Annotated in this window: 56 protein-coding genes, 1 tRNA gene and 2 pseudogenes (2 of these 59 cut by a window edge); 14 read left to right on the forward strand and 45 right to left on the reverse strand. The window is 42.8% G+C overall.

The features are described from left to right. Positions 1-303: the 5' portion of a transcription elongation factor GreA gene (gene greA, locus GY065_RS08875; RefSeq protein ID WP_025331212.1), read on the reverse strand. Its footprint begins 174 nt before the window's first position; the window shows 303 of its 477 coding nt (coding positions 1-303); its start codon is at positions 301-303; the stop codon falls past the left edge of the window. A 647-nt stretch (positions 304-950) separates the two neighbouring features. On the opposite strand from greA, the gene GY065_RS08880 reads away from it, so the two are divergent. After that, positions 951-1,385 (forward strand): hypothetical protein, encoded by a 435-nt coding sequence (locus GY065_RS08880; protein ID WP_174833841.1) that lies wholly within the window; start codon positions 951-953, stop codon positions 1,383-1,385. A 252-nt stretch (positions 1,386-1,637) separates the two neighbouring features. Here the strand turns inward: GY065_RS08880 and GY065_RS08885 are convergent, their stop codons facing one another. The 12 genes from GY065_RS08885 to GY065_RS08940 form a co-directional block, all read right to left on the reverse strand. Continuing rightward, complete coding sequence (locus GY065_RS08885) at positions 1,638-2,171, reverse strand: single-stranded DNA-binding protein (protein ID WP_174832060.1); 534 nt, start codon at positions 2,169-2,171, stop codon at positions 1,638-1,640. Positions 2,172-2,255: 84 nt separating this feature from the next. After that, complete coding sequence (locus tag GY065_RS08890; RefSeq protein ID WP_037475765.1) at positions 2,256-2,879, reverse strand: lytic transglycosylase domain-containing protein; 624 nt, start codon at positions 2,877-2,879, stop codon at positions 2,256-2,258. 221 nt (positions 2,880-3,100) lie between these two features. Beyond that, complete coding sequence (locus GY065_RS08895; protein ID WP_174833842.1) at positions 3,101-3,463, reverse strand: VacJ; 363 nt, start codon at positions 3,461-3,463, stop codon at positions 3,101-3,103. Between the two features lie 73 nt (positions 3,464-3,536). Beyond that, entirely contained in the window at positions 3,537-4,454 is a 918-nt protein-coding gene (locus tag GY065_RS08900) for a VacJ family lipoprotein (RefSeq protein WP_174833843.1), read from the reverse strand. Next, positions 4,451-4,735: a lipid asymmetry maintenance protein MlaB gene (locus tag GY065_RS08905; RefSeq protein ID WP_037475761.1), complete on the reverse strand. Its 285-nt coding sequence runs from the start codon at positions 4,733-4,735 to the stop codon at positions 4,451-4,453. The genes GY065_RS08900 and GY065_RS08905 overlap by 4 nt, the downstream gene beginning before the upstream one ends. Positions 4,736-4,737: 2 nt before the next feature. Continuing rightward, entirely contained in the window at positions 4,738-5,334 is a 597-nt protein-coding gene (locus GY065_RS08910) for a phospholipid-binding protein MlaC (RefSeq protein WP_084547262.1), read from the reverse strand. 57 nt (positions 5,335-5,391) lie between these two features. Beyond that, positions 5,392-5,901, reverse strand: a complete 510-nt coding sequence (mlaD, locus tag GY065_RS08915; protein ID WP_174833844.1) for an outer membrane lipid asymmetry maintenance protein MlaD — start codon at positions 5,899-5,901, stop codon at positions 5,392-5,394. Between the two features lie 24 nt (positions 5,902-5,925). Continuing rightward, positions 5,926-6,702: a lipid asymmetry maintenance ABC transporter permease subunit MlaE gene (gene mlaE / locus GY065_RS08920; RefSeq protein ID WP_037475757.1), complete on the reverse strand. Its 777-nt coding sequence runs from the start codon at positions 6,700-6,702 to the stop codon at positions 5,926-5,928. Further along, positions 6,702-7,502 (reverse strand): ABC transporter ATP-binding protein, encoded by an 801-nt coding sequence (locus GY065_RS08925; RefSeq protein WP_174833845.1) that lies wholly within the window; start codon positions 7,500-7,502, stop codon positions 6,702-6,704. Before GY065_RS08925 ends, mlaE begins: the two co-directional genes overlap by 1 nt. Before the next feature lie 35 nt (positions 7,503-7,537). Then, positions 7,538-8,566, reverse strand: coding sequence for a 4-hydroxythreonine-4-phosphate dehydrogenase PdxA (gene pdxA, locus GY065_RS08930; RefSeq protein WP_174833846.1), 1,029 nt, complete (start codon positions 8,564-8,566; stop codon positions 7,538-7,540). 129 nt (positions 8,567-8,695) lie between these two features. Beyond that, on the reverse strand, positions 8,696-9,655 hold the full coding sequence (locus GY065_RS08935) for a peptidylprolyl isomerase (RefSeq protein ID WP_174833847.1): 960 nt from the start codon (positions 9,653-9,655) through the stop codon (positions 8,696-8,698). Then, positions 9,655-11,988, reverse strand: a complete 2,334-nt coding sequence (locus GY065_RS08940; protein WP_174833848.1) for an LPS-assembly protein LptD — start codon at positions 11,986-11,988, stop codon at positions 9,655-9,657. The genes GY065_RS08935 and GY065_RS08940 overlap by 1 nt, the downstream gene beginning before the upstream one ends. A gap of 59 nt (positions 11,989-12,047) precedes the next feature. Between GY065_RS08940 and amgK the strand changes: the two genes are divergently transcribed. Continuing rightward, on the forward strand, positions 12,048-13,052 hold the full coding sequence (amgK, locus tag GY065_RS08945) for an N-acetylmuramate/N-acetylglucosamine kinase AmgK (protein ID WP_174833849.1): 1,005 nt from the start codon (positions 12,048-12,050) through the stop codon (positions 13,050-13,052). Positions 13,053-13,122: 70 nt separating this feature from the next. Here the strand turns inward: amgK and GY065_RS08950 are convergent, their stop codons facing one another. From GY065_RS08950 to mraZ, 20 genes are all read right to left on the reverse strand, one after another. After that, entirely contained in the window at positions 13,123-14,100 is a 978-nt protein-coding gene (locus GY065_RS08950; RefSeq protein ID WP_174833850.1) for a hypothetical protein, read from the reverse strand. Positions 14,101-14,169: 69 nt separating this feature from the next. Next, positions 14,170-14,931 (reverse strand): class I SAM-dependent methyltransferase, encoded by a 762-nt coding sequence (locus tag GY065_RS08955; RefSeq protein ID WP_174833851.1) that lies wholly within the window; start codon positions 14,929-14,931, stop codon positions 14,170-14,172. Continuing rightward, positions 14,931-16,415, reverse strand: a complete 1,485-nt coding sequence (locus tag GY065_RS08960; protein ID WP_174833852.1) for a sigma-54 dependent transcriptional regulator — start codon at positions 16,413-16,415, stop codon at positions 14,931-14,933. The genes GY065_RS08955 and GY065_RS08960 overlap by 1 nt, the downstream gene beginning before the upstream one ends. Next, the gene (locus tag GY065_RS08965) at positions 16,408-17,982 is read right to left on the reverse strand and encodes a nitrogen regulation protein NR(II) (RefSeq protein ID WP_174833853.1); all 1,575 of its coding nucleotides are present in this window, start codon (positions 17,980-17,982) and stop codon (positions 16,408-16,410) included. Before GY065_RS08965 ends, GY065_RS08960 begins: the two co-directional genes overlap by 8 nt. A 6-nt stretch (positions 17,983-17,988) precedes the next feature. Further along, on the reverse strand, positions 17,989-20,307 hold the full coding sequence (gene parC / locus GY065_RS08970; RefSeq protein ID WP_174833854.1) for a DNA topoisomerase IV subunit A: 2,319 nt from the start codon (positions 20,305-20,307) through the stop codon (positions 17,989-17,991). Positions 20,308-20,650: 343 nt separating this feature from the next. Next, positions 20,651-21,829, reverse strand: coding sequence for a cell division protein FtsZ (gene ftsZ / locus GY065_RS08975; RefSeq protein WP_037474772.1), 1,179 nt, complete (start codon positions 21,827-21,829; stop codon positions 20,651-20,653). Positions 21,830-21,943: 114 nt separating this feature from the next. Then, entirely contained in the window at positions 21,944-23,179 is a 1,236-nt protein-coding gene (ftsA, locus tag GY065_RS08980) for a cell division protein FtsA (RefSeq protein ID WP_174833855.1), read from the reverse strand. 42 nt (positions 23,180-23,221) lie between these two features. Continuing rightward, positions 23,222-23,998: a cell division protein FtsQ/DivIB gene (locus tag GY065_RS08985; protein WP_174833856.1), complete on the reverse strand. Its 777-nt coding sequence runs from the start codon at positions 23,996-23,998 to the stop codon at positions 23,222-23,224. Then, entirely contained in the window at positions 23,982-24,893 is a 912-nt protein-coding gene (locus GY065_RS08990) for a D-alanine--D-alanine ligase (RefSeq protein ID WP_174833857.1), read from the reverse strand. The genes GY065_RS08985 and GY065_RS08990 overlap by 17 nt, the downstream gene beginning before the upstream one ends. 65 nt (positions 24,894-24,958) lie before the next feature. After that, positions 24,959-26,371, reverse strand: coding sequence for a UDP-N-acetylmuramate--L-alanine ligase (gene murC, locus GY065_RS08995; protein WP_244621518.1), 1,413 nt, complete (start codon positions 26,369-26,371; stop codon positions 24,959-24,961). A gap of 78 nt (positions 26,372-26,449) precedes the next feature. After that, positions 26,450-27,517 (reverse strand): undecaprenyldiphospho-muramoylpentapeptide beta-N-acetylglucosaminyltransferase, encoded by a 1,068-nt coding sequence (gene murG, locus GY065_RS09000; RefSeq protein WP_174833858.1) that lies wholly within the window; start codon positions 27,515-27,517, stop codon positions 26,450-26,452. 37 nt (positions 27,518-27,554) lie between these two features. Further along, a complete protein-coding gene (ftsW, locus tag GY065_RS09005; protein ID WP_174833859.1) occupies positions 27,555-28,709 on the reverse strand; it encodes a putative lipid II flippase FtsW in 1,155 nt (384 codons plus the stop codon). Then, positions 28,706-30,052: a UDP-N-acetylmuramoyl-L-alanine--D-glutamate ligase gene (gene murD / locus GY065_RS09010; RefSeq protein WP_174833997.1), complete on the reverse strand. Its 1,347-nt coding sequence runs from the start codon at positions 30,050-30,052 to the stop codon at positions 28,706-28,708. The genes ftsW and murD overlap by 4 nt, the downstream gene beginning before the upstream one ends. A gap of 64 nt (positions 30,053-30,116) precedes the next feature. Beyond that, positions 30,117-31,202 carry a phospho-N-acetylmuramoyl-pentapeptide-transferase gene (gene mraY, locus GY065_RS09015; RefSeq protein WP_025331240.1) on the reverse strand — a complete coding sequence of 362 codons (1,086 nt, stop codon included), beginning with the start codon at positions 31,200-31,202 and terminating at the stop codon, positions 30,117-30,119. A 150-nt stretch (positions 31,203-31,352) separates the two neighbouring features. Then, positions 31,353-32,711, reverse strand: a complete 1,359-nt coding sequence (gene murF / locus GY065_RS09020) for a UDP-N-acetylmuramoyl-tripeptide--D-alanyl-D-alanine ligase (protein ID WP_174833860.1) — start codon at positions 32,709-32,711, stop codon at positions 31,353-31,355. Positions 32,712-32,733: 22 nt separating this feature from the next. Then, a complete protein-coding gene (locus tag GY065_RS09025) occupies positions 32,734-34,212 on the reverse strand; it encodes a UDP-N-acetylmuramoyl-L-alanyl-D-glutamate--2,6-diaminopimelate ligase (RefSeq protein ID WP_174833861.1) in 1,479 nt (492 codons plus the stop codon). 74 nt (positions 34,213-34,286) lie between these two features. After that, a complete protein-coding gene (locus GY065_RS09030) occupies positions 34,287-36,029 on the reverse strand; it encodes a penicillin-binding protein 2 (RefSeq protein ID WP_025331243.1) in 1,743 nt (580 codons plus the stop codon). A gap of 69 nt (positions 36,030-36,098) precedes the next feature. Beyond that, positions 36,099-36,371 (reverse strand): cell division protein FtsL, encoded by a 273-nt coding sequence (gene ftsL / locus GY065_RS09035; protein ID WP_041878843.1) that lies wholly within the window; start codon positions 36,369-36,371, stop codon positions 36,099-36,101. A 24-nt stretch (positions 36,372-36,395) separates the two neighbouring features. Continuing rightward, on the reverse strand, positions 36,396-37,340 hold the full coding sequence (gene rsmH, locus GY065_RS09040) for a 16S rRNA (cytosine(1402)-N(4))-methyltransferase RsmH (protein ID WP_174833862.1): 945 nt from the start codon (positions 37,338-37,340) through the stop codon (positions 36,396-36,398). Beyond that, positions 37,337-37,792, reverse strand: coding sequence for a division/cell wall cluster transcriptional repressor MraZ (gene mraZ / locus GY065_RS09045; protein ID WP_025331245.1), 456 nt, complete (start codon positions 37,790-37,792; stop codon positions 37,337-37,339). Before mraZ ends, rsmH begins: the two co-directional genes overlap by 4 nt. A gap of 253 nt (positions 37,793-38,045) precedes the next feature. Here mraZ and GY065_RS09050 point away from each other — a divergent pair, with 253 nt between their 5' ends. Then, the gene (locus GY065_RS09050; protein WP_371731956.1) at positions 38,046-39,230 is read left to right on the forward strand and encodes a class I SAM-dependent methyltransferase; all 1,185 of its coding nucleotides are present in this window, start codon (positions 38,046-38,048) and stop codon (positions 39,228-39,230) included. A gap of 244 nt (positions 39,231-39,474) precedes the next feature. Further along, a complete protein-coding gene (locus tag GY065_RS09055; RefSeq protein WP_025331247.1) occupies positions 39,475-40,512 on the forward strand; it encodes an NADH:flavin oxidoreductase/NADH oxidase in 1,038 nt (345 codons plus the stop codon). A gap of 66 nt (positions 40,513-40,578) precedes the next feature. On the opposite strand, the gene GY065_RS09060 is transcribed toward GY065_RS09055, so the two are convergent. Continuing rightward, complete coding sequence (locus GY065_RS09060; RefSeq protein ID WP_174833863.1) at positions 40,579-41,067, reverse strand: aminoacyl-tRNA deacylase; 489 nt, start codon at positions 41,065-41,067, stop codon at positions 40,579-40,581. Further along, positions 41,060-41,284: pseudogene (locus tag GY065_RS13280) on the reverse strand (hypothetical protein); the annotation flags it as partial. The gene GY065_RS09060 and the pseudogene GY065_RS13280, both read right to left, overlap by 8 nt. Before the next feature lie 305 nt (positions 41,285-41,589). Between GY065_RS13280 and GY065_RS09065 the strand changes: the two are divergent. Next, a complete protein-coding gene (locus GY065_RS09065) occupies positions 41,590-41,949 on the forward strand; it encodes a RidA family protein (RefSeq protein ID WP_174833864.1) in 360 nt (119 codons plus the stop codon). 52 nt (positions 41,950-42,001) lie between these two features. On the opposite strand, the gene argJ is transcribed toward GY065_RS09065, so the two are convergent. From argJ to GY065_RS09095, 6 genes are all read right to left on the reverse strand, one after another. Continuing rightward, positions 42,002-43,219, reverse strand: a complete 1,218-nt coding sequence (gene argJ, locus GY065_RS09070; RefSeq protein ID WP_174833865.1) for a bifunctional glutamate N-acetyltransferase/amino-acid acetyltransferase ArgJ — start codon at positions 43,217-43,219, stop codon at positions 42,002-42,004. 60 nt (positions 43,220-43,279) lie between these two features. Then, on the reverse strand, positions 43,280-44,062 hold the full coding sequence (gene pssA, locus GY065_RS09075) for a CDP-diacylglycerol--serine O-phosphatidyltransferase (protein WP_041878862.1): 783 nt from the start codon (positions 44,060-44,062) through the stop codon (positions 43,280-43,282). A 27-nt stretch (positions 44,063-44,089) separates the two neighbouring features. Then, on the reverse strand, positions 44,090-45,268 hold the full coding sequence (gene hflX, locus GY065_RS09080) for a GTPase HflX (RefSeq protein WP_078475703.1): 1,179 nt from the start codon (positions 45,266-45,268) through the stop codon (positions 44,090-44,092). A 75-nt stretch (positions 45,269-45,343) separates the two neighbouring features. Then, positions 45,344-46,105, reverse strand: a complete 762-nt coding sequence (locus tag GY065_RS09085) for a phosphatidylserine decarboxylase (protein ID WP_174833866.1) — start codon at positions 46,103-46,105, stop codon at positions 45,344-45,346. A 237-nt stretch (positions 46,106-46,342) separates the two neighbouring features. Further along, positions 46,343-47,872 (reverse strand): ubiquinone biosynthesis regulatory protein kinase UbiB, encoded by a 1,530-nt coding sequence (gene ubiB, locus GY065_RS09090; protein ID WP_037392666.1) that lies wholly within the window; start codon positions 47,870-47,872, stop codon positions 46,343-46,345. Between the two features lie 86 nt (positions 47,873-47,958). Next, entirely contained in the window at positions 47,959-48,468 is a 510-nt protein-coding gene (locus GY065_RS09095; RefSeq protein ID WP_037392667.1) for a HugZ family protein, read from the reverse strand. Positions 48,469-48,788: 320 nt separating this feature from the next. Between GY065_RS09095 and GY065_RS09100 the strand changes: the two genes are divergently transcribed. Continuing rightward, positions 48,789-49,343 (forward strand): hypothetical protein, encoded by a 555-nt coding sequence (locus GY065_RS09100; protein ID WP_174833867.1) that lies wholly within the window; start codon positions 48,789-48,791, stop codon positions 49,341-49,343. Positions 49,344-49,431: 88 nt separating this feature from the next. Here GY065_RS09100 and obgE read toward each other — a convergent pair whose 3' ends face one another. From obgE to rplU, 3 genes are all read right to left on the reverse strand, one after another. Beyond that, positions 49,432-50,565, reverse strand: a complete 1,134-nt coding sequence (gene obgE / locus GY065_RS09105; protein WP_174833868.1) for a GTPase ObgE — start codon at positions 50,563-50,565, stop codon at positions 49,432-49,434. A 176-nt stretch (positions 50,566-50,741) separates the two neighbouring features. Next, positions 50,742-51,014 (reverse strand): 50S ribosomal protein L27, encoded by a 273-nt coding sequence (gene rpmA, locus GY065_RS09110; protein ID WP_025331257.1) that lies wholly within the window; start codon positions 51,012-51,014, stop codon positions 50,742-50,744. A 20-nt stretch (positions 51,015-51,034) separates the two neighbouring features. After that, positions 51,035-51,343: a 50S ribosomal protein L21 gene (gene rplU, locus GY065_RS09115; RefSeq protein ID WP_025331258.1), complete on the reverse strand. Its 309-nt coding sequence runs from the start codon at positions 51,341-51,343 to the stop codon at positions 51,035-51,037. Positions 51,344-51,923: 580 nt separating this feature from the next. Between rplU and GY065_RS09120 the strand changes: the two genes are divergently transcribed. From GY065_RS09120 to GY065_RS09160, 8 genes and pseudogenes are all read left to right on the forward strand, one after another. Then, on the forward strand, positions 51,924-52,370 hold the full coding sequence (locus GY065_RS09120) for a hypothetical protein (RefSeq protein ID WP_174833869.1): 447 nt from the start codon (positions 51,924-51,926) through the stop codon (positions 52,368-52,370). A 115-nt stretch (positions 52,371-52,485) separates the two neighbouring features. Beyond that, entirely contained in the window at positions 52,486-53,115 is a 630-nt protein-coding gene (locus GY065_RS09125) for a hypothetical protein (RefSeq protein WP_174833870.1), read from the forward strand. A 538-nt stretch (positions 53,116-53,653) separates the two neighbouring features. Further along, a pseudogene (locus tag GY065_RS13620) lies at positions 53,654-53,886 on the forward strand (TIGR02452 family protein). A gap of 393 nt (positions 53,887-54,279) precedes the next feature. Next, positions 54,280-54,753, forward strand: coding sequence for a macro domain-containing protein (locus GY065_RS09140; protein WP_174833872.1), 474 nt, complete (start codon positions 54,280-54,282; stop codon positions 54,751-54,753). A gap of 5 nt (positions 54,754-54,758) precedes the next feature. Next, positions 54,759-54,917: a hypothetical protein gene (locus GY065_RS09145; protein WP_174833873.1), complete on the forward strand. Its 159-nt coding sequence runs from the start codon at positions 54,759-54,761 to the stop codon at positions 54,915-54,917. A 72-nt stretch (positions 54,918-54,989) separates the two neighbouring features. After that, positions 54,990-55,163, forward strand: a complete 174-nt coding sequence (locus GY065_RS13625; protein WP_371731957.1) for a hypothetical protein — start codon at positions 54,990-54,992, stop codon at positions 55,161-55,163. Between the two features lie 804 nt (positions 55,164-55,967). Beyond that, positions 55,968-56,942 (forward strand): polyprenyl synthetase family protein, encoded by a 975-nt coding sequence (locus tag GY065_RS09155; protein WP_174833874.1) that lies wholly within the window; start codon positions 55,968-55,970, stop codon positions 56,940-56,942. A gap of 48 nt (positions 56,943-56,990) precedes the next feature. Next, positions 56,991-57,065 (forward strand) — tRNA-Arg (locus GY065_RS09160). Between the two features lie 33 nt (positions 57,066-57,098). Here GY065_RS09160 and GY065_RS09165 read toward each other — a convergent pair. Continuing rightward, positions 57,099-57,671: the 3' portion of a nucleoid-associated protein gene (locus GY065_RS09165; protein ID WP_202984080.1), read on the reverse strand. The gene runs 483 nt beyond the window's last position; the window shows 573 of its 1,056 coding nt (coding positions 484-1,056); its start codon lies off the right edge, out of view — the gene reads right to left on this strand; it ends in the stop codon at positions 57,099-57,101.

Below are 57,671 nucleotides of genomic sequence, written 5' to 3' on the forward strand. Positions count from 1 at the left end.
TTCTTCGGTTTCCAGATCCTGCATTTTCACTGTAGCACCAAAAACCACCTTACCATCAGCGTTGGTTTCTTTTGGATCAATAATATGCGCCAGGGAAAGCTTGTGTTCAATTTCAGCAATCCTGCCTTCAATAAAGCCCTGTTTTTCTTTAGCAGCTTCATATTCTGCATTTTCCGACAGATCGCCATGCGAACGTGCTTCAGCAATTGCTTCAATTACAGCCGGCCGAGCTACACTTTTAAGCTCTTGTAGCTCTTGTTTCAGCAAATTAGCACCAATTACGGTCAACGGAATTTTTTGCATCATATTTCTCCAAGATACCGCTGCAGAGTGCATCAACGGTATTTCGTATTAATAACAAAAAGCAAGCCGCCCGAATTTGGCGGCTTGCGCTGTTCCATAGGTGCTATTTTAGCAGACCGGTATAAAATAGCAACGTTTAAAACGACTATTTCATAGAATAATCAGCTAATTTAATTTGCCATAATATTCATCATCAATACTGTGGCTTTGTATGTTCATTAATCTGATTAATCGAACCAATCATCGCCAGATTTATCTAAATCCCAAACTTTATTTAAATATATTCAACAAATGTATACATATTTTAATTCTTTTATTAATTTATGCCTCAGTTATCTAATCTTTTACTTATTTCATAATATATAGTAAATCAATTCAGCTTTCTTTTATGAAGTTTAAAAAATTCAGTTTGGCCTGAGAAGGAGAATTAACCAGATATAAATTTTTTGCTGAAATTTATCAGAACAAAATTATCATAAAGAATAATGCTACTAACTATTTAAAAAATATATACATTAATTGGTTTTTGATAAAATACTCAACATCACTACGCTAATTAGATTTAAATTAGGCTATTAGTATATCCTTTCGCTCTTGTTTTATATCTAATCAAATAATCCCGTTTAAAAATCCAAAATTATTTCAATATGAATCTATTTAAAACAAATAAAAATTTTGTAGCTATGCTATTAGTAATATTGTTATCTGCCTGTAATAAAACCAAATCATTAGAAGAAAGCTATAAAACAGATACTCTGAATGTAAATACAGAATTTATTACTGAAAAAAATATAAATTTAAATCAAATACAACAGATACCAGTTAATACTTTAGTATCAAAATACCCGCCATTAACAGATAGTACTTTTATTTTAGGCAAAGGAGATGGTGTGATTTCAGAATTCAGAATTGGTTTAAGAAACACATTTACAGAAAAAGAAATTGAAAACAGAGACATTCTAATCAGAGAAGTTACATGGTCTAGCAATAAAGATGAAAATTTAACTATCTGGTATGAGAAAAAACAGCATCAATGGGTTCTGGTAGACCATTTCATCTGGCATAAAGATGCTTTATTTTAAACATTTACTTAATCATTAAATATTAATTTATTATATAAATAATAGTCCAGACTATATCTTAAGAGCTAAATTTAATTATTTCATCTGATCGGTATCCAATCAACATAAAAATATATACTATCCAATCTAAGTATTAATATTTCATTAAATAAAATACCTTTCAAAGATATTTCTCTGAAAGGTATAAAATTGATTAATAAAAATCATCAGGTTTTTATCAGCTTAAAGTAGATTCAATGCTATTCTTTGTTATTAGAACGGAATATCGTCATCAATATCATCTACCGGAGCAGGAGTAGGTGCCGGCCGTGGTGCCTGACGGCGCGGAGCTGCCGGTGGCGGACTGGAAGCAGCAGGTGCAGCATCATAACCATCCTGATTATAGTTACCTCCCTGTGCATAGTTATTTCCGCCATTCATCTGATCATAGCTATTACCTGAGCCGGAAGCCCCGTCATTGCGGCTACCCAGCATTTTCATTTCACTGCCGATAATATCGTATGCGGTGCGTTCGATACCATCTTTACCGGTATATTTACGGCTTTGAATCCTGCCCTCAATAAATACCTGGCTGCCTTTACGCAAATACTGGCTGGCTATCTCACCCAATTTACCGAACAGAGTAATATTATGCCATTCAGTACGAGTCTGGCGTTCACCATTACGGTCACGCCACTGTTCATCAGTAGCTATGGAAAAATTGGTTATTGCATCTCCGCTGGGCATATATCGTGTTTCCGGATCACGACCCAGACGGCCAACCAGGATGACTTTATTAACAGACATGGTGGTTTCCTAATAATGAATACAGGCTGTCCAAGATGACAACCCATAATTAAAAGATTACAAATATAGCAGAATGCCGGGAATTCAGGCCCATTGCCAGTGCCGTTGCCAGGCATTGATAACAGCATTCGAGTAAGTACTACGTCCTAAGCTACCATTATAACGCGCCAGCGCTCTTACCATATTACCATTCTCACGATTTCGATAATAACGCAGGATAGTACATCCGTAACGTAAGTTAGTGCGAATATCGAATAAGTTATGTTCCGGACGACCAATTTGTTTTACCCAGAAAGGCATTACCTGCATTAAACCGCGGGCGCCTACTCCGGAGATAGCATATTGACGAAAACGGCTTTCTACTTCGATCAGACCAAGTATAACCTGTGTATCCAGACCGGCACGCATTGATTCATACTGAATATTGGTTAATAAACGTTTTCGTGCATAATCATCCGGAATATGCGAGGCCAAACGGCTCGACATAGCATTTAACCAGCGACTGGCCTCTGCCGGTGAAGAGAAAATCAGACGCGGAGGATTGGCATTATTAACAGCATTGCGCATAATCGAAGCGACATCATCGGAAAGCGTTTCTTCACGCTGTGCACCTGCCAGCACCATACGCGGTATAGCCATCCCCAGTAAGGTAGCACTGCCTGCCTGTAACAGCCGGCGTCGCGAGACAGATTTATTTCTGTACGGCATATAATTTAATTCCGTTTGTGTATTGTATACAAACTGATTGCAAGATTACGATAGGTAATTTTAATTGATTATATTAAATATAGTTAGATGTTTTAAAGTTTATACAGTATTTTTTATGACAAAATGAATTTTTCACTTCACAGAATCCATACCAGACAACTGTGTTAAAGAAAAAAGCCAATATCAATATTGGCTTTTTCATGATATAACAGCTGAACTTCTTAACTCAGAGCGATAGGTACAAAAGCTTCACGCACCAAATCTTCCTGTGCCAGATCTGTTACTACTGTGGAAAATTGTACTCCGAACCAGCTTCTGAAATTATCAAAACTTAAATCAGGCCATAAACTTTCATCCTCACACCAGTCAGCCAGTTCTGCAGCAAAGATATCCTCATAACGCTGTTCAATCTCGACCCACAAATTATCTATATCTTCACTGGCAGAAGTCAGATAGGCATTGGCATCCTGTTGCAAGATATCCAGTGACAACTGTTCCAGATCGATATCGGGCAGGCTTTGTAACCAAGCCCAGAATGGTTCAAGCGGAACAAGCAAAAATACACTGCGATTAACTTCATACATAATCTTATTCCTGTTTTATACGAATCTGAATTCAGGCTTCATCAAGTAATAATAACTTTTATACGCTGATTGTTTAATCCAGCTGCCAATAAGGCTGACTTGCTGAAACCGGCACAGATATGGTGGCACTGTCTGTCTGTTTATCTGTTTCTGAAGCAGCTGTAGCTGGTACTCTATCATCAGAATCAGTTGTATTTACAGTTGATTTATTTGAGGATACTGAAGCTGCAGGCGGTGTAGCTGTAGTCTCACTACCCGGATCTACCAGATTATCAATATCGTCATCATCTTCATCATCTGCCGGAAACAGTGAACCGCCTACCTGATTGTTACGCAATTTCATATATACATCACGCATGTATGTATAGCGATCCAGTGCAGCATCATTCAAGCTATCAGTTACATCCAGCAATGCTTCACGCGAAGCGACACCATTCAGACCGGTAAGACTCCAGCGAACTGGATCATCTTTGAAAATGGCATTTTCTATCGGGAATACATCAGTAATGGTACTTCCGATACTGTCGCGTACTGTCGACGGACCCAGAAGAGGATAAACAAAGTAATTACTGTTTTTCCAGCCCCATGAGGCAAAAGTATCACCAAGGGTATTTTTATTATTCGGAATCTGACCTAAATCAGCGATGTCCAGTAAACCACCCAGGCCAAAAGTTGTATTAATGCCCACGCGTACGAAATCTGTACTGGCTTTTTCAATATCTAGTCGTAGCAGATTACTGCCAAAACTAACCACATCGCGCAGATTATTGAAAAAGTTGTTGACGCCTGTACGTACAGGTGAAGGAGTTACTTTCCGGTAACCGCGGGCAACCGGGGTCATGATGTAACGATCAAGATGATCATTAATATTGAACATCACCCGGTTATATCCTTCATACGGATCTTTATAGGTCTGCTCTGCTGCTGCCCAGCCAGCCTGACTGAGCACAAGCAGTACACAACCTGCCAGCAACTTTTTCTTACTACTCATTGTAATGATTCCTCTACACCGTAAAGTGCCATCAGGGTAATGAGTCCCGCTGGCACACCGGCGATATGCAACATAAATTTCTGTTTGTGCGCCAGCCGTTTAGCTGCCACGAGTAATGCCACGCAGGCAGAATCGGCTTCGGTTACACCACTGACGTCCACTTTTTCTATTTGTCCAGTTTGGATACAGTCACAGAAACGTTTGAAATCGTTTTCTCCTACTGTACCCATAGTTACCTTGTCATGAATCATCAGGGTTTTACCCTGCACTTTGGTTTGCATGATTATTTACCGTTTTTGGCACGTAAATCCGCTACTAAACCATCTATGCCTTTCTGACTGATAGTCTGGTTAAACTGGTTGCGGTATACAGTCACCAGACTGGCACCTTCTACAGCTACATTATAAATACGGTATATATTGCCTGCCTGATACAGTGTGTAATCCATACGTACTGGTTTACTGTTAGGTGTAGTAACATCTACACGCACAATGATTTCGCGTCCGCCCTTATTAACGACAGGATTATTGTATACATTTGCCTGAGCATTTTTAAATTTCAGCATAGTGCCGGAATAAGTACGGATTAACAGGGTTTTAAACTCCTGAGTTAATGCCTGCTGCTGTGCAGTACTGGCTGTACGCCACGGAGCACCTACTGCCAGTGCAGTCATGCGCTCAAAATCAAAATACGGAATTGCATAGTTTTCAGCCTGACGACGTACCTGATTATCATTTTTACCATTGGCAGAACTTAAAATATTCAATACCTGAGTAGCATTGTCTTTAAGCTGACTAACTGCCTGCTGTGGTGAGGCAAATGCCATACTAATGCTCATAATGGCAATACTTACCGCCCCTATAAATGAAGATTTATTCAGTTTCATTTAAATATTCCTTTAATTAAATTAAATTTGTTTATCTACTGTTACTTTTACTTATTCACTTGCAGAAGCAGCAGTATCTGTTTTTTTATTATCGCTTTTGGCATTACCCTCAGCAAAACTGGTCATAAATTTGCCAATTAACTGTTCCAGCACCAAAGCTGAACTGGTAATAGTAATATTATCCCCATCGGCCAGATTATCCGGATCGCCGCCTTGCGCCAGTCCGATATACTGGTCGCCAAGCAAACCTGAAGTCAGAATCTGCGCTGAGGTATCTGTACTAAACTGGTACTGTTTATCAATTTTTAAAGTCACTTTAGCCCAGTAAGTTTTCGGATCAAGCACAATTCTGTCTACCCGGCCAACCACAACACCAGCTGCTTTGACAGGTGCCTGTGTTTTCAAACCGCCAATGTCGCTGAACGATGCCGACAAAGTATATGTAGGCTGTGAAGAACCGATCCCATTACCGCCTGCAACGCGAAAAGATAAAAATAGAATTGCCACTACACCTATTAAAACGAATAGACCAACCAGCATTTCCAGACTGTTTTTTTTCATATCATTACCTTGTTAATCTGCACCCTACTTAGTAAACATCAGAGCGGTCAGCATAAAATCCACTGCCAAAATAGTTAGTGAGCTGGATACAACCGTACGTGTATTGGCACGCAAAATACCTTCTGATGTCGGTTTTGCATAAAAACCCTGATAAACGGCTATCAGAGTAACAACTACGCCAAATACCAATGATTTAATTAATCCATTCACAACATCATAATAAAAATCAAGATTATTCTGCATTTGACCCCAGAATACGCCGTTATCCATGCCAAAGTATTTTACGCCAATCAGATAAGCACCATATACACCGGCCACATTGAATATTGAAGCCAGTAAAGGCATGGAAAGTACACCGGCCCAGAAACGGGGAGCGATAACTCTTGCCACCGGATCAATAGCCATGACATTCATGGCTTCCAGTTGTTCAGTGGTTTTCATCAAACCTATTTCACTGGTCATTGCGCCACCGGCACTGCTGGCAAACAGTATCGCTGCCAGTACCGGACCAAGCTCACGCAGCATAGCTGCGGCCACCATATAACCAAGAATATCAGCAGATTTGAATTTAGCCAGCTGTGTATAGGCCTGTAACCCCAGTACCATTCCGACAAACAGTCCTGATACAGCAATAATGACAATAGAAAGAACGCCGGAAAAATACATTTGCCGGATCATCAGGCGCGGACGGCGTAAAACTGTTCCGCTGCGCAACAGGGCGGCAAACAGAAATAATGCCGCCCGCCCCAGATGCCGGACAAAACTCAGGGTTTTTGCACCCAGTTGTTCGATTGCTTTCATCACGCGATGTCTAAATCCTGTTGTAAGGTGGTGGTAGCCGGATAACGAAATGCTACCGGCCCGTCTGCCTGACCATGAATAAACTGATTTATCCATGGTGAATCCAGTTCACCCATTTGTTGCGGTGAACCGGAAAAAATAATTTCGCCGTGTGCCAGAAAAACCACATGGCTGGCAATATCCAAAGATTGCTGGATATCATGTGTCACCATTACGCTGGTAGCATGTAAGGCTTTATTGATCTTACTTACCAGACTGGCTATTACCCCGAGTGAAATCGGATCCAGGCCGGTAAATGGTTCATCATATAGCAATAATCCCGGATCAAGTGCAATTGTACGAGCCAATGCCACCCGTCTTGCCATACCACCGGAAAGCTCGGATGGCATTAATTGCTCTACCCCGCGTAAACCAACTGCATTCAGTTTCATGACCACCAGATCATGTATCATGCTTTCCGGCAAATCAGTATGTTCCCGCATTGGAAAAGCAACGTTATCGAATACCGATAAATCCGTAAACAAAGCACCAAACTGGAAAAGTACACCCATATTACGCCGATGGTTATACAGTTCTTCTCGGCTGAATTCGGCAATATCACGACCATTGATCAAAACCTGCCCCTGTTGTGCACTGATCTGGCCGGTAATCAGACGCAGCAGGGTTGTTTTACCACTTCCGGAACTACCCATAATAGCGGTAAAACTGCCCTGCTCCAGTTTAAAATTAATATTTTTTAAAATGGGCCGGTCGCCATAAGCGAAAACCACATCTTTCATTTCAATAAACGGCGTAACCATATTGAGAATTCCCATGCCGTATAGCAACTTAGATTTTATGATGTCTGAAGATATTTATCAAATACAGATGGACACTTATCCGCTTTCCAGTGCCCGCTCATATCCACTGCAGCATGAATTGCGGCAAACAGGCTGCTGCTGGTTGCTTTGCCGGATCCGGCAAGATCCAGCGCGGTACCATGATCCACTGATGTACGAATAAAAGGCAGACCCAGAGTGATATTAACGCCTTCACCAAAACTTGCATATTTTAATACCGGCAATCCCTGATCATGATACATAGCCAGTACAGCATCTGCTTGTTCGAGCATAAAAGGCTGAAACAGTGTATCTGCCGGAAATGGTCCGGTTATTTGCATATCCTGTTTCTGTAACTGTCTGATTACCGGAATAATAATATCATTTTCCTCATTACCCAGATGACCGCCTTCACCAGCGTGCGGATTGAGGCCGGCAACCAGAATACGTGGCCGCATCAGCCCGAATTTTGTCTGTAAATCGTGATGCAGAATAGTTAGTACTTCGGTTAATAATTCAATTGTCAGGGTATCTGCTACAGACCGCAATGGTAAGTGTGTAGTGGCTAAAGCCACTCTCAGACCACCACCGGCAAGCATCATTACTACTTGAGAAGTAGCACTTTTGGCAGCCAGATATTCAGTATGGCCGCTAAAAGCAATACCGCTATCATTAATAATACCTTTATGCACCGGAGCGGTTACCATTGCAGCAAACTCACCCTGCTCTATGCCAGTATATGCTCTGTCCAGCAATTGCAATACATAAGCCGCATTTTGTACGTTTAACTTTCCAGCCTGAACAGATACCTGAACCGGAATATGACAAACTTCCAGTATGCCGGATACAGGTTTATTACTATCAGGCTGATAAGCCTGTATGGTAATTTTTTTATTCAGTTGTGCCGCACGCTGCTGCAATAAATACATATCTCCCAATACCACAACGCGTTGCGGCCAGTCGCAGCTGACCAGATCCAGACAGATATCAGGACCAATACCTGCCGGTTCTCCACTTGTAATGGCAATAATCAACTGAGTATTCATAAATTTAAACCAGAATTTTATCTTGTATTTCCACGGAACAACCAACAGTAAAATGGTTTGTTGCTAGAATATACAGACCTGATCATGATACTGGCTGCACAAATTGTGAAAAAATTTGTATCAAGACAATTAATCCAGAGGACGAACTCGGATAAAGGCCTGATCATGTAACTGTTTCAGGAAATTCTGCAGCAAAATTTCGCGTTTTTCCTGCACCAGTACTGCACGCATCCCGTTACGCTGACGCTCTTGCGGGCTGTCATTGCTTCTGACAGCCACCAGACGAATTACATGCCAGCCAAACTGAGTACGCACCGGCATGGATATCTGACCGGACTGCAATGATTTCACCGCTGCCTCAAATGGCGGGACAGTCTCACCATCGATAATCCAGCCCAGATCCCCGCCATTTTGTGCACTGCCATCCTGAGAATACTGCCGTGCCAATTGATCGAATGAGGCACCGGAACGAGCCTGGTGGGCAATCTGCTCGATCAGTTTTCGTGTGATATCGTTGTCATTTTTCAACAGAATATGCTGCACATGGTAGGAATAGGCTGTAACCGGTGGCGGCAGAGGTCGCCCTTCCTGCTGTGCGCGTGCAATAGCATCATCTATCTCTGCATCACTGACCTGACTTTTGCCCATTACTTCACTTTGTTCAATCTTCTGTGCCAGTAAGTTTTCAGTAATGGTACGACGCAACTGGTTTTCATTCACACCTTCTTTGGCAATACGCTGCATCAGTTCTTTAACTGTCATATTGCGTTGTGAAGCAAATTGTTCAATCGCATCATTTACATCAGCATTACTTAAACTAATATTAGAACGTTTGGCAGCCTGCACCAACAGATCTTTACGTATCAGCTGATCCAGTGCCTGCTGGTACAAAGCTGATTTATTAATATTTTGTCCTTTGGGTAACTGTGAATGCAGCTGAGCAGCCACTAAATCCAGCTCCTGACGTGTTATTACATCATCATTAACAACAGCCACAATATTATCAACAGGCTTAATATCCAATGCCATTGCTGAGGGTAATAATACAGTCAGCATAGTCGCTGCCAGCCATGAATGTCTCTGCTTCATTAATGTTTTACCTCATAAGTATTGCTGTAACCGGGAATTTGCGAACTGAGCTGATTGAGGGTTCCATTCCCCATACCTGCCAGATCGCGCAGCTGTAATTGAAATAATACGGCGGTTTTATGCTTTTTATAATCATTTGTATAACGGGAGCCTACCAGTCCGGCGCTCCAGCAATGACACGGACTCTGGTACTCTATGCCTACTGTCTGATTCAGAGATGTACTACTGTTAAAATCATAATCCTGCCGTGCAACCAGATAGTAATTACGGGTTATCGGCCACTGAACGCCAACATCTATTGTACGCATTTTGCCATAAACATCATCGTATAAATTTTCATAACGGCCATATTTATAGCGAACACTTACAGTTTTACCCGGATTTGGGGTATAGCGGATGCCAAAATTATAACTTTCAGATGTTTTTAAATCCTGATTGTAATGCCAGTTGGTTTCAGCTGTAATGTGCTTACTCAGAGCAGCACGCCCAAAAGCCACCATATCAGAGCGTTTGCGTTCTTTATTTTTAGGCGTATTGTCGTTCAGTTTAACGTTATCATCACGGAAATAAAAGCGCTGACCGATACCGGCCGCAAAACGTTCAATACCGTTACTACTGTCATATATGCGAGACTGCAGCGCCGTTGTCATAAAATTAGCCGCATTGATTCTGTCCTGTCCTGAATAACGGTTTTCATGAAATAACTGATCATAGGTGAAACTGTTTTCAGCAGTATCAAACAAAGGCATATCATTCTGATTACGTCGCGGTATATAGGTATAAAACAGGCGAGGTTCCAGTGTCTGAATATATCCTTTGTGTAATTGATTGTTTTTCCATAAACGCTCAAACGTCATGCCTGAATCCACGCTCAGTAAAGGTACGGCCCGATTCATACTGCGGCTATCCTGATTATCCTGCCGGTTGATATCATAATGAGTGGCATGAAAACTCAGTTTTGGCCGGATATAACCCCAGTTATTGGAATAGTCAGCAGTAAACGCTGGCAATAATACCAGACGGGTACCATTGGGGTATTTATACATCGAATTTTTATGGCCTATTTCCCTGCCTTCAAAACGAGTTGCTTCTGCATATATATTAACAGTGTAATGGTTGCCAAAATAGCGGTTCCACGTAGCAGATAAACGCGGTAAACGTGAATAAGGCTGATCCTTATAACCACTGGTTGAGGCCAGAGTCTGATATTTCTGCACCATTAAACTGCCATCAAATGTCCCGCCCCATAAATCCCGCTGATAATTCAGCCATGCCTGCCGGTTCAGATTAGAACTGCCATTATCTCCGTTCCAGAAATCACGCCGGTAATCATCATCCGATACCTGATGATAGTCAATACCGCCGGTTAATCCCTTTGCCAGTCTCTGGGAATGAGTAAAATCAATTTCAGCACGATTTTTGTGACTGCTTTTCTGATCATTCGGTACCCAGTCAGCACTAAGCTGTCCCTGATAATTCGGCTGCAGGTAACGAAAATCGCCGCCCAGCTGTATACCACGGCTGCTAATAAAATGCGGCCGGATAGTTGCATCATAATTGGGTGCCAGATTAAGATAATAAGGAGCCGTCAGCTCAAAACCGTCAGATCCTCCCTTAAGCGTAGGTGCCAGAAAACCACTTTTACGACTACCGTTCAACGGAAAATCAATCCATGGTGTATACAGCAACGGAACACCGCCAAAGACCAGCGTTGCATTACGGGCTACACCAACATTTTTATCATAATCTAGATCAATACTGCCTGAACGGATATACCAGCTATCATCGCCCGGATTACAAGTATTAAATTTGGCACTTTGCAGACGATAGCGATTTTTACCACCCATCTGTATCTCATCACCAACACCTTGCAGACGCCGGTTATCTTTTTCCATTTCAAAACGACCTGCATCACCAATACCTGTATTTTTAGCCATGTCGTAAGTAACATGCTCACCGGTAACACGTCCCTGACCATTATCTAAAGTAAAATGGTCACCCGCCTTCACAATCTGATTTTGCTGATCATAATCAGCCCAGTCTGAATTCAGAGTAACATCATTACGCTCAATAATAACGTTCCCTTTTGCATGTACCTGAACCTGTGACTGCCCATTGACATCATCAGCCACTACCCGGGTAACATCATTACCCGGATTAGTTTCACCGCTGCTTTTAACAGGTTTGACAAAGTTTTTCGGACGATGTGGTGCTGTACAAACGTTTCCTTCACCCATAGATAAAGGAGAAGCAGCAAGAACAAGCCCGGGCAAGGTATAAAAAACTGTTGTTAAAGCCAGAACTAATGGTTTTGGAGAGAATAAGTAAGACAAAGTATCACCTAAACGGCTTTGACAGTTAAAATAGTGTTTATTTTACCCTGAAAAATGTCATGCAACGAGAAACTGAACTAAAAAAATGGCTTCATAGCTGCTACCCGCAACAGGAATTTATTCTTAGCTTTGCCGCCGCTGATGCTGATTTCAGACGCTATTTCCGCGCCACTTTCACAGATGACAACACTGTAATCTGTATGGATGCGCCACCGGATAAAATGAGTATCCTGCCATATATTAAAGTACAAAAACTTTTTCAGGCTATTAAGGTTCCCGAAATTTATCATCTGGATATACAGCAGGGATTTATGGCTCTGGAAGATTTCGGCAGTACTCCTTATCTGGCTGCACTGCAACAGGATAGACGTACTGAAGTACACAAAGTATTACTGCTTGAAGCCATTGATGAACTCATCAAACTGCAACTTTCAAGCCAGCCGGACCAGCTACCATTATATGATGATGTTGTGTTAGAGCAGGAAATGCAACTTTTTCCTGAATGGTATATTCAGAAAGAACTTGGTTTATCTTTAACTGAACAACAGCAACAGTTGTGGCAGCAGACAGTTACTACTATATTGTCGGTAATATTGTCACAACCGCAGGTCTATGTGCATCGCGATTATATCGTTCGAAACATCATGCTGACCCGCAGCCGTCCGGGCATTCTCGATTTTCAGGATGCATTGTATGGTCCCATTACTTATGATTTAGTATCACTATTACGTGATGCATTTATCGAATGGGACGAAGAATTTATACTTGATATTGTCATTCGTTACTGGGAAAAAGCAAGAGCTGCCGGATTACCGGTACGTACCGATTTTGATCAGTTTTATCGTGATTTTGAATGGATGGGTGTACAGCGCCATCTGAAAGTTGCTGGTATCTTTGCCCGCTTATATTACCGCGATGGTAAAGATAAATATCGCGGTGAAATTCATCGCTTCCTGAAATATTTACGAAAAACCAGCCGCCGTTATGGTGAATTGCGTCCACTACTGCAATTAATTACTGAATTAATTGGCTCAGAAGAAGTGCAGACAGGTTATACCTTCTAAATAAATCAAAATGATTAAATATCTGCCAGGAAATAATAAAGCTGCCTTAATTTCTAAGCAGCTTTATTATTTAATCTGCAGAAATATTAAATAAAAATTTTAGTTTCTGCCAAAATCCCATTACTGCATAATTATTTAACCGGTTATTTAAGTGCCATTCCTGTTGTTTCATTTGTTCAAGTAAATTGTGTAAATGTGATACTTCAGATTTCATTTCTTCATACTTTAGATTTATATAATTAAGCTCTCTTTTTAAATTTGCTTGTTCATTATCATTTAATAGCTGCTTATTTTCTAATTCACACTTATATGCGTCTTCAAGAGAAATAATCTTATCCGTATAAAATTTATGATTCACCGGATCTGAACGTATTTTGCCATATACGTTTTTCTCAAAAATCTTCTTTAGTGAGAAATAATAGTTTTCAACATCTGCAACTGTAAATTTTATTTCACCGCCAAACTCTGTCTCTAGTTTTAATTTTTTTGAAATACTCACTTCAATGATCGGTATATGATTCTTTTCAAAAGAGTGTATTTTTTTAGAATAACAAGCATTAGTATAAACAACCTCTATAGCCAGACATCCTTTCCATTTTTCCTGTAATTCACACTCAGAAGAAAAATAGCCAACAAGGTCGGGATAATATTTTTCCTCATCTTGATCAAAATGCTTAAATCGAAGACACGGCTCAACTAAAAATTTTGAAAAATTTAAAATATATTTATTTTTATCAATAGTAAATTTAATTACAGGCATTTCCAGCAATATCACTGTCGCTGCAGAATGATAAATAGATTCTTTATTTCTTTCATCAATTTCGTCGGATTTATACCGAAAAAAGCCATGTTCAGTTGGAATTAACTCCAGACGATTAATTTCATCGTATTCCGTTGAGTAAAACGTTAATTCCTGATATTTTTTAAAATTTTGTTCTTTTAATCTCAGAACATCCCAGATATAAAAAATTTTTGGCTGCAAAGATTGATTTTCGCAAATAAAACATTGATTTTTATCTTTAGCATATGCCCAGACTTTTCTAGCCATTTGTTATTCTCCCCTGTATTAAATTTAAACAAAATAATTCAGATTCACAAAATTGACTTCTTTTTAAAGCTACAAAGGCATATACCCGTCAAATCGAGTCGTTTTACCAAAATACTGAAATGCCGGCGTCTTTCCTGCTAAAACTGCCCCATTAGCCGGTCTTTTTACCACAACCCGTTTTCGGGCTAATTTCTGTGCTGCGAGTAATAAAGCCTGATCATTATCTATATCCGCATTACCCAGTAATTCATGAAAATAAGCCATTTCTTTTTTTACTGCCGCCACTTTTTGCTTTTGCGGATACATCGGATCCAGATAGACCACATCAGGCAATGGTATCTTTTTTGGTTCCGCGTCCGGTAAAGTAATACTGCCATAATGCAGATGAATCTGCTGTGCTATATGCGCAGTCTGTTCATCAACCATCGCACGTTTCAGCCCATCCGCAAATAAGACATATACATAAGGATTCTGTTCAAATACCACAACTTCCAGTCCCAATGATGCCATTACAAAAGCGTCCCGACCTAAACCTCCGGTAGCATCCCAGACAAGCGGCCGGTTTTTGGCCTGAATAGCACGTGCCAGTAATTCTCCCCCACCAAAAAGCCGCCGGTGTCGTGCAGTACCTTCTACAAAATCAACCCGCACGACCCCTTTTTGCCCGGCTTTAGCTAAAGCAAGACTGTCATTTTCGTATATCAGATATAATCCCTGTTCTGGTGGTTGTTGCTGATAACAGAGTTTTTTACTAGCTAGCAATTTCTGTAAAGGAGTGATCAAATCAGTTTTATCTGCTATCTGACCGGTTAAAATCAGAGGCTTTATCATCAGACAATCCCTAACCGTTCCATCCGGTAACGCATAGAACGAAAACTGATACCCAGTAACTTGGCGGCCTGTGTTCGGTTATATCGGGTTTGCGCCAAAGCCTGTTCCAGGATTTTTCTCTCTATTTCATCCAGATAATCTTGTATCTGAGTTTTTCCGAACTGGTAATCCTTAATTTCCTCATTACTATCTGCGGATAGATTACTGCCGGCATTCTCTGCAGATTCAGTACGTGGATTATCCAGCTGATAGCTATGAATCTGTAAATCATCTATATCAATAATATGATTTTTTGACAGTGCAATAGCACGTTCCAGAATATTCTCCAATTCACGGAAATTACCGGGATAACTATATTGCAACAGTGCTTTTTTTGCTTCTGGTGTTAATGTCATGGTTTCATCATGCAAAATTCGTTGCAGTAAAACCCGAATTAACTGAGGCAAATCATCACGTAATTCACGTAATGGCGGCATGGTAATAGATACAACATTCAAACGATAAAACAAGTCCTGACGAAACTGACCTGCTTCAACCAGAGCATTTAAATCTTTATGGGTTGCACAGATAATACGGACATCAACCTGTTTTTCTTCCATTTCGCCAATCCGGCGTACAGCACGTTCCTGAATGGCTCGCAATAATTTAACCTGCATTGATAGTGGTAAATCAGCTACCTCATCTAGAAATAATGTTCCACCGTCCGCATGCTGGAAAAAACCGGCCCTATCTGTTTCAGCTCCGGTAAAACTGCCTTTTTTATAACCAAAAAACTCACTTTCCATCAATGCCTCAGGTATGGCACCACAATTTACAGCAACAAATGCCTTGTCTCTGCGTTCTGACTGTTCATGAATACTGCGTGCTGCCTGCTCTTTACCACTGCCTGATTCTCCGGCAATGTATACCGGTACATTACTTTTAGCCAGTCTGCTGATCAGCTGACGTACTTCAGTTATTAATGGAGAATTACCCAGTAGACGCTCACGTACTGGCTGTTCATTAACCGTTGCGGAAGTATCTTCATTTTTTTGTTTATTTTCAGACTGTTTAAATGCGGTTACCATTTTATTATCTATTTCGGTTTCAACAGTATTATTGATTGTAATAACAGATTTAACCAGGGTACGCAGTTGTGCCAGAGTAATGGGTTTTTGTAAATAATCAAAAGCACCGTTTTTCAGTGCCTGTACAGCCTGTGCTGCATTTCCGTAAGCAGTAATAACTGCAATCGGAATATCCAGATTATGGGCAGTGATATAATCAACAATCTCCAGACCGGAACCATCTGGCATACGCATATCCGTCAGCACCAGTGAGAAAGCATGCGTACGTAAAGCTTTTTTTGCCTCAGTCACGCCTGAAGCAGTTTTTACAGATAAACCCATTTTAATCAGGGTTAACTCCATTAAATCACGTATATCGGCTTCATCATCTATCACCAGTACCGGCTTCTTTAAATCTATTTGATTATTATTATTCATCAACCATCCTTGGCAATGTTAATTCAAATCCATTCACTTCAGGGCGATATATTAACTGACCATGATTAGCCTGAGCCAGTTCGCGCGCCACATATAATCCAAGACCGGTACCGCTGGATTCAGTCGTGAAAAACGGTTCAAACAAATGCAACTGATTTTCCGCATTGACTCCAGCACCATTATCAATTACGGTAATGGAAATTTCATTCTGTTCTTTTTTGTAAAAGATAATACGAATAGCATTTTTATTCTGCAAACTATGACGCCAGGCGTTATTCATCAGATTCCATATAATTTGTTGTAAGTGGACGGAATCACACCAGACGACTAAGTCTCCCTTATCGGCTTGTAGCTGTATACAATCCTTAGCTTTTTGTTTAATCAGTACAAATTCCTGCAAAAAGGCTGTCCAGAATACCTGCAAATCAATTGCCTGTTTATTTTTTTTGTCGCGCTTATTCAGCATACTGATGTCTTCAAGCATTTTATCAATACGACTGATATTGTTTTCAATAATATTAAACAGGTGCCGCCGCATCGGGTCTTGTTCTTCTTCCTGTAACAATTCATTGGCCTGTCTTACTGCAGACATCGGATTACGAATTTCATGAGCCAGATTAGCTGTTAACTGGCCTAATGAGGCCAGTTTAATAGCCATAGCCTCCTTATCAATTTCAGTACGCGAACGCATTGATAACATTAGTAAAGGCGTATTTGCTTCCTGTAACAAGCGTGCATGTATCCGCATCGGCCAACCATCCAGCGTACAATTCATTTCAAAAATATTTTTCTGCTCAGTATGCCAGTAATGCATAACCTGACGAAATAAAGTAGTCTGGGTATCAACCACTAACATCGGAAAATAATTCTGTGCCTTACGGTTAATCAGCCATACCAGACCACTTTCATCCAGTACAACCACACCTTCCTGCACATAATTAAAGGCACGATCAAGTAAATGCCGGTAACTGTCGAGCATTTTTGACTGCTGATATTGCAAATTTTGTGAGCGTACCAGCAAGGTTGCAGCATAGGCAGTCAGCCCGGCCACAAGATAGACAGCAGCAATCAGTATGATGGCAACAGTGCATACTCGCATACTGATATTTTCAAAACCATTACGGCTTAGCTGCGTCCAGGTGATGATGGCAATCAGTAAAGTTACATAGCCGGCATAAAGCATCGGATACCGGCCACGGCTGAACAGACAAGCCGAGCCGACAAATGGCAGCAACAAAATACCAAAGCCACTATCTATCCCCCCCCCCATGCTCATCAGCCAGGCTATCATGGTGATATCTACAACAGAGTTGACATTAGGCAATGCATCCGGCTGATTCTGCCAGCGTGGTACCAGCATGGAAAAGACAATCAAAACCCCATAAAGCGTCGCCCAGCTATACAGTTCAATTTTATTGAATATGGGTACAGCCAGACCGGGTTCATCCACGCTGCGGGTCAGTACATAGAAGGTCATAATTGAAAACAGCAAACTCATTCGCGCAATATTGAGCAAAGCAGAAAGCCTGTCCAGATATTGCGGCCAGCTATTTGTGCGTGTTTTCATACAGGTTTAGTTTCCGTTATCCAGATCACCATAGATGGCAACGATTTCACCCGAAACGCTTAATTCCTTACCTTTATGTCCGCGTTTATTAAGAATATCCTGAACGCGTAAAATTTCCTGATAGCGTCCGCCACGTTTACCCTGAGTCTCCAGTTTAAATTCCGATTTATTTGTCAGAGTAAGATAAAGCAGTTTCTCATTAGTCGGTAAACTCATAATTTGCAGACCACGGCCTTTAGCCATCACTTTCAATTCATGTAATGGAAAAGCCAGCAGGCGATTGGCACTGGAGATGGCTATAAGCTGAGTCTGCCCGTTAACAGACAGACAGGCAGACGGTACAGGAAGCGGCGGCAGCAATGTCTCATCACTATTAACCGTCATAATAACTTTACCGTTTTTAGTACGGCTGACCATATCTTTGAATGCAACCACAAAACCATAACCGCCACTGTTGCTCAGTACATAATGCTGTTGCGGTAAGGCACTGAGCATAGCCACAATTCTGGCACCTTTATCCAGATCAACCAGAGAACCTGCAGGTACACCATCACCACGTCCGCCCGGAATACTGGCAGCATCCACACTATAGGCTCGCCCGCGCGAATCAAGTAAAATTACCGGCCAGACTGTACGTCCCTCTACTGCCTGAAGCAGACCGTCACCTTCCTTAAAAGTAGTCTGACTTAAATCAAGATTGTGTCCGACACGCGTTTTCAGCCAGCCCTTCTGTGACAATACCAGTGTAACTGGTTCATCTGCAGTCGTTCGGGTAAGCGTAGCCCGCTCTGCCGGCTGTATCAATGTACGCCGGTCATCTCCATAGATTTTGGTATCAGACTCAATTTCTTTAATAATCAGTCGTTTTTTAGCTTTATCATCTTCCAGAAGGGTTGTTAACTGATCACGTTCCTGCTGTAGTTTATTCAGTTCTGTTTCTAGTTTAATCCACTCCAGTCTGGCCAGCTGGCGTAAACGGATTTCAAGAATATCATCCGCCTGTATCTCACTTAAACCGAATGCAGACATCAATTCATTTTTGGGTTCATCTGATTCACGGATAATCCTGATGACTTCATCAATATGAAGAAATACCGTTTGCCGCCCATGCAGAATATGAATACGTTTTTCCACCTGTTCCAGACGGTATTGCAAACGCCGGGTTACAGTCAGTATTCGAAAATCCAGCCATTCACGCAGAATCTGATATAAATTCTTTTGTGCCGGCTTATTATCCCGCCCCATCATAACCAGATTAACAGGCACATTCCCTTCCAGACTAGTTTGTGCCAGCAAAGTATTCATAAATTCTTCAGGTTGAAGACGACTGGATTTCGGTTCAAACACCAGACGCACCGGTGCCTGACTATCTGATTCATCACGCACCCGCTCAAGCAGTGATAGCATTAATGTGCGCGTATTCTGCTGTTCCTGAGTGAGATTTTTTTTACCGGTTTTCGGTTTGGGATTAGTCTGTTCTTCTATCTCAGCCAGAATTTTTTGCGCAGAAGTACCGGGAGGTAACTCCGTGACAATAGCTCGCCAGTGTCCGCGTGCCAGTTTTTCAATTTCATAACGGGCACGTACACGTATACTGCCTTTACCCTGTGCATAAATTGCCTGAATATCCTCTGGTGCAGTAATAATCTGACCACCACCAGCAAAATCAGGACCGGGTAAATACTGCATTAAGGCTGCCGAATCCAGCGCAGGCTGTTTTAACAGAGCCACAACAGCTGCGCTGACTTCGCGCAAGTTATGCGAAGGAATTTCAGTTGCCAGACCTACTGCAATACCTGAGGCGCCATTAAGCAATATCATTGGTAGGCGTGCCGGTAATAAAGAGGGTTCAGCAAAGCTGGCATCATAATTGGGCACAAAATCCACAGTACCCATATCGATTTCCGATAACAGCAATTCAGCAATTGGTGCTAAACGAGCTTCGGTATAGCGCATAGCTGCTGCGCTGTCACCATCACGTGAACCAAAATTACCAATACCGTTAATCAGAGGGTAACGCAAGGTAAAATCCTGTGCCATCCGAACCATAGCGTCATAAGCTGATGAATCACCATGCGGATGATATTTACCTAGTATCTCACCAACCACGCGGGCAGATTTTACCGGTTTGGCACTATGAGCCAACCCCATATCTTTCATAGCATACAAAATGCGTCGCTGAACCGGCTTCTGCCCGTCAGCCACATCCGGTAATGCCCGCCCTTTTACCACACTCATGGCATAGGCAAGGTAAGCACGTTCTGCATACTGACCAAGTAACAGATGATCATCACTGCGGCCTGATTGTTGAATAGATTCACTCATACTTATTCTGACTTAATTAAATTCTTCTGTGAAACAGATTATCTAAGCTACCTATTGTAAAGGATTTTGCTTTTATACCCAAAACTACTGCTTTTGGTTTGATGAAATAACAAAACAGAAATTCATGTTATAAAAACCATTATCATTTCAGTAAAATATTGTTGGTTTTAATACAACACAAACTTTGCAGAAATTGCACTTTTCTCTAAAAAATAACTCTTTTGTCTAATTTTTAAAAATATTTTCGCACACCAGTAATATATCGTATTTAAATTATATTTTATTTTTAAAATAAAAAAGCTGTCCGGAGCTTAGCCCGGACAGCTTTAATAATTTTAATCTATCAATCAGCTTGTCGGCGAATGACTGCCGGAATTTCGAAGTCATCCAGCACAGATTGATTTGAGAAATCAGCAGCAGCCAGATTCATCCCGCGTGCACTGCGTCCTGAACGTACCACACTTCCGATGTCCGGATAGGCATCTTCAGTACCTGTGGCCTGTACGGTTTGCAAAACACGCAAACTGCTCGGCTGCTGGTGATGTAAAACTTTCTGTTCCTGCAAACCGGTAGCAATAATGGTTACGCGGATTTCGCCTTCTTCCATACTGGCATCTTCAGAAGTGCCGTATTTCAAAGCAGCATCATCATGTGCATATTCATCAATCATACACATAATTTCTTTGTATTCAGACATTTTCAGGCAGCCCGGTGCGGTAGTAATATTAACCAATACACCTTGTGCGCCATCCAAAGTCACGTCATCAAGAAGTGGGCTGGCAATAGCCTGTTCTGTAGCAATACGGGCGCGGTCAACACCATGTGCACTGCCTGACCCCATCATTGCCATACCCATAATACTCATGACATTTTTCACATCAGCAAAATCCAGATTAATAATACCCGGATTAGTAATGACTTCAGCAATGCCGGCTACTGCATTACGCAATACGTTGTCTGCCGCACGAAAAGCCTCACGCATACTCACATCTTCGCCCAGTGCCGACATTAATTTGTCATTTGGAATCACAATGAGTGAATCAACGGTATTTTTAAGAATTTCAATCCCGTTATTAGCCACGTGAATGCGCTTACCTTCATATTCAAACGGACGGGTAACAACAGCAACCGTCAGAATTCCCATCTCTTTTGCCAGCTCAGCTACTACCGGCGCCGCACCTGTACCTGTACCACCACCCATACCGGTTGTGATAAACAGCATATTCGCTCCGCGAATAGCTTCAGACAGTGCTTCGCGGTCTTCCATGGCTGCATTCCGGCCAATTTCCGGATCAGCTCCTGCACCGAGACCACGGGTGAGATTGTTGCCCAGTTGAATACGTTTAGAAGCTTTACTATTCTGTAAAGATTGTGCGTCAGTATTGGCACTGATAAACTCAATACCGGCAACCGCATTTTCAACCATATTGTTAATTGCATTACAGCCACCGCCGCCGATACCAATGACTTTGATCACTGCAGCACCGACTACCGTCTCTACAACATCATATACAAATTGCATTTATGTCTCCTGACAAAACGTATGCATAAACGTCATTTACTCCTATATAACTATCATTATATAGACAGTTATATACAATGCGCAAAAGTTCTGTCATTTAATGTATAAATAAAGTTAAAAATTGTTCTTAAACCAGCTTTGCAATTTTTTTAGCCATGACTCTTTAGATTCGGTAGTTGTTGCCACAGGCATATCCGTTTTATTTTCTTCTTCACAAGCTGCCTGTAACAAACCAATAGCAGTAGCATAACGCGGATTGCGGATCCGTTCTGATACCCCTCCCATTTCCTGCGGCACCCCGATACGGGCCGGCAGATTAAATACATCCTCTGCCAGCTCGACCATTCCGGGTAATAATGATGCTCCGCCGGTAAGAACTATGCCTGAAGTCAGCACATCCTCAGGAAAACCGGAACGGCGCAATTCATTCAGCGTCAGTTCCAGAATCTCTTCCACGCGCGGACCAATTACACTTGCCAGTGTCCGACGCGAAATCTGGCGCGGATTACGGTCACCCACACTGGGCACCTCAATCATATCATCAAGACCATCCATGGTTGCCAGTGCCACTCCATGATTGATTTTGATATATTCAGCTGCACTGTGGGGTGTACGCAACGCTTGTGCCAGATCTTTGGTAATCAAATCCCCTGCCACCGGAATAACGGCTGTATGCCTGATAGCCCCATTAGTATATACGGCAATATCAGTCGTGCCGCCGCCGATATCAATAACACAGACACCCAGATCTTTTTCATCTTCAGTCAGTACTGCCTGACCACTGGCCAGTGGCTGTAATATCATTTTATTGATTTGCAAACCACAGCGATTAACACACTTCTGGATATTCTGCATTGCTGTTACCGCACCGGTAATAATATGTATGCGCGTGTCCAGACGAACCCCGCTCATGCCAATGGGTTCACGCACACCCGGCTGATTATCAATAATAAATTCCTGTACCACTGTATGTAAAATATCGTGATCCGGTGGAATATTGACAGCTTTTGCCGTCTCAATTGCACGATCAATATCAGCCTGACTGACTTCTCCGTCCTTGATTTTAACCACACCCTGTGAATTGAAACTGCGAATATGATTACCTGCAATACCGGTTGTTACACAGTCTACCTGTACATCAGCCATCATCTGTGCTTCTTCCATGGCCTGCTTGATTGCTTGTGCAGTGGTTTCAATATTGGTCACCATACCTGCTTTCAAACCGCGCGACGGAGCCTGCCCTAAACCAATAATGTGGATTTCATTATCTTCTTGAACCTCACCAATAAGAGCGATTACTTTTGAAGTGCCGATATCCAGTGCACTGATGTATTTTTTACCTTTAACCATGGTCATCACTTTAAAATCAAATAATCAATCGGTCTGTCCGGATCAATCCAGATTTGCTTCATACTGATCCGCCACTTCAGATGCATTTACTGCTCTGGTACTTGCAGCTGAATTAGCCTTATTTTTGTACCGTAACGCAAAACCATCCGGATAACGCAAATCTACATAATCGATATTACTGGCCTGTTTCTGTAAAACCTGTGGCCATGCCCAGACAAAATGAGCCAAACGCTGTTCTACCTTTTCCCGCCCCAGTTTCAGGGTAATTCCGTTGCTTAAGGTCAGCTGCCAGGCAGAACGATTACTTAACTGCAACTGCTGAATATGCAGACCTGTTGATTGCAACAAATTTTCGAATGTTAACAAATGTACGGTCATGTAGCGAGCAGAACCGCTGCTTCCAACAAATACCGGCAGCTGCTCATGAATTACTGCATTAAATATCTGTCCGTCAGTATCCACCAGCTGCTGGTCATTCCAGCGTGCAACAGGGTCCCGCTCCCTGATGTCTAACTGTACCGTACCCGGCCAGATTCGTTTTATCTGTGCTTTATATACCCAGGGTAGTTTAGCCAGTGCAGATTGTGCCGCACTCACATCCACAGTAAAAATATTACCCTGCAAATATTGTCTGCTGATTTGTTCAATTTCAGCCGACTGCAAATGCTTCAACGGATGTATTACCTGAATTTGCCGGACCGGAAAATATGGTGAATGCACCAGCCAGGATCCGCCTGCTGCCAGCAGGCAGAACAATACACATACATATAACCACCGGTAAAGCCGTTTTAAGGCTTGTGCATTATCCCAAAGTCGCATGACTTAAAATTTCAACACACAAATCTTCAAAACTCAAGCCAATTTCACGTGCAGCTTTAGGCACCAAACTGTGTCCGGTCATGCCGGGTACAGTATTAACTTCCAGAATATAGATTGTACCGTCCGCATCACGCAGAAAATCTACTCGCCCCCAGCCTCGACCACCTAATGCTTTAAAAGCACGGGCTGTCAAATTACGCATATATTGCTCATCCGCCGGTGTCAGATCAGCCGGACACAGATACTCGGTATCATCGCGATGGTATTTAGCTTCATAATCATAAAACTCCGTTGCCGGTACGATACGAATACTAGGCAATACCTGTTCACCAAGAATACCACACGTATATTCACCACCTTCGATTGCACGTTCAGCCAGAATTTCACCATGGTACTGTTTCAGTTGCTGATAAACTTGTGCCAGCTCACCAGCCTGCCTGATTTTCACCACACCCACACTACTGCCTTCTGCTGCAGGTTTAACAAATAAAGGTAGACCCAGTTCTTCTTCTACTGCAGCAAAATCACTATCATCATGCAGCACAATAAATGGTACGCAAGGCAAACCAACTCCCTGCCAGACTAGACGACTACGGAATTTATCCATACCCAGCGCACTGGCCGCAACACCACAACCGGTGTAAGGAATACCAAATGCTTCCAATGCCCCCTGTACGACTCCGTCTTCTCCATAAGAGCCATGCAGAATATTAAAAGCCCGGTCAAAGCCGGCACTAACCAGTTCAGACAATGGCCGCTCAGACGGATCAAATGCATGTGCATCTATACCACGGCTTTTCAATGCAGTAAGAATTGATGCACCACTAGCCAGTGAGACTTTACGCTCACTGGAGAAACCGCCCATCAGTACGGCAACTTTACCAAAATCACTCATTGTTTGTCATTAATCCTGTTTTTCTTTTAATAAGAACAGTATGTGAAATAATTAAACTGCAGTCATTATACTGCAGCAGACATTCCGGTAAGCATGGCAGGTACTTTGTTAATACTGCCGGCACCCATATTGAGCAAAACATCACCATCTTGCAAGACATTTAATAACGTGGGCGCCATTTCGTCTACGTTTGCCACATAAATCGGCTCAACTTTACCCAGCACTCTGATCGCACGCATTAATGCCTTACTGTCAGCAGCCACAATCGGGTCTTCACCAGCAGAATACACTTCCGTTAAAACCACGCCATCAGCTTTACTCAAAACCTGAACAAAATCTTCAAATAAGTCCCGTGTACGTGTATAGCGGTGTGGCTGGAATGCTACGACTAGACGACGCTGAGGGTAGGCACCTCGTGCAGCAGCTATGGTTGCAGACATTTCAACAGGATGATGACCATAGTCATCAATCAGTAACGCTTCGCCACCATTCGGTAATGCAATCTCACCGTACTGCTGAAAACGGCGACCCACACCTGCAAAACTTTCCAGTCCAAGCTGAATTGCCGGTACTGAGACACCAATTTCCAGGGCAATCCCGATAACAGCCAGTGCATTCAGAACATTATGTCGCCCCGGCATATTGACCGTCACATTAAACGGTTTTATGCCTTTTTTACGCGTATGAACATCAAAATGCATTTGTGCACCATCGGCAACAATATTAGTTGCATATAAATCAGCACTTTCATCCAGACCATAGGTAACAAAAGGTTTCTGAATCAACGGTAAAATCTGGCGCACATGCTCACTATCAATACATAAAAAGGCTTTGCCGTAAAACGGCATACGATGCACAAAATCCACAAACGCCTGATGTAGTTTTTCTACATCATGATCATATGTATCCATATGATCGGTATCAATATTGGTAACGACCGTAAATAAAGGTGTCAGATATAGAAACGAAGCATCTGATTCATCTGCTTCAGCAACAATATATTCACCTTTACCCAGCTTGGCATTGGTTCCGGCCGCAGTTAACCGACCGCCAATAACAAAAGTCGGATCTAACTCTGCTGCTGCCAGTACAGAAGCAGTTAAACTGGTTGTTGTGGTTTTACCATGTGTACCAGCAATGGCAATACCGCGACCAAAACGCATGATTTCAGCCAGCATCATGGCTCGCGGAATTACCGGAATTTTTTGTTCTTGCGCCGCTACCACTTCCGGATTATCTTTTTTAACGGCTGTTGATGTCACTACTACATCTGCACCAGTAATATTTTCAGCACTGTGTCCTGAGCAAATATGCACTCCGATTACCCGTAAATGCCGGGTTGCGGCATTATCAGCCAAATCAGAACCACTTATCTGATAACCTTCATTATGTAAAACTTCTGCAATACCGCACATACCGGTTCCGCCAATCCCTACAAAATGAATATGGCGGATACGGTCTTTCATGTTTTCTTTCATACTTTATAACTTTTCCTGCCAGTCTGAATTGTGATTGTTAGCTCGAGTCTGCAACAATTCATCCGGCTCAATCAAAATTTAACGGATACTCGCTAGCGCTGCTGCCGCAACCTTAGCCGCACTGTCAGGCTGAGCCAGCGCACGTGCTTTAATCGCCATGTCTAAACAGCGTTCGCGCGATAAATCGGCCAGCGTAGCCATTAATGTCTGTGTATTCAGATTCGTCTGCGGTAATAATATTGCCGCACCATCTTTAACCATAAACTGTGCATTAGCTGTCTGATGGTCATCTACCGCATGCGGATAAGGCACCAGAATTGCCCCTACTCCGGCAGCGGTTAATTCAGCAATTGTCAGTGCACCGGCCCGGCAAATCACCAAATCGGCGTTACGATAAGCTGATACCATATCTGTGATAAATTCAACACATTGCGCCTCTACTGCGCACTGAGCATAATTCTGCTCTAACTGTGCCAGTTTATTTCGTCCGGACTGATGCAGCAGTCGCGGACGCTGTTCAGCCGGTAACAAAGCCACAGCCTGCGGCACAATCTGATTTAATACATCAGCGCCCAGACTTCCGCCAACTACCAGAATATTCAGCTCACCATTTCTGCTGTTAAAGCGCTGTTGTGGTGGTGGTAATGCAGCAATATCAGCACGTACCGGATTACCTACCAGTCCGTTTTCATTTGCGAATACTTGTGGAAATGCATACATTACCTGATTGGCAAAATGAGCCAGCACTTTATTAGATAAACCAGCAATCGCATTCTGTTCATGGACAATCAAGGGTAAACCGCATAGCTTTGCGGCTATACCACCCGGAAAAGTAACAAAACCACCAAAACCGATGACTGCATCTACTTGATGCCTGCGAATAATCTGACGCGCTGCCGCAATGGTTTTTAATAAGGTAAAAGGTAGCATTAGCTTACGCTTTAGCCCGTTACTGCGTATTCCTTTGATTGCCAAGGTTTCCAGTGGTATGTCGTACTGCGGAACCAGACGGGTTTCCATCGCCCCGTCACTACCCAGCCAGATAATACGATGACCCTGTGCCTGTAATGCCTGAGCAACTGCAAGCGCAGGAAAAATATGACCGCCTGTTCCACCGGCCATGACCATGAAAGTTTTTACACTCATTATTTTCCCGTCAAAACTATCAGAGTTTTGTGATTATTTATACTTTGAATCCACGCATCACACGCCGGTTCTCATAATCCACTCGCAGCAGCAAACCCACACTGATTAAAATAATCATAACAGCTGAACCACCATATGACAGTAAAGGCAGAGTCAGCCCTTTAGTCGGTAACAGCCCGATATTCACACCAATATTAAAAAAGCTCTGAATACCCAGCCAGATACCAATACCCTTGGCGACGAAAGAACCATAAAACAACTCTAAATCGCGAGCCTGTTTACCAATGGAAAAAGCACGGACTACCAGCCAGATATAACAAAACATTAATACCAGAATACCGACAAAACCGAATTCTTCTCCAATGACCGCAAGAATGAAATCCGTATGAGCCTCAGGTAAATAAAAACGTTTTTCCAGACTGGCTCCCAATCCGACACCAAACCAGCCACCGCGCCCAATTGCCATTAATGAATGCGTAAGCTGATAACCTTTACCCAGAGGGTCTGCCCACGGATCAAGAAAACCGGCTACACGTGCCATACGGTAAGGCTCAAACAGCACCAGCATAACCATGGCCAGCAAACCAAAACCTACTACAGCCATAAACCAGCGAAATGGTAAACCAGCCAGAAAAAGCAAGCCTACCGCAATAACAGAAACCACTACAAATGAACCAAAGTCTGGTTCCAGCATAATCAGCCCGAGACCAAGTCCTACCGGAATACCTGCAAACCAGACTTTTTTGAATTCTTTCAAGATTTCAGCACGTCTGGTAAAAAAACTGGATAAATACAAAATTATCGCCAGTTTAAAAACTTCGGTAGGCTGGATATTAACCATCCCAACATTAATCCAGCGTTTGGCACCGTTAATTTCTCTTCCCATTACCAGCACCAGAATCAGCAGCACGATACTGAACAGCAACACCAGTGGTGTCAGCTTTTTCCATGTTCGCAAAGGAATACGTGCAGCCACACAACCAAGTACGCCGCCGCACAATAGAAAAATAGCCTGACGAATCAGATAAAAATAAGTACTGCCGCCATCATGCTTTGCATACGCAATTGAGGCCGAGTAAACCATAATCAGGCTGAAACTGGCCATCAATACCACCATCCATAACAGTGACTGATCAAAAGTATATCCGCGTCGCAATAGCTTGCGATCCAGCAGACGTGATTCAGTAATCATGCTACGCTACCCTGCAATTGACGGACGCTGGCAATAAATACCTCACTGCGATGTGCATAACCCTTAAACATATCATAGCTGGCACAAGCAGGACTAAGCAGCACAATATCTCCCGGATGAGCCAGTTCAAAAGCACGTTCAGTAGCATGCGGCAAATCGTCATAGTACTCTACCGGATAGGAAGCTTGTCCGAGAACTGCTCCGAGCTGATGACCATCCACACCAATCAGTAAAACTGCCCGTGCCTTATCCTGTAATGCAGCTTGCAACGGAGTAAAATCCTGACCTTTACCCTGTCCGCCCGCAATCAGCACAATAGGTTTATCTAGCCCATGCAATGCAGCACAGGTAGCACCAACATTAGTACCTTTGGAATCATCAATAAATGTCACACCTTTCACTTCGGCTACTTTTTCCACACGATGCGGTAAGCCTTTGAAAGTGGATACATATTGAAGCAATTGTGCACGCGGCAAGCCAATGGCTTCACATAAAGCAAATGCAGCCAAAACATTGGCCGCATTATGTGTACCCTGTAAAGACAGGGCATCACAGGCCAGCAATGGTTCATTACCGGCACACAACATATCTTTATTCAGCCAGAAATCAGTATTATGCTGTAAAGAAAACCATTTCACCGGCCGGTTATGCCGTACCATAGCGTGACAAAAAACATCATCGGCATTTAACACTTGTATGGCCTGGCCACGAAAAATCCGGTCTTTGCTATGCGCGTAATCCAGAAAATCATCATAGCGATCCAGATGGTCTTCTGATACATTCAGCACTGTAGCAGCAGTCGCATTCAGGCAGGGAGCAGTCTCCAGCTGAAAACTCGATAATTCCAGAACCCAGACATCTGCTGCTTTACCTGCGCGCTCCAGATAGGCTTCCAGTACTGGGGTGCCAATATTACCTGCCACCACTGTATCAAGTCCGCATTGCGCACATAAAAAACCCACCAGACTGGTAGTAGTGGTTTTACCGTTTGAACCGGTAATTGCAATAATTTTACTGTTACTGCTTTCAAGTAAATCAGCCAGAATAGCTACATCACCCAGTACGACACCGCCGGCACGTTTAAAATCAACAATAGCAGGCTGACGCTGACTGATTCCCGGGCTTAAAGCCAGAATATCAAACTGGTGCTGTTCAAACACTGTTGCCAGGTCTCCGGTATATACGGCAACCTGATGACGCTCAGTTAAAGACTGCAATTGTTCTGCATCAGGCTGTGCATCATAAATCACTATATCAGCACCTGCCTGAGTTAAAAACTCCAGCATTGAAATTCCGGTACGCCCCAGCCCTGCAACTAAAACCTTTTGATTACGCCAGTCAATCATGGTTAAGTCCTACACTAAATTTAACCCAAATGTATATCGTCTGATCCTGCTTATCTGACTACTAACGGATTTTCAGGGAAGCTAAACCAACCAGTACCAGAATCATGGTAATAATCCAGAAACGTACTACAACCTGAGTTTCTTTCCAGCCTTTTTGTTCAAAATGATGATGAATTGGTGCCATCAGAAAAATACGTTTACGCCGTAATTTATATGAACCTACCTGCAGCATGACAGACATTGCCTCAACAACAAATAAGCCACCCATAATTACCAGTACAATTTCCTGACGCACAATCACAGCTATCGTACCCAAAGCTGCACCTAAAGCCAGCGCACCGACATCCCCCATAAATACCTGTGCCGGATAAGCATTAAACCACAGGAATCCCAGGCAAGAACCACAAATTGCGGCGCAGAAAATCATAACTTCATTCGCACCGGGGACATGCGGCAGCTGCAGATAATGAGCAAATTCAGCATGACCGCTGACATAAGCAAAAATTGACAGACCGGCAGCAACCAGCACAATAGGAAAAGCAGCCAGCCCGTCCAGTCCGTCAGTCAGATTTACTGCATTAGAAGTACCAACAATGACAAAATACGTCAGAATAACAAAACCAATGCCACCCAGCGGGTAAGTAATTTCCTTGAAAAAAGGAACAATAAAAGTATTTGTAGAGCTTAAGTGTGCCACATAAAATAGCACCAAACCGGCTACCAGAGCCACTACAGACTGCCAGATCATTTTAAATCTGGCTGAAACCCCGTGCGGATCTTTGTAAACTACCTTTTTCCAGTCATCATAAAAACCCAGAGCTCCGGTACTCAGCATCACTAACAAAAGTATCCAGATATAAATATTAGCCAGATTAGCCCATAATAATGTTGTAACAGTGATAGCCAGTAAAATAAGAGTACCGCCCATAGTTGGTGTACCAGTTTTCACCAGATGGGTTTTGGGACCGTCATCGCGAACAGCCTGCCCTACTTTGAGCTGAGTTAATTTGCGAATCATCCACGGACCGAATGCCAGACTCAGCCCCATGGAAGTCAGTGCCGCCATTACGGCACGAAAAGTAGTGTATTGAAATAAATGGAAACCATTTATCCAATAGTGAAAAATTTCTGCTAACCACAACAGCATGGTTGTTTTCCCTTGTCACAGCCAAAGCCATAACCGTTATTAGATAATTTATTGCTATATGAATGATGCATAATCACCCAGATAGCCTGAGCCGGATAAAAACGGCTATTTTAAGTCGTTCATCACTACTTGACGAGAGTTAGCAATAATTTATTTCTGTGTTATTGCTTGTACTACATCTTCCATATGCATAAACCTTGAACCTTTTACCAGAATGGTAGCTGTCTGCTGATCCCATGCACGTAAATCATCAATTAGTTTGTTTCGATCCGTATAAAATGCATCCGGTAAACCATAAGCTTCTGCTGCAAACCGTGCTTCGTCACCAATAAAAAATGCTGCATCAATACCGCGTGCCCGTATATAAGCACCTACTTCCGCATGCAGAGCAGAAGCATTACTGCCCAGCTCACCAATAGCACCCATCACAATAATTCGTGGTGCAGGAAAAGCTGCCAGAACATCGACAGCTGCCTTAAATGCATCCGGGTTAGCATTATAAGTGTCATCAATTACCAAAGCGCCATGCACACTGCGCTTTTGTTGCAATCTGCCTTTAGCATTTTCAAATGAATTCAGTCCCTGTAATGCCGCTAAGGGCAAACCGGCACCCAGAGCAAGTGCAGAAGCGGCCACAGCATTATGTACCATATGTAATCCCGGAACCGGGACTTGTAAATTAACCACCCCTTGCGGGCTGCACAAATCAAAACTGATACTTAATGGCTGCAGTACAATATTGCTAGCATATACATCACCCTGTTCTGTACCAAAGCGGACACATTGCTTACCTTGCAAAGCTGAAATATAAATATCTGACTGACCATCATCCGTAGGAACAAAACCAGTTCCATTCGCATTCAGCCCCTGATAAATTTCACTTTTAGCGCGGGCAATATCAGCAACATCTGAGAAGCCACAGCCGATATGAGCACGCAGTGCGTTATTAACCAGAGCATAGTCCGGTTTGGTCAGACCAGTTAAATAACTCAGTTCTCCGGTATGATTCATACCCATTTCAATCACAGCATAGCGATGCTGCGGCTTTAACTGTAATAATGTCAGCGGTAAACCAATATGATTATTAAAATTACCGGCAGTAGCCAGAACCGCACTAGTACCTGCATGATGCCGCAAAATTGCAGCCAGCATTTCTTTTACCGTAGTTTTACCGGCTGAACCGGTAATACCAAACACCTGCAATGCCGGATTAACCTGCATTCGCCATGTCTGTGCCAGCTTTCCCAACGCTTTTTCTGTGTCTGCAACTACCAGACATTTCGCCTTATTTTGCCACTCTGAGCGACTAACAATACACAACTGTGCTCCCTGAGCGAGCACTTCATCAACAAAATCATGACCATCAAAGTGTTCACCCTGAATGGCTACAAATACATCACCAGGCTGAATCTGGCGACTATCAATAACTACCCGTGTGACCGGCTGATTATTATCAGGTAACACTTGTCCAAAAGTCTGATAAATAAAATTAAGATCTAAATTTGGCATATTATTAAGCAATTACAAAATTTTAGACTCGCTGTTGCAAAGCTGACCGTGCTATTTCAAAGTCTGAAAAATGCTGTTTCTGACCACCGATATCCTGATAGGTTTCATGACCTTTTCCTGCAATAAGAACGATATCGTCAACTGCTGCATGATTTACAGCATAATTAATCGCAGTTTTACGGTCTGCTTCTACCAGCGCCGGTGCAGCAACAGCCGGCAAAATATCATTAATAATTGCCTGCGGATTTTCTGTACGCGGATTATCGCTGGTTACGACAACATAATCCGCTCCTGCAGCGGCTGCGGCTCCCATTAATGGTCTTTTACCTGCATCACGGTCTCCGCCACAGCCAAAAACACACCACAAATGCGCTCCGTCAGGTTTAATTTCCTGCAAAGTCGATAATGCTTTTTCCAGTGCATCCGGTGTATGAGCATAATCAACCACCACTAGCGGCTGATTACTTCCCATCAGACAATCCATACGTCCGGTAGCAGGATTAATCTGCGGCCAGACAGCAATTACCTCTTTAAAAGTAAAACCATTAGCACACAATACACCTATACAGGCTGCCAGATTCTGAGCATTAAACCGACCCAGTAAACGTGTATGTACTACTTCGTTTCCCCACGGCGTACGCAAATGCACCTGCATACCACTTGCTGAAGCGTGAAATTGACTAATATGAATATCTGCATCAGCATGAAAACCATAAGCCAGTACAGTTAACTGCGGACAATCACGGCATAAATCCTGCCATAACCGATAGCCGAACTCATCATCAATATTAATAATGGCGTGTTTCAGACCTTGCCAGTAAAACAATGAAGCCTTGCAATCACCGTAACTTTGCATGCTATGATGATAATCTAGATGATCCCGGGTCAGATTGGTAAAAACAGCACTGGTAAAAGGAACACCAACGACACGGCTCTGATCCAGACCATGACTGGACACTTCCATGGCAACGGCTGCAGCATTATCTTCAGCAAAATCACGTAACCATGTCTGATTAGATACCGCATCCATAGTAGTATTGGTAGTATCATGCAGCTGTTGCCAGTATCCATTCCCTACCGTACCCATAATGGCACATTTTTTGCCAAGAATATCGGAAGCCTGAGCCAGCCATTGTGACACTGACGTTTTACCATTAGTTCCGGTTACTCCCCAGACACTCAGCTTTCTGCCCGGATAGTCATAACAGGCAGCAGCCACCAGTCCGGCACGCTGACGTAAATCTTTTACAGCCTCATTCGCTACTTTCCAGCCGGTCTGCCATACAAACTGACCATCATCATCCCAGAAAACAAATTCTGCACCATTATCAATAGCAGCCTGTATAAAATCACGGCCATCACTATACTCACCCTGACAGGCTACAAATACATCTCCGGGCTGCACCTTTCTGCTATCCACCCGCAGTGTACGACCGGCAATCAGCCGACTTGTTTCAGCACTTAAATGATATTCAGGCAAAATTTTTTTCAGGGAAAACATAATACTGTCGATTCAAACATTTTTATCGGGTACAAACAGACAGACAATCTGTGCAAACACAGATTGTCTTCAGATTAATGCGTTTCAGAATGTGGCGCGGATTTTACCGGTCTGCTCGGAGAAACACCAAGCACATTCAGAGTACCAACCATTACATCATGGAATACCGGACCGGCAACCGGCCCTCCGTAATAACCGTTAGTAGTAGGATTCTGAATATTTACTGCCACAATAACTCGCGGATTGTCTGCCGGTGCAAAGCCAATAAATGTAGCCATATGCTTGGAATCAGAATAGTGTCCGTCGACCAGCATTCGCGCAGTACCTGTTTTAGCGGCTACATCATACCCGTCAATTGCTCCCTGCAAACCAGTACCACCGGGCTGCGTTACAGCAATCATCATATGGCGTACTGCCTTTGCAGTCTTTGGCTGGATAATCTGCTCACCCTGCGGGGCGCTGTTCAGCTTAAGAAAACTCACTGGCAGTAGCGCACCGTCATTGGTAAAGATAGTATATGCCCGTGCCAGCTGGAGCAGACTCATCTGTATACCATAACCAAAAGACATAGTAGCCTGCTCAATCGGCCGCCAGTTATGCCAGTCACGTACTACTCCCGGTGTTTCACCCGGAAAACCGGAATGCATCCGGTGTCCAAAACCGACAGAAGTATACATGTTGTACATTTCTTCGGGCGTAAACATTGCAGAAATTTTACTTGTACCAACATTAGATGATTTCTGAATAATACCGCCCACATCCAGATAAGGATAATTATGCGTGTCCCGTACTGTTGCCGGTCCGATTTTATACGGTAAAGTATTAAAACCGCTGCCTGGTTTGATTTTTCCGCTATCCAGCCCTTTAGCAATGGTAAACGGTTTCATCGCACTACCCGGTTCAATCATATCAGTTACCGCACGGTTACGGCGTGCATCACTATCGGTGGCACCCGGATTATTAGGGTCATATCCCGGTGAATTTACCAGAGCAAGAATTTCACCGGTTTTACCATCCAGAACCACAACTGAACCGGCTGATGCAGTGTGATACTGCATTGCTTTATTTAACGATTCATATGCAATTGACTGAATCCGCTGATCCAGAGACAGCACCATATCCGTACCATTCTGAGGAAGACGGTTACGCGGAGAATCCAGACTATCAACAATATTACCTTTATTATCGCGCAAAACAACTTTAGCACCATCAATACCATGCAGACTGTCTTCACGCGATAATTCCAGTCCTTCCTGCCCCTTACCGTCAATATTGGTAAAACCGATAATATGGGAAAAAATCGGTCCCATCGGATAATGGCGTTTACTTTCATGCTGAAAGGCAAGACCTTTAATATTCAGCGCAGCAACCTTTTCAGCAACCTCCGGCGATAATTGCCTTTTCAGATAAATGAAGTCTTTATTACGGCTAAGGCGGCTTTTAATGGTTGCCGCCGGTACATCAATTAATGCAGATAACTGTTGAATCTGAGTATCTGTCGGCATCTGCTCCATGGCAGAGGGCACAGCATATAAAGAATCTGCGGGTGCACTGATGGCCAGTGCGGCTCCGTTGCGGTCAGTAATTGTGCCACGGGTAGCAGTAAGCGGAAGAGTACGGACAAAACGCTGATCACCCTGCTCTTTCAGAAATTCATGTTTCTCAGTCTGCAAGTAGATACCACGTCCGATTAGCATAGCAAAAGCTATAGCCAGAGCACCTAATACCAATACAATCCGCCCGTTAGTGGTTACAGGCTTAGCCTGTTTTACCTCACGGGGCAGCATGCGTGGCTTATAATCGTTTTTAATTAACATAGTAGTTTGTTCCACTGCCGGAAATACTGCCTGAAGCAGTACTCCATTAATCCCTGACCCTTCACTTCATTACTTAACCGGGCGCGGCGCAGCCAGCATCTGCGTTTCAGCCAATGACGGCGAATGCAGATTTTGCCGGGCTGAAGCATCCTGAATCAACTGATGATTAGATAGCTTTGCCTGCGCTAACTTTAAGCGACTAAAGTCTTCGTTCAAAAGACTTTCCCCTTTTTGCGCTTTATCCAGCGCAATAAAAAACTGACGCGAACGATCCTGTACTGTTACAACAGCAAAAGCTGAAGCCAGTACCAATATAAGCAAAATAATGTTGATTTTATTCATAATTAATCAACTATTAGTCTTTATTTAATAACTGCGTTCTGCTACCCGTAATACCGCTGAACGGGCTCGCGGATTAACTTCAATTTCTGCCGGAGCAGGTTTTTGCGCCTTGCCTATCAGGCGCAACGGCGGCTGCTCACGTTCTGCTTCTTTAACTACTGCCCAGCGTGGTAAAGGAGCCGGCTTGCTGTGCTGCTGCATAAATCTTTTTACAATCCGGTCTTCCAGAGAATGAAATGAAATCACCGCCATCCGTCCGCCGGCAACCAGACATTCCATCACTTGCGGCAGTACCACAGTTATTTCTTCCAGTTCACGGTTAATAAAGATGCGAATGGCCTGGAAGGTACGTGTGGCCGGATCCTGTCCGCGTTCACGAGTACGGACGACCTGTGCGACGAGGCGCGCCAGCTGGCCGGTTGTGGTAATCGGGCTTTGTTCCCGCTGCGCCACAATTGTCCGTGCAATCTGGCGACTAAACCGCTCTTCACCATAATTTTTAATTACCTCGTGTATATCCTGCTCTTCTGCCACAGCCAGCCATTGGGCTGCTGACTGTCCGCGCGTAGTATCCATACGCATATCCAGCGGTGCATCAAAGCGGAAGCTGAAACCACGACCTGCATCATCAATCTGAGGAGAGGAAATACCCAGATCAAATAAGGCGCCATTTATCCGGCTGATACCCAGCTGTTGTAACGACTGCTTTAATGCAGAAAACCCTTCATGTACAACCAGTACCCGTGCATCCTGCCTTGCCAGTTCCTGTGCTACAGCAATCGCCTGCGGATCCTTATCAAAAACAACCAGCCGCCCGTCTTTCCCGAGCTGAGACAGAATCAAACGCGAATGGCCGCCACGGCCAAAAGTTCCGTCAACATACACTCCGGCCGGCTGTACCTGTAAACCGGCAACTGCTTCATTCAGTAAAACGGTAACATGACCGCCATTATTTATCTGTTCACTCATAATTGCAGTTGAGTCTTACCCAACTCTGCCGCCAGCATATCTTCATCCATATCCAGTGCAGCATTATTCTGCTCTTCCCATAACGCCCTGCCCCACACTTCAATGCGATTGGCACGACCCACAACATAAACTTCACGTTCAAAATTCACCAGACGGCGCAAATGTGCCGGTAGCAATACTCTGCCGGCACTGTCTAAATCCAAAGTATCCGCATTATGTAACAGTAAATTCTGATAGGCCTGCAATACTCTGTTGCCTGCCACAGGAAGCTGTAACAGCTGAGCTTCCACACTGCGCCATGATGACTCGGGATACAGTAACAAATGTGTGCGCTTTTCCAGTGTGGCAACCAGTACCGGAGTGAAATGACGCGCCAGCAAATCACGAAACTTGGCCGGAATCGCCAGTCGTCCTTTACTGTCTATACTTAATTCATACGCGCCGCCAAACACTGTTCAGCTCCTATTCAATATAACGGGATTATCCCCCACTTCGCCACACCTTTACACACTTATTCACACTATAAGGCAATTTTGCATACAGGGTCAATGTAATCCAGTCAAATTCCGAAGCCGAATAAAAGCAATCTAAAATACAAAAATATATTTAAATCAAATCATTATCTTACTAATCATCCAATCCAGTCCCTATGTGCCTTTTCAGATACTTGACCAGGGTCAACATAAGCCAAAATCAGCGTTTATAATGACCATCTTCTTTACAATTTCCATCATCTATCCTATGGATAATTTACCCACTCCTGAAAATGCCGCATTAATCAGTTCGCAGAAATTATCTGAACTTATTCAGCAGAAAATCCGGCAGCAAAATAACTGGCTTTCTTTTGCCGACTACATGCAAATGGCACTGTATACGCCTGACTATGGTTATTACACCGGCGGAGCACAAAAATTCGGTCGTGATGGCGACTTTATTACTGCACCTGTTCTGACTCCTTTGTTCGGGCAGACGCTGGCGCATCAATTAGATGCACTATTGCCACAAACAGCAGGCAATATTTATGAATTCGGTGCAGGAACCGGTCATCTGGCAGCATCTGTATTACCAGCTCTGCACAGCCAGCACTTTCAGCACTATTACATTATTGAACTTTCTGCAGAACTAGCGCAGCGTCAGAGAGAATATATTCAGACTCAGGCACCTGATCAGATACATAAAGTTACACACCTGACTAAGTTACCTGAACAGTTTGACGGTATCCTGATAGGAAACGAAGTTCTGGATGCCATGCCTGTTCCGGTCTATCTCCGTCAGGCAAATCAGATAACAGAAATGGGCGTTAGCTGGCTGGATAATCAGTTTATCTGGCAGGATAAACCTGCTAGCAGCGCAGCAATACAACAGGTCATGGAAACTTTCCCTGATACAGCAGAACCTTATCAGTCTGAGCTGCATCCACAACAATATGCCTTTGTAGCAACACTGGCACAAAAGCTGAAACGCGGAGCAATGATATGGATTGATTATGGTTTTGACGCAGCACAGTATTATCATGTTCAGCGTCGTCAGGGTACGTTAATCGGCCACTACCGTCATCATACCGTTCATGATCCGTTCTTTTATCCCGGACTCACTGACTTAACCGCTCATGTTAATTTCACCCGTATTGCTGATGCCGGCATTGATAATCATCTGGACTTAATTGGTTATACCAATCAGGCAACATTTCTGCTGAATCTGGGTATAACCGAATTACTCGCAAAAATCGGCAAACCGGAAGAAAATGCATACATTCAGACTGCTTCAGCCTGTCATACCCTGCTGGATGCACATGAAATGGGCGAGTTATTTAAAGTCATCGCGTTTGGAAAAAATATTGACGTAGACTGGCAGGGATTCATATATGGGGATTTGTGTCACAAATTATAGATAATTTAAATTACAAATAAGTTTTATTTGTAAGTAAATAATAATTAATTATGTTTATCAAACAAGATATTATTATATGATGAACTTGATGAAATATATGCTGATAGCAGGCTGTATCTGCCTGTCAGATATCATTCAGAGAACTGGATAAGAAGTAATAAATCAATAAAAATAATCTGAATATTGTTTTTATACATTACTTACTGCACCCAATCAGGAATCAGATAATCAAAAGGAACAATCAATGTCATTATTATTATCTCCTATAACCATTGGTAATTTAAATCTGAAAAACCGAGTAGTTATGGCACCAATGTGCATGTATGAAGTAAAAAAGGAAGACGGTATCGTTACACCTTTTCATTTTGCACATTATGGCGCACGTGCCATTGCCAATGTCGGTCTGATTATTATAGAAGCCACTGCCGTACAGCCGGACGGACGAATTACCAAACACGATTTAGGTTTATGGGATGATAGTCAGACAGAAAAATTCACTCAGCTGGTTGATTCACTACATTATCTGAACAGCAAAGTAGGTGTGCAACTGGCACATGCCGGACGCAAAGCTTCAGATGCATTACAGCCAGTTGCACCCAGTGCTATTCCTTTTAATAGCAGCTCGAAAACGCCAAAAGCATTGAGTAAACCGGAAATCACACAAATCAAAGAAGATTTTATTGCTGCAGCCAGACGAGCTCGGCAAGCCGGTGTGGATGTAATTGAAATCCATGCTGCACATGGTTATCTAATCAGTGAATTTCTTTCACCGCTGAGCAATCAGCGTACCGATGAATATGGCGGTTCTTTAGTAAATCGTTATCGTTTGCTGCACGAAATTACTCTCGAAATGCGTGCAGTATTTTCCGGTTCATTATGGGTACGCATGTCTCTATCCGACTATGATAAAACCGGTCAGCAAAACAGTATTGCCGACTGGCAGGAAATATGTCAGTGGCTAGAACGTGACGGCATAGATGTTATCGATGTGTCCACCGGAGGTGTTATGGATTACGCTCCGGATATCCCGGTGCATGGCGGTTATCAGACACCTTTTGCGACTGCCATGAAGCAAGTAGTCAATATTCCGGTAGCAACCGTTGGCCTGCTGGATAGCCCTGATCTGGCTGAATATATTTTACAAACCGGTCAGGCAGATTTGATTATGGAAGGAAGGGTGTTATTACGTAATACCAACTGGTTAACCGAAGCAGCCCAGCTGCTGCATGATCATAATTATCAGCCTTTTAATAACTCTTATCAGCGCGGACTAATTAAATAAAAATTTTTATTAGCCGGCAAACAAACAGGCCAGACTTTCACGTCCGGCCTGTTTCATTAGTCAATATTATTCCGTCTCTGTTGCCACCTGCACTGATTGCGGCTGCAGGCAGGCCAGATATTCTGGCTGCATCTGTACCAGAAATCCACGCTTACCCCCATTAATATAAATCAGTGGTAAAGAGTAAATACTTTTTTCAACATACACCGGTAATCCGGCCTTGTTGCCAAAAGGACTAGTCCCACCAACCAGATAACCAGTCCATTTATTAGCCTGCTGCGGACTGGCTGGTTCTATATGCTTCATACTCAGTTCACGTGCCAGCTGACGGGTAGATATATGCCGGTCGCCATGCATCAGCACAATCAGACCTTGCTTATGCTCATTTTGCAGCACAATGGTTTTAATCACTGCATGCTCGTCTACGCCCAGCGCTAATGCTGACTGTGCTGTTCCGCCATGCTCAACATAAGCATACTCACGCGGTTCAAACGGTATCTGGTGAGCACGCAAAAAACGGATAGCAAGAGTAACCGGAAATTTACTTTTACTCATCAATTATTCTCATCAACTCAGGCATGGTTTGGATTACATACATATGGTTTAGTTCACGCTGCAAAGCTTGTATGTTTTGCTGTCTATCAAATACCACGTTTTGTAGTGCAGTTGTATCACCGCCTTTACCAGTATGGCTGCGATTTAGGGCTTGCTGTGCCTCAGCAAGGGCTTTTCGCTCGTTGGTTAATTCTGTTTGCAGTACGGATTTACGGTTAATATCATTACCTTTCGGAATGATATTAACCTTTGAAAGTAGTTTTTTTCATAATGGTAATTTCCGTGTAAAGATAACGGATTATTATTTTACTACTTAGTGAAAAATGATGGTTATCATATAGCGATATCTCGATAGATTCAGAAGATAGTATTGATATGAAAAGGCATTGCTTATATTCTTTTGCTGTCTGTTTTTTCTTTTCAGTCCAGTATTGCCCGGCCACAAAATAAATTCTTGCATTAACAGATAATATTGTAGCTCAGGCTATTTTCACAAGAACCAGTATATGGGTATAGAATTTTATGAGTATTAAATTTTACGAGAGCGGTAACCGCCTGGCAGAAGCCACCATTGTTAACGGCCTGATATTTCTTGCAGGACAAGTTCCAACTAATAAAGATGCCGACATCACTGCGCAAACTGCCAATGTTCTGGCACAGATAGATACTATTCTGGAAGCATGTGGCAGTGATAAGCAGCATATTTGTGAAGCAGTAATTTACCTGAGCAATATGCAGGAATATGAAGGCATGAATCAAGCATGGGATAACTGGGTTACACCAGGAAGAGCGCCGGCACGAGCCTGTATACAAGCTGCGCTTGCTAACCCTGACTGGAAAGTAGAAATCAAACTAACAGCTGTACAAAAAGAAATCCTTTAAAGCACTGAACCCGCGTTAAACGCGGGTTCAGTAATTGCTGACTCAGTACAGCTTAGCTGCGATAATCAGCATTAATTGTCACATACTCTCTGGATAAATCACAGGTGTAAATCTTTGCCTGTGCTTCCGCACGTGCCAGATCAATGGTTACTGTAATTTCATTCTGTGCCATTACCTGCTGACCAGCCTCTTCTGTATAGCTGGCAGCCCGGCCACCATTTTCTGCCACCAGCACTTCACCCAGATATACCTTAATTGCTGCCACATCCAAATCAGCAATACCTGCATAACCGATTGCGCACAAAATACGCCCCAGATTCGGGTCACTGGCATAAAAAGCTGTTTTTACCAATGGTGAACGGGCAACAGCATAGCCTACCTGTCTGGCCTCTGCTTCAGTCAGAGCATTGCGTACATCAATAGTAATAAACTTGGTTGCGCCCTCACCGTCACGTACAATCGCCTGTGCCAGTTCCAGTGCCAGATCAGCCAGTACAGTTTTGACTGCTAAGTAATCCTTTCCGGCTACTGACTCTATCCGCCCCAGCTGAGACTTACCTGTAGCTACGACCACAAAACTGTCATTGGTAGAAGTATCTCCGTCAACAGTAATCGCATTAAAAGATGTGGCTGCCACTTCAGTTACCATTTGCTGCAACAATGGCTGGGCTATAGCCGCATCAGTAAACACAAATCCGAGCATAGTAGCCATATTCGGATGAATCATGCCGGAACCTTTGGCAATACCGGTGAAACGTACTTTATGCCCGTCAATATAAACCGTACGGCTGGCCATTTTAGGAACAGTATCCGTAGTCATAATGGCGGCAGCAGCCCGCGGCCAGTGTACAACTTTCACTTTCGGCAAAGCAGCCACAATTTTATCTACCGGCAAGGGTTCGAGAATCACACCGGTAGAAAACGGTAAAACCTCTGATGCACTGCAACCAATCTGCTGTGCAACCTTGTCACATATCAACTGCGCATCATCCAGCCCTTGTTTGCCTGTACCGGCATTGGCATTACCTGTATTGATTACCAGTGCACGCACTCCGGCGTCTGTAGCCAGATGCTGTTTAGCAATCTGTACCGGTGCAGCACAAAAACGGTTTTGGGTAAATACAGCGCCGATACTGTTTATCCCGTTAAGCACAATAAGCGTTAAATCATCGTGTTCCGGTTTTTTGATTCCGGCCTGTCCGACAAATACCTGCACGCCGTCAATGGCTAAAATCTGCTCATCACCAGGCACGGACAAATTAACTGCCATTACTATTCTCCTTTAATCAATATATCAGCTTATTTTTTCAGCAATAGAAAGTGCTCATCATTATTCTGGCTGAAATTTGCGTTTAGTCAGCACGCGCCAGATAAACATCACATAACCGGACAAACTATAGAGCAGGAAAAAGGCAAACAGTACTACTGATGGTTCCCATGTCACTACCAGTAAGCCAATAACAGCCAGAATCATTACAAAAAAAGGTACTTTACGATAAGCATTGATTTCCTTGAATGACCAGAAAGGTATCTGAACCACCATGGATAAACCGCCAAACAGAGTAATAATCAGGCATAGCCAGTCTACATGAGGTAAACCCTGAAAAGTATGGCTTACCCAGATTAAGCCGATTACCAGTGCAGCTGCCGTCGGGCTGGGAATTCCGATAAACCATTTCTTACTTACTTTACCAATCAGAGTATTGAACAATGCCAGCCGCAAGGCCGCACAGGCACAATAAATAAATGCTACCGAGTAACCAATTTTACCAAAATGAAATAACTGCCATTTATACGCAATCAAGGCAGGTGCCACCCCGAAACTTACCATATCAGCCAGACTGTCGAGCTGTTCACCAAAAGCACTCTGACTGTTAGTTAAACGGGCAACCCGACCGTCCATGCCATCCAGCAGCATAGAAATAAATACCGCAATTGCTGCAACTTCATAATGACCATGCATAGACTGAGTAATGGCATAAAAAGCGGCAAACAGTGCCGCCAGTGTAAATGCATTAGGCAACAAATAAATACTGTTATCACGCAGCCGGCGGCGCCGGTTCGGACGATGGGGGCGATTTGGTTTAATTACATCATTTTTTTCTTGAGTCATATTCAGCTAAATCCTCAACAGGCAATATTAATACTCATCCTGTTTATTATGTTGTGCATATTTCATACCTGCCATTTCTATCATAGCTGTACGTAAATCATCCAGTCCGCTGCCATCCTGTACCGATATATAAACAGCCTGCGGACGACCATGTATATCACGCACAATCCCCTGCATTCTTTGTTCAGCAGACAATTTATCAATTTTATTATAAATAATCAGCTGCGGTATGTTTTCTGCATCAATTTCCTGTAATACCGTATTCACAGCATCTATTTGCCGCTCAAATTCCGGATGGGTAATATCCACCACATGCAGAAGCACATCAGCCAGCGCAGTTTCCTCCAGTGTCGCCGCAAAAGCAGCTACCAGTCCGTGCGGTAAATCGCGAATAAAACCGACAGTATCGGATAATAAAACACTGGTCTGGTCATTCAGATACAAACGGCGCACTGTATTATCCAGGGTGGCAAACAGCTGGTCTTCTGCCATGACCTGAGCTTTGGTTAAACGGTTAAACAGACTGGATTTGCCTACATTGGTATAGCCCACCAGCGCAAAGGCCGGCAGTGTACCCTGATACCGACTTTTACGCTGAGTTGCCCGCTGCCGGCGCACCTGCTGCAATTGCTGGCGCAGACGGGTAATTTTCTGCCTGATCAGACGGCGGTCAGTTTCCAGACGTGTCTCACCTGGGCCGCGTAAACCAATACCCCCTCTCTGGCTCTGCAAATGACCATAACCACGCACCAGCCGGCTGGATAAATGAACCAGCTGAGCTAGCTCCACCTGCAAGCGCCCCTCCTGACTTTGTGCACGCCGGGCAAAGATAGCGAGAATCAGGCCAACCCGATCCAATACCCGGCACTGGAGCAGCCTTTCAAGATTACGCTCCTGCGTAGGCGTTAGCGCATGGTTAAAGACCACCAGATCAATTCCGGCTTCAGCTACTGTTTGTGCCAGTTCTTCTGCTTTGCCTTTACCCACAAACAATGCACTGTCCGGCTGCTGACGTTTACACGGAACAACTTCCACTAAATCTGCTCCGGTAGCACGTACCAGCTCCTCAGCTTCAGCCAGTGCCGACTCAAACAATACTGTCCGGCGCTCGGCAGCAACCGGAAAATCCTTATCCAGCAATACCCCTACCAGCAGCACTCGCTCTGGCTGCTGCTCAGATAAATTGGTCTTATCAAATCTGCTCATCATTTACCGGTTTAAACGACAACAGGCTGCCTGACCTTACAAAGGACAAACAGCCTGTATAACAATTAATAGCCTTTATTCCTGAGACAGTACATGCCGTGCGGCAGCTGCTGCCCGATTAGCAGCTTCTGTGACCAGATCTGCATGTTCTTCAGTATTACTTTGCAGTTCAGCACTGATATCAGGAGCCTGCAATGGCAAAGTTGCCAGTACTGTACTGCTGGCACTGACCTTATCACCAATAGCCACCAGTGCAGTAGCATCTTCCGGCAAATAAACATCTACCCGCGAACCAAAGCGGATAAAACCATAGCGGTCACCGCGATGTAATAAATCATGCGCATTTACGTAGCACAGAATACGCCGTGCTACCAGACCTGCAACCTGTACAAATGTTACCGGCCGGCCGGTTTTGGTTACCGCAAGAACTGCATTACGTTCATTTTGTGCACTGGCTTTATCCAGTGCAGCATTCAGAAAGCTGCCTTTAAAATAATCTACACGCTCCACTTTGCCATCAATAGGGCTGCGGTTAGAATGCACATTGAATACATTCATAAATACACTGATTTTAAGAGCATTCACACCACGGTACGGATCGGTAGTTTTTTCCACAACCACAATACGTCCGTCTGCCGGACTCAACACATCTTCGGGATTTACAGGAATATCACGTGCAGGATCACGAAAAAACTGCACCACAAATGCTGTCAGCACCCATAAAGGCAGCGACCACCATCCGCACCAGAAAAAAGTTAATATGCTCAGCACCAGGCTGCCAATAATAAACGGCCAGCCTTCCTTAGCAATCAAAGGATAAGGATACACACGCGACACAAGGCTACTCCTTTACAGATGAGATACTGCGGATGAACCGCGAGCTAAAACAATGACAAAATTATAACCCGAAATCCGTACCTTAAAGCACCGCATATAACTATAAGCAGATTTCAGCATAAGAACAATATAAAAACAGTACAATTATTAACCAAAGACCAGCTGAACCATAACGGTTACCCTCTCAGCACCGCAAGCTGATATCCGACAACTTTACATTGAAAACACAGTAAAATTTTATTTAAAGAGAAAAACTGCCAGCATCACCAGAGCAATTACCGCCAGCCAGAAATTCTGCTGACGCTGCGTACGCAGCAGATGAATATAGGCATCACGCCATTCAAGCTGACGCTTTTCATCTACAAGGGCATTAAGCTTACGCGGCAGTGCAGGCAGCATTTGCGCCCAGTCCGGTGCTTCCTGCTTTAGCGTTTTCCATAGCGCTTTCAGACCAATCTGGTTATGCATCCAGCGGGTGAGAAACGGTTTGGCAGTTGCCCATAAATCCAGCTGAGGATCCAGCTGTCTTCCCAGCCCCTCTATATTAAGTAATGTTTTTTGCAGCAGCACCAGCTGCGGCTGAATTTCCACATTAAAACGACGACTGGTTTCAAACAACCGCATCAGCACCATACCAAAAGAAATTTCTGCCAGCGGTTTATTGAAAATCGGTTCACATACAGCACGCACTGCTGCTTCCAGCTCCTCCACTCGCGTATCTGCCGGTACCCAGCCGGATTCCACATGCGCAGTAGCAACCCGATGATAATCACGATTGAAAAACGCCAGAAAATTAATTGCTAGATAGCGCTTATCATAATCTGTTAACGTGCCGACAATACCAAAATCCAGTGCAATATACCTGCCGTCATCTGCAACCATAATATTGCCCGGATGCATATCCGCATGGAAAAAACCGTTGTCAAATACCTGAGTAAAGAATATTTCTACCCCATAGCGTGCCAGCTGGTGCAAATCTATATTTTTTTCACGCAACTTATCGGTACTGGCAACCGGAGTACCGTCCATCCACTCAATTGTCAGCACTCGACGCGCACAATAATTATAGTAAACAGCCGGAATAATCAGCATAGTGCTTTTACTGAACTGCCGCCCGAGCAGGCTGGCATTAGCGGCTTCCCGCATCAGATCAAGCTCATCATGCAAATAATTCTTAAACTCTGCGACTACTTCGCGTGGTTTTAAGCGTTTGCCATCTGCAAACAGCCATTCTACCCAGCGCGCTCCTACAGCCATCAGAGCTAAATCCTGATCAATAACCGGCGCGATGTCAGGACGAAGAACTTTTACTGCAACCTTTTGACCGATACCGCCGGCCTCATTGAATAAATAGGCTTCATGAACCTGAGCGATAGACGCACTGGCTACCGGCTGCGGATTAAAGCGGGCGTAAATTTCAGCCAACGGCCTGCCCAGCTCAGTTTCAATCACCCGGATTGCCACATCACTGGCAAACGGCGGCACCCTGTCCTGCAGTAAGGCCAGTTCACGCGCGTAATCAGCAGGGATTAAATCCGGCCGGGTGGATAATACCTGACCAAATTTAACAAAAATCGGCCCCAGACTTTCCAAAGCCAGACGCAACCGTACCGCTGCATCCAGCTGCCGGTATTTGCGTCCGCGCGGCAGTAAACGTATCAGCCTTTGCAGCCATGACGGATGTACATGCTGCTGAACCAGATCCAGCAGACCATATACATACACCGTATGGATAATTACCCAAATTCGTTTAGGCCAACACCACATGCACGCAGCTCCGGTTTATCCGAATAAAACGACTATTGTACGGGATTTTAACTACCTTTACCGAGCAATCGCTGCGCACAGCGGCATCACACTGTTTTAGCATTCTTTTCAGTCAGCTGTATTGCACCATCAACCTTACCCGGCATAAAGACATAAGCGCGGCCGAAGCCAGTTACAAGGCGAGCTTTTTCCAGTTGCAGACGAAACAGCATGAAATCCGGCAATTCAGACAGCACATCTACTGTATTGCCCAGTTTTGTTTTCATTGCTTGTAAAGCGGCAATGCCATCAGCTGTGTTTTTTTCAATTACCGTAACCGATACAGTATAATTCAGCCGAGCACGGGCAAAAATATTGCGTGCCGAAGTTTCATCTTCAATCAGCATCACACTGGCCTGCTCCTGTTGCTGCAAATTCTGTGTATGCGGTGCCAGACCGGATAATAAGATATACAGACAACCATCATATTCAGCAAAAGGCGCATAGCTTGCCTGAGGGGTACCATCCTGTGCTACCGTAGCCAGAACCAGAGAATTTAATTGCTGTAAACGTGTTACAGCAGCCTGAAGCTCAGCGACATTCTGTTGCTCACTCATACACTCATTCCTGTATCAGATTAACAATAACCAAAATTAATGATAATAATTTCCATCTAAAAATTCAAATTCCATTTGACCGTCATACCATTATTTATCATCGGCGAGGCATCATTATCAAACATACCGGGTACAGAAAAAAATGAACACAAACAAATCATCAAATCAAAATACCATTAAAATCAATAAAATCGGCAATGATTTATCTGTATCAGAATATTAATAACAATATAATAAGCTTTCACAGGCCAAAAATTAGGTAAAATTACCTTTCAGCCATTATTCAGACTGAATTTAATCAATCAGCAGTGGTTAGTTACATGAGTACTCAGCATAATCCGGCAGCCAGTCAGCCTCAGAAGCGTTCCGGTCAGTTTAAACAGCGACTGCTTAAACTGATTTTATTTTGCGGCTTCTTTATTTTATTTATTTTCCTGCTTGCCGGTCAGGACAGCAGAACTGCGGGCAATCACAAACCATGGCACCGCGATCTGACTATTGCAGCCTTTGAACCGGACGGCTCCTTTCTTGCCCTGCCCTATTCTTACGTTCAACAGTACACACTGGCCAATACCACTTTTCTGGCTAAAAAGCCTGACGGCAGCAAACAGAAAAATGATAACGATACCTTTAGTTATAAAGTTATTGAACAAAACGCACAACAACAGCTGATACGAACCAGCCTGCGTACATCACGCAGCATTACCATTGCCACCTATAAGGCTACCGCCGTCACAGTCACACCGATAAAATCAACGGTATATACAATAGATCAGATATCAATGGCTGCCGTTCTGGCATTAGTCAGCGTCTTGCTCCTGCAATTGATATATCGTTTTATCCGCCGCCGTTCTTTCAGAAATAAGACAAACTAATTTTTCAGTACCATCAATTTTCTGATTCATTCCAATACAAAAAAGCCACCTGTAACAGGTGGCTGTATCTATTATCCGGATAGCAGAATTATTCCGGCTGTATCAACCCATTTGTAGTCGGCACTTCCACCACAACAGGTTGTTCAGCCTGCTGTTTTGCCAGTAATTCATGCTTCATATCCAAATAACGCTGTATGGTTTGCACCAGCTCCTGCGTACCCTCACGTGCCAGTGCACTGATTTGAAATACCCGCGGGGTTGTCAGATCAAATTCAAACTGATCATCCGGCTGCGGGTGATCCCAGCCAATATCTGCCAGAAACTGAGCCACACGTTCGGCACGCTCATCATCAGCCAGCATATCAATTTTATTCAACACCAGCCAACGCGGCTTATCGTGCAAAGCCTCATCATAACGACGTAACTCTTCAATAATCGCCAGCGCCTCTGCTGCCGGTTCCACACCTTCATCGAAAGGAGCCAGATCCACCACATGCAGCAGCAAACCGGTACGCGACAAATGTTTCAGAAACCGATGCCCCAAACCGGCACCTTCAGCAGCTCCTTCAATCAAACCGGGGATATCAGCCATAACAAAACTGTGATTGTCATCACTGCGTACTACCCCCAGATTAGGATGCAGCGTTGTAAACGGATAATCAGCCACTTTTGGCCGTGCAGCCGAAACTGCACTAATCAGCGTAGATTTCCCTGCATTCGGCATACCGAGCAAACCCACATCCGCCAGTACTTTCAGCTCCAGCAATAAACTGCGTGCTTCACCTTCTTCACCGGGTGTAGCCTGCTTAGGAGCACGGTTTACTGATGATTTAAAATGAATATTACCTAAGCCGCCCTTACCGCCTTTAGCCAGACATACCCTCTGACCATGATGAGTTAAATCCGCCACAACCTGTTCCGTATCAACATCACGAATCAGCGTACCTACCGGCATTCTCAACTCAATATCATCAGCCCCGCGACCATAACGGTCTGAACCATGACCTTTTTCACCGTTTTTGGCCTGATAGCGTTTAACAAAACGATATTCCACCAGAGTATTAATATTTTCATCGGCTACAGCCCAGACACTACCGCCTCTGCCGCCATCACCGCCATCGGGGCCGCCCTTAGGCACAAATTTTTCGCGGCGGAAGCTGGCCGCACCATTGCCGCCGCGGCCGGCAACTACCTCGATTTTTGCTTCATCAATAAACTTCATATCATTCTCAGTTTGCAATATTTATGCCAGGCAACCAGTCTCAGTAATACCCTTGTGAACACCTCATAGCATGATTATAGCCAAAGTACAGAATATCTGTGCTGCCTCTTCACACCAGCTGACCTGATAACAAAAAAGCCCTGCCAGACAAGGCAGGGCTTAACATCAGTAAAAACTTACTCGTCTGCGCCGGTATACGGACGCACACTTACGGTTTTACGGTTCAGCGCGCCCTTAACGGCAAATTCCACATAACCATCCACTTTAGCGAACAGAGTGTGATCTTTACCCATACCTACATTTTCACCTGCGTGAAAACGGGTACCGCGCTGACGAACAATAATTGAACCAGCCGGAATCAGCTCATTACCAAAGGCTTTAACGCCCAGGCGTTTGGCTTCTGAATCACGACCGTTGCGGGAGCTACCGCCTGCTTTTTTGTGTGCCATTCTGTTATTCCTTCACTCAATTAGGCAATCGCCACGATTTCAATCTGGGTAAAATTCTGGCGGTGACCCTGACGTTTCTGATAGTGTTTACGACGACGCATTTTGAAAATACGTACTTTATCGTGACGGCCATGTGCAACCACTTTAGCGGTTACTTTAGCGCCCTCAATAAAAGGCGTGCCCACTTTCACCGCTTCACCGTCAGCAATCATCAAAACTTCATTCAGTTCGATCTGGCTGTCGAGTTCTGCTGGTATCTGTTCTACTTTTAATTTTTCGCCAACGGCAACTTTATATTGTTTACCGCCGGTTTTTACGACCGCGTACATACTCAACTCCAATAGGAATTCAATTAAAAAACAAAAATTAAATTTCCGCAAAAAACGGAATTCGCGATTATATCAACGCATGATTTTACTGTCAAAACAATAATAAATATCTCATGATATATATAGCTCAGGCTAGTTAAGTCAATTAAAAATTAAGTCCTACCGAAAGCTATTTATAGTGTTGTCGGGTATGTGCGGAACTGACTAAATTTGCAAACAGGCTGTTATCAAGGCAAACTCACTCAAATTATTTATTTCCACATAAATATTATCTATTACCATAATAAATATGCTGTTATTACTTTGCATCATCTGTTAACCCATAGTGCAGGATTAAAATACCGTTTTTGACAACTCTATGGTGAAGGTATTTATAATACATTACAGATTTCAGATGGCTTTGATCAAATAGCAATTGATTTACTTTCCTCGTGTGGGTTATTACGATCCGAATACTGGCCTGTTTACAGCGACCTGCCAAACAGATAATACACCAACTATATCAACTCATTTCCTGAAACTTGGGAAAACCTGGCAAAACTTCCTTGTTTTTCAGTGTCTAATTAGTGAGAGAAATTAAATGCCAAATAAAAAGAGTCATATTATTCAGTTAATAAAAAAGGGGTATAGACTGCCACATGATATTGAAGTGGTAGCTTGTGAAATATATTATTCATCAGAATACAATAAGTTAATATGTAAAAATATAGTTAACGATTTTATCAATAGTGTGGTTACCTCCAAGTACAGTAATATTATTGAAATCACTTATAACTATATGATTAGATTAATTTACTCTGATGGAAATTTACTCTATGAAGAATTTTTAAAAGTCCTCCATTTATTTGACTCAATAAATATTTACTTTTATTTGGGAATGAATGAATCTCTTGATTTCATAGAAAAATCTGATGTGGCTATGATGTTTTTCTTAAAAAAATATGCAAAATGGAGAGGGGACATTATATCAAGTCATATTGAAAATAAACCATGGTGGCAGCGGGCTATTAACTTAAAAGACATCTAAATAAAGCCAGAGAGATCTCTTCCGATTATTTTTTATCTGCTAATTAATAGGGAAGAGAATGGAAAATGGAATGAAATTCCCTAAGGCACAGTGAATGAAAAATAAGAAATAGTGAATGAAAAACATAAAATGTTATCTAATTGATATATTTAATGAATACAAAAGTAAATATCCAGAGTTGAAAATTTGGTTAAGCGATAATGCTGTCAGCCAATCATGGGGAATGGGAGTATTGCCAGCTTACTCTTTAGAACCATATAACTGTGAGTTATTGGGGTATAAACCTGGAAGGATGCTTAAAAAAAAGGACTGCTCTCCAGCAAAGCATAGACATAGATATTTTATGGATATTAATAATAATATTATCGGAGAGATACGCTACACTAAATTCTCAAATTTCAAAAAAGAATGGCTTGTATACAGGAATTTTTACTTTAGACAAGACAATGAGATAATTGGATTAATATTTGGAGCTACTCTTGAAAGTAAAGATGATGCCAATCTAAATCATGTGATTTTAGTGAAATTAGATGGCGCTATAATAACTGATTCTTATTTTTACTCAGATGATAATAGGTTTTCAGCAAGAAGATATCTTTACAAAGATAATGTTATCACGAACATAGAAGAACGTCTGTGGTTGGGTGCATATATTGAACACTATTATAATATAGAAACTGAACCAACGCTAAAAATCACTGAAAATACGCCGAAAGGTCTTATTCAGATATATCCAAGTAATTAATTTTATCTAAAAAAACCAGAAGATCACCTTTTGCTCCTTCCGGCTATTTTTTATCTGCTATCTTTGCACATAACCTGTTTACACGCGGAAAGTCTTTTATTTGCAGAAAAATAGTTTTCAAATATTCAATCTAATCCGGAACAATGAATTATTGATAATACATACTACCCTGCTCTGTACCTTTTGAAAAAACAAAACCGAATTATCGAATTAAATGAAAATATAATTCTTTTTTAGCGAAAAATAATCCTGATGATGAGCTTATTTTCTTTTATAAGTATTTAACTGAATCGTAAAAGCTAAGTGAAACAGGAAGTTTCGACTCAAGTAAGACAATGAATTATTGGGTGCTTTTCATTGTCGTCAATTATAAAAAAAATGCATCTTCTACTATGAAAAATGACTATAATAAATAAAACACCAAAAGACGAAGTTATATCCGATATAGATATAGCAAAAGTAATAAAATATGACAATTATAGTTGGCATATAAACGATTCTTTTCCTCCAGATTTATCTAAAGAAGCAGCATTAACTCATATGGGATGGAGGAGGTAGCTTTGTATCGGGCGCTCAAGCGCAAGAAGAAAGCTTGGCCAGGGCATCGTCACTGTACTCTGCAAAATGAAATTCTATCATGAAATATATGAATATAATAAAAATAGAGACACTTTTCTTTATTCTGACCGTATGATTTATAGTCCTGCCGTATGTTTTTTAAGGATGATATTGATACCCTATTATCAAAACCTTAATGTATGGATATATTGACAAGTCTCGCCGTGAATATCGTGCAATGATTCAATATAATAGATCGGACAAATTGTCTAAAGTAAAGAATATGATGCTGAATAGAATAGATAAATATTAGCCGTATTTTAATAAATGGTGTGTAGAACTTGATTCTGGGAGCATGGGGATGTGGCGTTTTCTGTAACAATCTGAACGATATTGCCAACTATTTTGCTCATTTCCTGATTAATGAAGGGAAATATAGTAAATGCTTTGACAATATTATCTTTGCCGTATATAGTACAGAAAAAAAACGGGAAATATCTCATACTTTGAAACTATATTCAGATAAATGTAGTTCATCATGCGCATTTCGAAGAGTATTTTATTTCAAAAAAAGATAATAAAATATATACAAGTTAATTGAAATAAATGAAAGAAATAAATTACCTGAAGGGTGATGCTACTTCGCCACAGGCAAAAGGCATAAAAATTATAGCTCACATTTGTAACGATCTTGGAGGTTGGGGCAAAGGCTTTGTCATAGCAATATCAAAGCGTTGGGCAGAGCCTGAAAAAGCGTATAGAGAATGGCATCGCAATAGAGCCAAAAATGATTTTAAGTTAGGAAGTATTCAAATAATACAAGTAGAAACTTATATATATGTTGCCAACATGATAGGACAACGAGGAACAAAAGTTGGAAGTAAAGGCGTCCCGGTTCGCTATGAAGCTATTAAATCATGTTTGGAAAAATTGGCGGTTGAAGCTGAAATCCTGAATGCTAGTGTGCATATGCCTCGTATTGGTTGCGGACTTGCAGGAGGAAAATGGGAAAAGATAGAACCTCTCATAATAAAAATATTATCGGAAAATGATATACAAGTGTATATTTATGATTTTTAATAGATATGACCGTAAAAGAATTTGAAATGAGAGCTATGTATCAGGATGGGTATGATCGTGAAATTGATAAAATGTTCATAGGCTGGGTTATTGATAAAGGATTTGAAAGTGAGCTTTTAAAAGAAGATTATAGTAATGCTCTTTATAAATTTAGAGAAAGATAAAAAATAACTGACAAACTGAAACGGTCATTATCCAATGGTTACCACTACGATTATGATGGTTTTGGTCGACTGATTAAACGGCAACGACCAGCTGAAAATATCACGCAGTGGTTCAGTTATAACCATGAACATCAACTTATAGAAGCGAGGGTTGAGAGTTTACAACATCGTTCAATCATCCCAAATCCAAGTCATGCTGCTGATGTTCATATTCTAATAAAGCTAACTAGATCTCCTTATGACTGATGAAATTAAGATGAGCTTACTTTCTTCTATTTTTAACTAAATCGTAAAAGCTAAGCGAAACAGGGAGTTTCTCTGTTGAAGAAGTGGATGCACTGGGTAATCACGCTTACCAGCTGCCAATCGCCTTATCTGAATTAGAACGCGTGTTAGCCATAGTAACGAAAAACTAAAGAAGCGTTTGAAGCAGGTCTAGCCGCCATTAAAATTCGCTTGAAAATGGTAAGACATTACCCAAGGTACGGTGCACTAAAAATATAAAATATTATCTAATTGACATATTTAATGAATATAAAAGCAAATATCCAGAGTTGAAAATTTGGTTAAGCGATATAATAACCGCAAGTTTATTAGGGTCAATAATAGGTAAAGTGATAATGGTGTGCTTGTTGTTTAACATTTTAACTTGAATTGAATAATTAACTTACCGTTCTAAACAGTAATAACCTGACCGGAAAAGAAGCCTAACTTTTCCACCTAATACCAATATGATGCTCTGAGTCGACGAATTAATAAGACGACGGAGCATTACGATAAATATAGTCAGCGGTATACCACAACAGGCTGCCGGACATACTGCCACTTCTGACGAACGCACCGCTTTGAGCATGAAATTTATGCTCCGGCCTGTGTATACATCAGCATAATTTATCTAACCGATTCACAATTACATCTTTATTAACCCAAGCTAACTTTTCTCATTTCCTAAATGAATTTCAAGTATAATAATACACAAAAGTGCCCGGCAGTTTCGGGGACACATGGCTAAAACACATCATCATTACCAGTTGCAGAAACACTAAACACATGCTTGAGAACCTGCCTTATTTCCAGAAACACCTGCCTGAAGACTTAAACCGTGTTAATGCGGTAATCAACCGTGCTGTTGAATCCGAAGTTGTCCTGATTTCACAAATAGGCCAGTATATTATCAGTGCCGGCGGTAAACGCCTGCGCCCGATAATTACCATCCTTGCCGGCAAAGCTCTGGGCTATACAGAAGACCCGCTTTTTTCACTGGCCGCCATGGTGGAATTTATCCATACCTCTACATTGCTGCACGACGATGTAGTGGATGAAAGCGACCTGCGCCGCGGCCGGGAAACTGCGAACAATCTGTTTGGCAATGCCGCTGCTGTATTGGTGGGCGACTTTCTCTACACACGAGCCTTCCAGCTGATGGTTGGCTCCGGCAGCCTCCGTATTCTCAAAGTGATGGCAGAAGCCACCAATATCATTGCTGAAGGTGAAGTCATGCAGCTGATGAATATTGGTAATATTGATGTCACTGAAGAACAGTATTTACAAGTAATCGAATACAAAACCGCCAAACTCTTTCAGGCAGCGGCACAGGTAGGTGCCATACTTGCCAAGGCTACAGAACAACAGGAACTGGCTTTAAAATATTACGGTACATATCTGGGCTCAGCTTTCCAGATTATCGATGATGTACTGGATTATGCCGGTGATGTAGAAACCATTGGTAAAAATGTCGGCGACGATCTGGCTGAGGGCAAACCTACCCTGCCGCTAATTTACCTGCTTAATCAGGGCAGTGCTGCGGCCAAAGCCGATGTACGCCATGCTCTAGAACACGCCGACCGCAGCTATTTCAACAAAATTCACAATCACGTAATCAACTCTGATGCACTGGCTTATTGCACTATGCAAGCAAAAAAAGCCGTAGATGCCGCAATTAACTGCCTGAATGAGTTACCGGTTAATGAAACCACCCAGGCTATGCGAGATTTAGCCTTGGCATCTTTAGCCCGAATCTCTTAAAATAGCGGGCTATGGCAAATTTCAGCCATAGCCCTGTTTTTAAAAAGTCTCGCCGTAGTTCAACGGATAGAACACATGCCTCCTAAGCGTGTGATACAGGTTCGATTCCTGTCGGCGGGACCACTTATCAGACTTAACCGCGCAAGCTTTTAATCATCAGTTTTCTTCCTGATAATAAATCTTATAAAACTTACGCCCGTCTTCATCCCGTCCTTTTTCAATCATATCTTTACCACCGTGGATATAGATATGAAAATTTTTATCCAGCTTCACCACACTTTTAAAATATTTCTCCTGCTTTTTTACCGCTTTGGGAGAAATAGCAAAGCTTTTAACCGGCTCTAATTGATTTTCCTGCGCATAATTCTGGCTGAAATCCTGATATTGCTGAATCAGATCATCATTCGCAAAAACCCGCTGCTCAAACTCCTGCAAATCAAACTGCTCATTATTTTTAAAGTAATCAACAGACCTGTTCAGCAAACCGATTTTTTCTGATTTACTCTCCTCATCATCAGCGTCCATGGTCTGAGCAATAAATTGCTTGGCTGTTTCCATAATCTGAGTAGTCTGATGATATTCATTATTAACAGGTCTGATACTTAAAAAATCCTCAGTCCAGTATTTGGCCTCTGCATGTTTGTTGGTATTATCCACAACAGCAACCAGATAGCCCTGCTCTGAATGCAGATTAAAAATCAGACAGCCTTTATCCAGCTTCTGAATGCT

The sequence above is a fragment of the Snodgrassella sp. ESL0323 genome, from assembly GCF_013346865.1.
Lineage (GTDB): Bacteria > Pseudomonadota > Gammaproteobacteria > Burkholderiales > Neisseriaceae > Snodgrassella > Snodgrassella alvi.

Excerpts from the sequence above, each read along its gene's own strand:
- GY065_RS08880 (WP_174833841.1), top strand. The coding sequence starts at position 951 with ATGAATCTATTTAAAACAAATAAAAATTTTGTAGCTATGCTATTAGTA.
- GY065_RS08885 (WP_174832060.1), bottom strand. The coding sequence starts at position 2,171 with ATGTCTGTTAATAAAGTCATCCTGGTTGGCCGTCTGGGTCGTGATCCG.
- GY065_RS08890 (WP_037475765.1), bottom strand. The coding sequence starts at position 2,879 with ATGCCGTACAGAAATAAATCTGTCTCGCGACGCCGGCTGTTACAGGCA.
- GY065_RS08895 (WP_174833842.1), bottom strand. The coding sequence starts at position 3,463 with ATGTATGAAGTTAATCGCAGTGTATTTTTGCTTGTTCCGCTTGAACCA.
- GY065_RS08900 (WP_174833843.1), bottom strand. The coding sequence starts at position 4,454 with ATGAGTAGTAAGAAAAAGTTGCTGGCAGGTTGTGTACTGCTTGTGCTC.
- GY065_RS08905 (WP_037475761.1), bottom strand. The coding sequence starts at position 4,735 with ATGCAAACCAAAGTGCAGGGTAAAACCCTGATGATTCATGACAAGGTA.
- mlaD (WP_174833844.1), bottom strand. The coding sequence starts at position 5,901 with ATGAAAAAAAACAGTCTGGAAATGCTGGTTGGTCTATTCGTTTTAATA.
- mlaE (WP_037475757.1), bottom strand. The coding sequence starts at position 6,702 with ATGAAAGCAATCGAACAACTGGGTGCAAAAACCCTGAGTTTTGTCCGG.
- GY065_RS08925 (WP_174833845.1), bottom strand. The coding sequence starts at position 7,502 with ATGGTTACGCCGTTTATTGAAATGAAAGATGTGGTTTTCGCTTATGGC.
- pdxA (WP_174833846.1), bottom strand. The coding sequence starts at position 8,566 with ATGAATACTCAGTTGATTATTGCCATTACAAGTGGAGAACCGGCAGGT.
- GY065_RS08935 (WP_174833847.1), bottom strand. The coding sequence starts at position 9,655 with ATGAAGCAGAGACATTCATGGCTGGCAGCGACTATGCTGACTGTATTA.
- amgK (WP_174833849.1), top strand. The coding sequence starts at position 12,048 with ATGCAACGAGAAACTGAACTAAAAAAATGGCTTCATAGCTGCTACCCG.
- GY065_RS08950 (WP_174833850.1), bottom strand. The coding sequence starts at position 14,100 with ATGGCTAGAAAAGTCTGGGCATATGCTAAAGATAAAAATCAATGTTTT.
- GY065_RS08955 (WP_174833851.1), bottom strand. The coding sequence starts at position 14,931 with ATGATAAAGCCTCTGATTTTAACCGGTCAGATAGCAGATAAAACTGAT.
- GY065_RS08960 (WP_174833852.1), bottom strand. The coding sequence starts at position 16,415 with ATGAATAATAATAATCAAATAGATTTAAAGAAGCCGGTACTGGTGATA.
- GY065_RS08965 (WP_174833853.1), bottom strand. The coding sequence starts at position 17,982 with ATGAAAACACGCACAAATAGCTGGCCGCAATATCTGGACAGGCTTTCT.
- parC (WP_174833854.1), bottom strand. The coding sequence starts at position 20,307 with ATGAGTGAATCTATTCAACAATCAGGCCGCAGTGATGATCATCTGTTA.
- ftsZ (WP_037474772.1), bottom strand. The coding sequence starts at position 21,829 with ATGCAATTTGTATATGATGTTGTAGAGACGGTAGTCGGTGCTGCAGTG.
- ftsA (WP_174833855.1), bottom strand. The coding sequence starts at position 23,179 with ATGGTTAAAGGTAAAAAATACATCAGTGCACTGGATATCGGCACTTCA.
- GY065_RS08985 (WP_174833856.1), bottom strand. The coding sequence starts at position 23,998 with ATGCGACTTTGGGATAATGCACAAGCCTTAAAACGGCTTTACCGGTGG.
- GY065_RS08990 (WP_174833857.1), bottom strand. The coding sequence starts at position 24,893 with ATGAGTGATTTTGGTAAAGTTGCCGTACTGATGGGCGGTTTCTCCAGT.
- murC (WP_244621518.1), bottom strand. The coding sequence starts at position 26,371 with ATGAAAGAAAACATGAAAGACCGTATCCGCCATATTCATTTTGTAGGG.
- murG (WP_174833858.1), bottom strand. The coding sequence starts at position 27,517 with ATGAGTGTAAAAACTTTCATGGTCATGGCCGGTGGAACAGGCGGTCAT.
- ftsW (WP_174833859.1), bottom strand. The coding sequence starts at position 28,709 with ATGATTACTGAATCACGTCTGCTGGATCGCAAGCTATTGCGACGCGGA.
- mraY (WP_025331240.1), bottom strand. The coding sequence starts at position 31,202 with ATGCTGTTGTGGTTAGCAGAAATTTTTCACTATTGGATAAATGGTTTC.
- murF (WP_174833860.1), bottom strand. The coding sequence starts at position 32,711 with ATGCCAAATTTAGATCTTAATTTTATTTATCAGACTTTTGGACAAGTG.
- GY065_RS09025 (WP_174833861.1), bottom strand. The coding sequence starts at position 34,212 with ATGTTTTCCCTGAAAAAAATTTTGCCTGAATATCATTTAAGTGCTGAA.
- GY065_RS09030 (WP_025331243.1), bottom strand. The coding sequence starts at position 36,029 with ATGTTAATTAAAAACGATTATAAGCCACGCATGCTGCCCCGTGAGGTA.
- ftsL (WP_041878843.1), bottom strand. The coding sequence starts at position 36,371 with ATGAATAAAATCAACATTATTTTGCTTATATTGGTACTGGCTTCAGCT.
- rsmH (WP_174833862.1), bottom strand. The coding sequence starts at position 37,340 with ATGAGTGAACAGATAAATAATGGCGGTCATGTTACCGTTTTACTGAAT.
- GY065_RS09050 (WP_371731956.1), top strand. The coding sequence starts at position 38,046 with ATGACCATCTTCTTTACAATTTCCATCATCTATCCTATGGATAATTTA.
- GY065_RS09055 (WP_025331247.1), top strand. The coding sequence starts at position 39,475 with ATGTCATTATTATTATCTCCTATAACCATTGGTAATTTAAATCTGAAA.
- GY065_RS09060 (WP_174833863.1), bottom strand. The coding sequence starts at position 41,067 with ATGAGTAAAAGTAAATTTCCGGTTACTCTTGCTATCCGTTTTTTGCGT.
- GY065_RS09065 (WP_174833864.1), top strand. The coding sequence starts at position 41,590 with ATGAGTATTAAATTTTACGAGAGCGGTAACCGCCTGGCAGAAGCCACC.
- argJ (WP_174833865.1), bottom strand. The coding sequence starts at position 43,219 with ATGGCAGTTAATTTGTCCGTGCCTGGTGATGAGCAGATTTTAGCCATT.
- pssA (WP_041878862.1), bottom strand. The coding sequence starts at position 44,062 with ATGACTCAAGAAAAAAATGATGTAATTAAACCAAATCGCCCCCATCGT.
- hflX (WP_078475703.1), bottom strand. The coding sequence starts at position 45,268 with ATGAGCAGATTTGATAAGACCAATTTATCTGAGCAGCAGCCAGAGCGA.
- ubiB (WP_037392666.1), bottom strand. The coding sequence starts at position 47,872 with ATGTGGTGTTGGCCTAAACGAATTTGGGTAATTATCCATACGGTGTAT.
- GY065_RS09095 (WP_037392667.1), bottom strand. The coding sequence starts at position 48,468 with ATGAGTGAGCAACAGAATGTCGCTGAGCTTCAGGCTGCTGTAACACGT.
- GY065_RS09100 (WP_174833867.1), top strand. The coding sequence starts at position 48,789 with ATGAGTACTCAGCATAATCCGGCAGCCAGTCAGCCTCAGAAGCGTTCC.
- obgE (WP_174833868.1), bottom strand. The coding sequence starts at position 50,565 with ATGAAGTTTATTGATGAAGCAAAAATCGAGGTAGTTGCCGGCCGCGGC.
- rpmA (WP_025331257.1), bottom strand. The coding sequence starts at position 51,014 with ATGGCACACAAAAAAGCAGGCGGTAGCTCCCGCAACGGTCGTGATTCA.
- rplU (WP_025331258.1), bottom strand. The coding sequence starts at position 51,343 with ATGTACGCGGTCGTAAAAACCGGCGGTAAACAATATAAAGTTGCCGTT.
- GY065_RS09120 (WP_174833869.1), top strand. The coding sequence starts at position 51,924 with ATGCCAAATAAAAAGAGTCATATTATTCAGTTAATAAAAAAGGGGTAT.
- GY065_RS09125 (WP_174833870.1), top strand. The coding sequence starts at position 52,486 with ATGAAAAACATAAAATGTTATCTAATTGATATATTTAATGAATACAAA.
- GY065_RS09140 (WP_174833872.1), top strand. The coding sequence starts at position 54,280 with ATGAAAGAAATAAATTACCTGAAGGGTGATGCTACTTCGCCACAGGCA.
- GY065_RS09145 (WP_174833873.1), top strand. The coding sequence starts at position 54,759 with ATGACCGTAAAAGAATTTGAAATGAGAGCTATGTATCAGGATGGGTAT.
- GY065_RS09155 (WP_174833874.1), top strand. The coding sequence starts at position 55,968 with ATGCTTGAGAACCTGCCTTATTTCCAGAAACACCTGCCTGAAGACTTA.